At 44.4% G+C, this 57,671-nt stretch carries 49 protein-coding genes and 3 tRNA genes (1 of these 52 running past the window's edge); 29 read left to right on the forward strand and 23 right to left on the reverse strand.

All coding sequences use genetic code 11. The features are described from left to right. Positions 1–58 precede the first annotated feature (58 nt). The 3 genes from HMPREF3034_RS07150 to HMPREF3034_RS07160 form a co-directional block, all read right to left on the reverse strand. Positions 59–790: a YebC/PmpR family DNA-binding transcriptional regulator gene (locus HMPREF3034_RS07150; RefSeq protein ID WP_036897997.1), complete on the reverse strand. Its 732-nt coding sequence runs from the start codon at positions 788–790 to the stop codon at positions 59–61. 38 nt (positions 791–828) lie between these two features. After that, on the reverse strand, positions 829–3,297 hold the full coding sequence (gene pheT, locus HMPREF3034_RS07155; RefSeq protein ID WP_062434373.1) for a phenylalanine--tRNA ligase subunit beta: 2,469 nt from the start codon (positions 3,295–3,297) through the stop codon (positions 829–831). Positions 3,298–3,399: 102 nt separating this feature from the next. Beyond that, positions 3,400–4,023 (reverse strand): cytidylate kinase-like family protein, encoded by a 624-nt coding sequence (locus HMPREF3034_RS07160; RefSeq protein ID WP_062434454.1) that lies wholly within the window; start codon positions 4,021–4,023, stop codon positions 3,400–3,402. Positions 4,024–4,450: 427 nt separating this feature from the next. On the opposite strand from HMPREF3034_RS07160, the gene HMPREF3034_RS07165 reads away from it, so the two are divergent. Next, positions 4,451–5,329 carry a KPN_02809 family neutral zinc metallopeptidase gene (locus HMPREF3034_RS07165; protein WP_062434378.1) on the forward strand — a complete coding sequence of 293 codons (879 nt, stop codon included), beginning with the start codon at positions 4,451–4,453 and terminating at the stop codon, positions 5,327–5,329. A 113-nt stretch (positions 5,330–5,442) separates the two neighbouring features. Here the strand turns inward: HMPREF3034_RS07165 and HMPREF3034_RS07170 are convergent, their stop codons facing one another. From HMPREF3034_RS07170 to HMPREF3034_RS07185, 4 genes are all read right to left on the reverse strand, one after another. Continuing rightward, positions 5,443–6,147 carry a DUF2461 domain-containing protein gene (locus tag HMPREF3034_RS07170; RefSeq protein ID WP_036897988.1) on the reverse strand — a complete coding sequence of 235 codons (705 nt, stop codon included), beginning with the start codon at positions 6,145–6,147 and terminating at the stop codon, positions 5,443–5,445. A gap of 7 nt (positions 6,148–6,154) precedes the next feature. Then, on the reverse strand, positions 6,155–6,805 hold the full coding sequence (gene nth, locus HMPREF3034_RS07175; protein WP_036897985.1) for an endonuclease III: 651 nt from the start codon (positions 6,803–6,805) through the stop codon (positions 6,155–6,157). Between the two features lie 100 nt (positions 6,806–6,905). After that, positions 6,906–7,517 (reverse strand): OmpH/Skp family outer membrane protein, encoded by a 612-nt coding sequence (locus tag HMPREF3034_RS07180; RefSeq protein ID WP_036897983.1) that lies wholly within the window; start codon positions 7,515–7,517, stop codon positions 6,906–6,908. A gap of 24 nt (positions 7,518–7,541) precedes the next feature. Beyond that, positions 7,542–7,736 carry a hypothetical protein gene (locus HMPREF3034_RS07185; RefSeq protein ID WP_036897980.1) on the reverse strand — a complete coding sequence of 65 codons (195 nt, stop codon included), beginning with the start codon at positions 7,734–7,736 and terminating at the stop codon, positions 7,542–7,544. A 93-nt stretch (positions 7,737–7,829) separates the two neighbouring features. On the opposite strand from HMPREF3034_RS07185, the gene HMPREF3034_RS07190 reads away from it, so the two are divergent. Both HMPREF3034_RS07190 and HMPREF3034_RS07195 read left to right on the forward strand, forming a co-directional pair. Next, positions 7,830–9,287: an aminoacyl-histidine dipeptidase gene (locus tag HMPREF3034_RS07190; protein WP_062434382.1), complete on the forward strand. Its 1,458-nt coding sequence runs from the start codon at positions 7,830–7,832 to the stop codon at positions 9,285–9,287. Further along, positions 9,271–9,648 carry a hypothetical protein gene (locus HMPREF3034_RS07195; RefSeq protein ID WP_036897974.1) on the forward strand — a complete coding sequence of 126 codons (378 nt, stop codon included), beginning with the start codon at positions 9,271–9,273 and terminating at the stop codon, positions 9,646–9,648. Before HMPREF3034_RS07190 ends, HMPREF3034_RS07195 begins: the two co-directional genes overlap by 17 nt. Positions 9,649–9,696: 48 nt before the next feature. On the opposite strand, the gene HMPREF3034_RS07200 is transcribed toward HMPREF3034_RS07195, so the two are convergent. Continuing rightward, positions 9,697–10,209, reverse strand: coding sequence for a sigma-70 family RNA polymerase sigma factor (locus HMPREF3034_RS07200; RefSeq protein ID WP_062434385.1), 513 nt, complete (start codon positions 10,207–10,209; stop codon positions 9,697–9,699). A 217-nt stretch (positions 10,210–10,426) separates the two neighbouring features. On the opposite strand from HMPREF3034_RS07200, the gene htpG reads away from it, so the two are divergent. The 3 genes from htpG to HMPREF3034_RS07215 all read left to right on the forward strand — a co-directional run bounded on the left by htpG (position 10,427) and on the right by HMPREF3034_RS07215 (position 12,726). After that, positions 10,427–12,481 (forward strand): molecular chaperone HtpG, encoded by a 2,055-nt coding sequence (htpG, locus tag HMPREF3034_RS07205; protein ID WP_062434395.1) that lies wholly within the window; start codon positions 10,427–10,429, stop codon positions 12,479–12,481. Between the two features lie 66 nt (positions 12,482–12,547). Beyond that, a tRNA-Arg gene (locus tag HMPREF3034_RS07210) sits at positions 12,548–12,624 on the forward strand. Positions 12,625–12,652: 28 nt separating this feature from the next. Further along, positions 12,653–12,726 (forward strand) — tRNA-Arg (locus tag HMPREF3034_RS07215). A gap of 55 nt (positions 12,727–12,781) precedes the next feature. Here the strand turns inward: HMPREF3034_RS07215 and HMPREF3034_RS07220 are convergent. Both HMPREF3034_RS07220 and HMPREF3034_RS07225 read right to left on the reverse strand, forming a co-directional pair. After that, positions 12,782–14,701: a heavy metal translocating P-type ATPase gene (locus HMPREF3034_RS07220; protein ID WP_036900765.1), complete on the reverse strand. Its 1,920-nt coding sequence runs from the start codon at positions 14,699–14,701 to the stop codon at positions 12,782–12,784. Between the two features lie 11 nt (positions 14,702–14,712). Beyond that, on the reverse strand, positions 14,713–14,919 hold the full coding sequence (locus HMPREF3034_RS07225) for a heavy-metal-associated domain-containing protein (RefSeq protein ID WP_036900768.1): 207 nt from the start codon (positions 14,917–14,919) through the stop codon (positions 14,713–14,715). Positions 14,920–15,330: 411 nt separating this feature from the next. Here HMPREF3034_RS07225 and HMPREF3034_RS07230 point away from each other — a divergent pair, with 411 nt between their 5' ends. Beyond that, positions 15,331–15,897, forward strand: a complete 567-nt coding sequence (locus HMPREF3034_RS07230) for a helix-turn-helix domain-containing protein (RefSeq protein ID WP_062434457.1) — start codon at positions 15,331–15,333, stop codon at positions 15,895–15,897. A gap of 58 nt (positions 15,898–15,955) precedes the next feature. Here the strand turns inward: HMPREF3034_RS07230 and HMPREF3034_RS07235 are convergent, their stop codons facing one another. Continuing rightward, complete coding sequence (locus tag HMPREF3034_RS07235) at positions 15,956–17,296, reverse strand: MATE family efflux transporter (RefSeq protein WP_036900772.1); 1,341 nt, start codon at positions 17,294–17,296, stop codon at positions 15,956–15,958. 182 nt (positions 17,297–17,478) lie between these two features. Continuing rightward, complete coding sequence (locus HMPREF3034_RS07240) at positions 17,479–18,261, reverse strand: SDR family NAD(P)-dependent oxidoreductase (protein WP_062434398.1); 783 nt, start codon at positions 18,259–18,261, stop codon at positions 17,479–17,481. Between the two features lie 269 nt (positions 18,262–18,530). On the opposite strand from HMPREF3034_RS07240, the gene HMPREF3034_RS07245 reads away from it, so the two are divergent. From HMPREF3034_RS07245 to HMPREF3034_RS07280, 8 genes are all read left to right on the forward strand, one after another. Continuing rightward, positions 18,531–19,379, forward strand: coding sequence for a hypothetical protein (locus HMPREF3034_RS07245; RefSeq protein WP_062434460.1), 849 nt, complete (start codon positions 18,531–18,533; stop codon positions 19,377–19,379). A gap of 241 nt (positions 19,380–19,620) precedes the next feature. Then, positions 19,621–20,676, forward strand: a complete 1,056-nt coding sequence (locus HMPREF3034_RS07250; RefSeq protein WP_231725632.1) for a C40 family peptidase — start codon at positions 19,621–19,623, stop codon at positions 20,674–20,676. A 12-nt stretch (positions 20,677–20,688) separates the two neighbouring features. After that, the gene (locus HMPREF3034_RS07255) at positions 20,689–21,843 is read left to right on the forward strand and encodes a dipeptide epimerase (RefSeq protein ID WP_062434401.1); all 1,155 of its coding nucleotides are present in this window, start codon (positions 20,689–20,691) and stop codon (positions 21,841–21,843) included. Positions 21,844–21,859: 16 nt separating this feature from the next. Then, positions 21,860–23,173, forward strand: a complete 1,314-nt coding sequence (locus tag HMPREF3034_RS07260; protein WP_062434404.1) for a transglutaminase-like domain-containing protein — start codon at positions 21,860–21,862, stop codon at positions 23,171–23,173. 97 nt (positions 23,174–23,270) lie between these two features. Further along, a complete protein-coding gene (locus HMPREF3034_RS07265) occupies positions 23,271–26,663 on the forward strand; it encodes a SusC/RagA family TonB-linked outer membrane protein (protein WP_062434408.1) in 3,393 nt (1,130 codons plus the stop codon). A 32-nt stretch (positions 26,664–26,695) separates the two neighbouring features. Next, a complete protein-coding gene (locus tag HMPREF3034_RS07270) occupies positions 26,696–28,399 on the forward strand; it encodes a RagB/SusD family nutrient uptake outer membrane protein (RefSeq protein WP_062434411.1) in 1,704 nt (567 codons plus the stop codon). A gap of 88 nt (positions 28,400–28,487) precedes the next feature. Continuing rightward, entirely contained in the window at positions 28,488–30,356 is a 1,869-nt protein-coding gene (locus HMPREF3034_RS07275; protein ID WP_062434414.1) for an outer membrane protein assembly factor BamB family protein, read from the forward strand. Between the two features lie 218 nt (positions 30,357–30,574). Then, on the forward strand, positions 30,575–30,901 hold the full coding sequence (locus HMPREF3034_RS07280) for a hypothetical protein (protein WP_156431070.1): 327 nt from the start codon (positions 30,575–30,577) through the stop codon (positions 30,899–30,901). 163 nt (positions 30,902–31,064) lie between these two features. On the opposite strand, the gene axeA1 is transcribed toward HMPREF3034_RS07280, so the two are convergent. Continuing rightward, positions 31,065–32,459, reverse strand: a complete 1,395-nt coding sequence (axeA1, locus tag HMPREF3034_RS07285) for an acetylxylan esterase AxeA1 (protein ID WP_062434419.1) — start codon at positions 32,457–32,459, stop codon at positions 31,065–31,067. A gap of 23 nt (positions 32,460–32,482) precedes the next feature. Then, entirely contained in the window at positions 32,483–33,208 is a 726-nt protein-coding gene (locus HMPREF3034_RS07290) for an SDR family NAD(P)-dependent oxidoreductase (protein WP_062434422.1), read from the reverse strand. A 107-nt stretch (positions 33,209–33,315) separates the two neighbouring features. Here HMPREF3034_RS07290 and sppA point away from each other — a divergent pair, with 107 nt between their 5' ends. The 5 genes from sppA to HMPREF3034_RS07315 all read left to right on the forward strand — a co-directional run bounded on the left by sppA (position 33,316) and on the right by HMPREF3034_RS07315 (position 38,222). Further along, complete coding sequence (sppA, locus tag HMPREF3034_RS07295; RefSeq protein ID WP_062434425.1) at positions 33,316–35,079, forward strand: signal peptide peptidase SppA; 1,764 nt, start codon at positions 33,316–33,318, stop codon at positions 35,077–35,079. A 4-nt stretch (positions 35,080–35,083) separates the two neighbouring features. Next, the gene (gene lpxK / locus HMPREF3034_RS07300; protein WP_062434428.1) at positions 35,084–36,259 is read left to right on the forward strand and encodes a tetraacyldisaccharide 4'-kinase; all 1,176 of its coding nucleotides are present in this window, start codon (positions 35,084–35,086) and stop codon (positions 36,257–36,259) included. After that, positions 36,144–36,956 (forward strand): purine-nucleoside phosphorylase, encoded by an 813-nt coding sequence (locus HMPREF3034_RS07305; protein ID WP_082721729.1) that lies wholly within the window; start codon positions 36,144–36,146, stop codon positions 36,954–36,956. Before lpxK ends, HMPREF3034_RS07305 begins: the two co-directional genes overlap by 116 nt. 14 nt (positions 36,957–36,970) lie before the next feature. Further along, positions 36,971–38,047, forward strand: a complete 1,077-nt coding sequence (gene thiL, locus HMPREF3034_RS07310) for a thiamine-phosphate kinase (RefSeq protein ID WP_036898935.1) — start codon at positions 36,971–36,973, stop codon at positions 38,045–38,047. 102 nt (positions 38,048–38,149) lie between these two features. Then, positions 38,150–38,222 (forward strand) — tRNA-Phe (locus tag HMPREF3034_RS07315). Between the two features lie 215 nt (positions 38,223–38,437). Here the strand turns inward: HMPREF3034_RS07315 and rplT are convergent. From rplT to HMPREF3034_RS07340, 5 genes are all read right to left on the reverse strand, one after another. Beyond that, complete coding sequence (gene rplT / locus HMPREF3034_RS07320) at positions 38,438–38,782, reverse strand: 50S ribosomal protein L20 (RefSeq protein ID WP_036898932.1); 345 nt, start codon at positions 38,780–38,782, stop codon at positions 38,438–38,440. A 41-nt stretch (positions 38,783–38,823) separates the two neighbouring features. Beyond that, positions 38,824–39,021, reverse strand: coding sequence for a 50S ribosomal protein L35 (rpmI, locus tag HMPREF3034_RS07325; RefSeq protein WP_036898929.1), 198 nt, complete (start codon positions 39,019–39,021; stop codon positions 38,824–38,826). Between the two features lie 83 nt (positions 39,022–39,104). Then, positions 39,105–39,785, reverse strand: coding sequence for a translation initiation factor IF-3 (gene infC, locus HMPREF3034_RS07330; protein ID WP_062434431.1), 681 nt, complete (start codon positions 39,783–39,785; stop codon positions 39,105–39,107). Positions 39,786–39,967: 182 nt separating this feature from the next. Further along, positions 39,968–41,932 (reverse strand): threonine--tRNA ligase, encoded by a 1,965-nt coding sequence (gene thrS, locus HMPREF3034_RS07335; RefSeq protein WP_062434434.1) that lies wholly within the window; start codon positions 41,930–41,932, stop codon positions 39,968–39,970. Positions 41,933–42,365: 433 nt separating this feature from the next. Next, positions 42,366–43,637 (reverse strand): suppressor of fused domain protein, encoded by a 1,272-nt coding sequence (locus HMPREF3034_RS07340; protein ID WP_062434437.1) that lies wholly within the window; start codon positions 43,635–43,637, stop codon positions 42,366–42,368. A gap of 269 nt (positions 43,638–43,906) precedes the next feature. Between HMPREF3034_RS07340 and rsfS the strand changes: the two genes are divergently transcribed. From rsfS to HMPREF3034_RS07360, 4 genes are read left to right on the forward strand one after another with little or no spacing between them, the layout of a single operon-like run. Continuing rightward, positions 43,907–44,266 (forward strand): ribosome silencing factor, encoded by a 360-nt coding sequence (gene rsfS / locus HMPREF3034_RS07345; RefSeq protein WP_036898920.1) that lies wholly within the window; start codon positions 43,907–43,909, stop codon positions 44,264–44,266. A 51-nt stretch (positions 44,267–44,317) separates the two neighbouring features. Further along, complete coding sequence (ftsH, locus tag HMPREF3034_RS07350; protein WP_036898917.1) at positions 44,318–46,357, forward strand: ATP-dependent zinc metalloprotease FtsH; 2,040 nt, start codon at positions 44,318–44,320, stop codon at positions 46,355–46,357. A 17-nt stretch (positions 46,358–46,374) separates the two neighbouring features. Next, positions 46,375–47,244 carry a phosphatidate cytidylyltransferase gene (locus tag HMPREF3034_RS07355; protein WP_036898914.1) on the forward strand — a complete coding sequence of 290 codons (870 nt, stop codon included), beginning with the start codon at positions 46,375–46,377 and terminating at the stop codon, positions 47,242–47,244. 18 nt (positions 47,245–47,262) lie between these two features. Then, positions 47,263–48,216 carry a glycoside hydrolase family 5 protein gene (locus HMPREF3034_RS07360; protein WP_062434440.1) on the forward strand — a complete coding sequence of 318 codons (954 nt, stop codon included), beginning with the start codon at positions 47,263–47,265 and terminating at the stop codon, positions 48,214–48,216. An 80-nt stretch (positions 48,217–48,296) separates the two neighbouring features. Here the strand turns inward: HMPREF3034_RS07360 and HMPREF3034_RS07365 are convergent, their stop codons facing one another. Beyond that, complete coding sequence (locus HMPREF3034_RS07365; RefSeq protein ID WP_062434443.1) at positions 48,297–50,651, reverse strand: TonB-dependent receptor; 2,355 nt, start codon at positions 50,649–50,651, stop codon at positions 48,297–48,299. A 117-nt stretch (positions 50,652–50,768) separates the two neighbouring features. Between HMPREF3034_RS07365 and HMPREF3034_RS12840 the strand changes: the two genes are divergently transcribed. After that, a complete protein-coding gene (locus HMPREF3034_RS12840) occupies positions 50,769–50,999 on the forward strand; it encodes a hypothetical protein (RefSeq protein ID WP_197421740.1) in 231 nt (76 codons plus the stop codon). A gap of 159 nt (positions 51,000–51,158) precedes the next feature. Here the strand turns inward: HMPREF3034_RS12840 and HMPREF3034_RS07370 are convergent, their stop codons facing one another. The 3 genes from HMPREF3034_RS07370 to surE form a co-directional block, all read right to left on the reverse strand. After that, on the reverse strand, positions 51,159–51,911 hold the full coding sequence (locus HMPREF3034_RS07370; protein ID WP_036898904.1) for an MBL fold metallo-hydrolase: 753 nt from the start codon (positions 51,909–51,911) through the stop codon (positions 51,159–51,161). Positions 51,912–51,916: 5 nt separating this feature from the next. Continuing rightward, complete coding sequence (gene lpxB / locus HMPREF3034_RS07375; protein ID WP_036898901.1) at positions 51,917–53,071, reverse strand: lipid-A-disaccharide synthase; 1,155 nt, start codon at positions 53,069–53,071, stop codon at positions 51,917–51,919. Between the two features lie 220 nt (positions 53,072–53,291). Continuing rightward, on the reverse strand, positions 53,292–54,056 hold the full coding sequence (gene surE, locus HMPREF3034_RS07380; protein WP_036898897.1) for a 5'/3'-nucleotidase SurE: 765 nt from the start codon (positions 54,054–54,056) through the stop codon (positions 53,292–53,294). 119 nt (positions 54,057–54,175) lie between these two features. Between surE and HMPREF3034_RS07385 the strand changes: the two genes are divergently transcribed. The 4 genes from HMPREF3034_RS07385 to HMPREF3034_RS07400 all read left to right on the forward strand — a co-directional run. Continuing rightward, positions 54,176–54,940 (forward strand): ParA family protein, encoded by a 765-nt coding sequence (locus HMPREF3034_RS07385; RefSeq protein ID WP_036898894.1) that lies wholly within the window; start codon positions 54,176–54,178, stop codon positions 54,938–54,940. A gap of 103 nt (positions 54,941–55,043) precedes the next feature. Then, a complete protein-coding gene (locus HMPREF3034_RS07390) occupies positions 55,044–55,955 on the forward strand; it encodes a ParB/RepB/Spo0J family partition protein (protein WP_036898891.1) in 912 nt (303 codons plus the stop codon). Between the two features lie 45 nt (positions 55,956–56,000). Beyond that, a complete protein-coding gene (locus HMPREF3034_RS07395; protein ID WP_062434447.1) occupies positions 56,001–56,657 on the forward strand; it encodes a DUF5683 domain-containing protein in 657 nt (218 codons plus the stop codon). 15 nt (positions 56,658–56,672) lie between these two features. After that, a protein-coding gene (locus HMPREF3034_RS07400; protein WP_036898885.1) for a lytic transglycosylase domain-containing protein crosses the window boundary here: on the forward strand, positions 56,673–57,671 show its 5' portion. It continues 327 nt past the right edge of the window; only the first 999 of its 1,326 coding nucleotides appear in the window; its start codon is at positions 56,673–56,675; the stop codon falls past the right edge of the window.

Here is a 57,671-nt window from a genome sequence, read left to right on the forward strand (position 1 = left end):
GAGGGGGTATCAATTTTGACACACCCTCTTTCCTATTTCATACCTTAAGAGTTGTATTTTACTCCTCCGCAGGTTTCATATTCGTGTAAACGTTCTGCACATCATCGAAGTCTTCGAGGCGTTCTACCATTTTATCAATTGTCTCGCGCTCCTCCGGAGTAACGTCTTTCAAATCGTTTGGAATACGAGTAAACTCGGCAGAAGTAATCTCGAAGCCATTCTCTTCCAGATGTTTCTGAATATCTCCGAAGCTTGTTGGTTCACCATAGATGGTTACTTCGTTCTCTTCTTCATCCTCATCGAACTCATCTTCCACTCCAAAGTCAATCAAGTCGAGAATCAATTCTTCCATATCCAAGCCCTCTTTCTTCTTGAAAGAGAACACAGCCTTATGGTCGAACAAGAAGCTCAAAGAGCCCTGTGTCCCCATATTACCATTGAATTTATTGAATACAGAACGTACATCACCTACGGTACGGGTAGTATTGTCTGTCAAAGTATCAACAAAAACAGCTACTCCATGAGGTCCATAGCCTTCGTAAGTCACCTCTTTGTAGTCGCTGGTATCCTTGCCCATAGCGTTCTTGATAGCACGCTGAATATTATCTTTAGGCATGTTCTCACGCTTACAAGTAGCGATGATGGCACGCAAACGCGGATTATTCTCAGGCTCCGGACCACCGGCTTTAACAGCAATAGCGATTTCCTTACCTAACTTCGTGAACGTTCGAGCCATATGGCCCCATCTTTTTAGCTTTGCAGCTTTACGATATTCAAATGCTCTTCCCATTGGAATTCTATAATATAATTGTTTTTATAATGTTCTGATTATCTCAATTCTGCATTCAGTTTTGTTGTCAACTGATGTATCAACTTACTCATGATAGCCTCTATCTGCTTATCGTTCAGTGTCTTCTGCTCGTCTTGTAAGATGAAGTTAACAGCATAACTCTTCTTACCGGCAGGCAGATTCTTACCCTCATATACATCGAAGAGCTCTACCTTCTTCAATAGTTTCTTCTCTGTCTGTTGGGCAATTTGCTCTATCTGAGAGAACTCTACGCCGGCATCAACCAACAAAGCGAGGTCGCGACTTACAGCAGGATACTTGCTTATCTCTTGATATTCAAGTTTGTTTTTGCTCACGGCTTTCACCACTGCATCCCATTCTATATCGGCATAATATACTTCCGAATCGAGACCAAACTTCTTCTGCAAGGCCTTGATTAGGATACCTAACTCTGCAAGCACCTTACCACCACGGTTTTCAAGACGCAATCCATGAGAGAAGATATTATTCTCACTCTTCTTCATTACGACACTACCAGCCGGTACACCCAAACGATTGAAAATATTCTGTACATAAGCTCGCAACTCATAGAACGACATATCTTCATTCGGATGAATCCAACTGCCTTCTACATGCTTACCTGTCAGCCACAAGCCAAGGTGCGAACGCTGTACATAACCACGAATAGGAGCATCCTCGGTTTGGCGTTCTTTCTCGAATGTATAGCAATTACCAAACTCAAAGAATTTCAGATTAGTCTGCTTTCTATTCACATTTCGCACGAGACTTTCGAGTCCACCGAACAGCAATGTCTGGCGCATCACGCCCAAATCCGCACTTAGTGGATTCATCACCTTCACCGTGCGAGCCTCCGGATAAGCGTTAAGTTCCTGCTCTGTATAGTAAGCAGTCTTGCTCAACGAGTTGTTTAAGATTTCGTTAAAACCACATCCAACAAGCTGTTCGCCTATCAAATTCTCCAGTTTATGCTTGGTATCGCCATCACTGGTAACTGTCAACGAACTCTTCAACTGAGTAGGTATCTCGATATTATTATAGCCATAAATACGGAGAATATCCTCTACCACATCGCAAGGACGCTGTACATCCACACGATAAGCAGGTACTTGAAGCTTCAAGCCCTCTTCATCTTCGGACACAATCTCCATTTCCAAACTTGTAACGATACGCTTGATGGTATCTTTACCAATCTGCTTACCGATGAGACGATCGCAATATTCATACTTCAACTCTACATCAAAGCCCTTGATAGGTTCAGGATTAACATCCTTAATTTCCATAGACACCTTGCCACCAGCCAACTCTTTACAAAGAATAGCAGCTTGTTGGAGTGCATAAATAACTCCATTAGGGTCTATACCACGCTCAAAACGGTAGCTGGCATCCGTACTCAAACCATGGCGGCGTGCACTCTTGCGAATCCATGTAGGATGGAAATAAGCGCTCTCCAACACCACATTGCGTGTTGTCTCGTATGTTCCACTACCCCTTCCACCAAAGATTCCGGCTATACACATAGGATCTTCGGCATTGCAAATGCTCAAATCTTGCTCGCCCAATTCGTGTTCCTCGCCATCCAGTGTCACAAACTTAGTACCTTCTGGTTGCGTGCGAACTACTATCTTGTGCCCTTTTACCATGTCGGCATCAAAGCAATGCATGGGTTGGCCATAAGCCATCATGACATAATTGGTAATATCTACTATATTATTAATAGGACGAAGACCTATCACGCTCAATTTATTCTTCAACCACTCTGGACTTTCCTTCACCTCGCAGTCGCTGATGCTCACACAAGCATAACGCTTGCAAGCATCCGTATTCTGTATCTCCACGTCAATGGGCAGATCGTGGTTGTCTACTTGGAAAGCTGATGTATCAGGACGATGCAGACTGGTTTCATACCCATTCTGCAACAACCAAGCATACAAATCACGAGCCACACCATAATGACTCAACCCGTCGCTGCGGTTAGCAGTGATATCTACCTCTATTAACCAGTCACTTTCTAGATGATAATATTCTGCAGCAGGCATACCCACCGGTGCATCTTCGGGCAACACGATGATACCATCGTGAGATGTTCCCACTCCGATTTCATCTTCAGCACAAATCATTCCCAATGATTCTACACCACGCAATTTACTCTTTTTGATGGTGAACGAGTCGTCACCATCGTAAAGCACGCACCCCAAATCGGCTACGATAACCTTTTGTCCGGCTGCCACGTTGGCTGCTCCACATACGATTTGCTGTGGCGCTTCCTTGCCTAAGTCTACTGTAGTAACGTGTAAATGGTCACTGTTTGGATGTGCCTCACAGGTCAACACCTTACCAACAAACAAGCCTTTCAGCCCTCCTTTGATGGTTTGTACCTCTTCTAGCGAACCGACTTCAAGTCCACAAGAAGTCAACGCGTCCGCTGTCTCTTGAGGAGTGAGATTAAAATCGACATATTCTTTAAGCCATTTATAAGAAATATTCATTATATAATGATTTTTATGTATACTCAAAAACGTTGCAAAAATACGAAAAAATCAGCACTTTGCAAAAAGTTTTCTACTGTAATACTGCCCCGAAAAGCATTTTTAGGAGTCAATAAATCGCATCAATAAATCTACGACACCACTCTGCCCATACTTTCCTACGTTTAATGTCAAATCGTAGTTGTGCACATCATACCACTCGTGCCCTGTGAAAATCTTGGTATAAAGTTGTCGCGTATAGTCGTTATCGTCTATCATCTGCATAGCCTTTTGCTCGTCTACACCATATCGTTCCATGATACGCCGAACTCTATAATCACGCGAAGCATGCACAAACAGCTTCAAAACGTTAGGCGTATCCTTGAAAATATCAAATCCACAGCGACCTATTATCACGCAAGATTCACGACTAGCTATCTCGCTCATGGCCTTACCTTGAGCAAAAAACAATTGTCGAGACGTGATATCGCGAGGGGTAACATGATACTCGTTCATAGCCATAAACGACTGATAGAAGTGTGTAAAGTCGTCCCACCAAGATGGGCGGCGCTGCTCCAAAGCCTCAGCCTCTTCTTTAGACAGGCTGAACCTATCGGCCACAGCCTGTAACAGCTGCTTGTCTATCAACTTCACTCCGAGCCTTTGAGCCAGCTCTTCACCAATAGCATGCCCACCACTACCAAACTCTCGATTTATCGTAATAATAAATTTTTCGTTCTTATCCATAGCTTTTAGTATTAGTTCCACATTCGGTTGCTCTACGCAAATATAACGAATAAATCGTTAGAATGCAACGATTACGATTCAAGTTTCTATTTTTCCATGTGTAAACAAATTGTATTTACCACAGAACTCAATAACTTATAAATCCATAAACTTAAAAACTAACCTCACTGCAAGGGCTTCGCAGCATCGCTGCATCGACTCTTCAACATCGCTGCAAAAGCCAAACAGCAAGACTGCCAAGGCCTTGCAGCATGGTAAAGAGTGATGAGTTAAGAGTGAGAAGTGATGAGTTGAAAGGGAAAAAGTAAAGAGACAAGAAATAAAAGCACGATAATCAAAGAGAGAAAAATCACACCATTACGATGCTGTATTCGGATTTTTTGCGTAAGTTTACAAAATACATTAACATAGTTTTAGAATAAGAGTTATGAGATTATCAGGTAGACGCGAGAGCAACAACGTTGAAGATCGCAGAGGAATGAGCGGAGGTGCCAAGGCTGGTATAGGTGGTATAGGAGGTATTATCCTCATTGCCATCATCACATTCATGTCGGGTGGCAACCTTGGCGATGTCGTTAACAACGTCGTACAACAAGGAGGATTGGAACAATTACAAGATCAGACCTCACCAAGAGAGGAACAATCGTTCGCTCCGGAAGAGCAGGAATTAGCTAAATTCTCACGCCAAATCCTTGCAGGAACAGAAGATGTATGGACCGAAGTGTTCCAAAAGATGGGGCGTAAATACACACCTCCTACGCTTGTACTGTTCACCTCACAAGTTCAAAGCGCTTGCGGTAACGCATCGGCATCGGTAGGTCCGTTCTATTGTTCGGCCGACCAAAAGCTTTATATAGACCTTTCGTTTTTCTCACAGATGAAGAGTCAACTAGGGGCTGAGGGCGATTTCGCCTACGCTTATGTCATAGCCCACGAGGTAGGACACCACGTAGAACACCTATTAGGAACACTCGGCAAAGCCCATCAAGCCATGAACTCGATGAGTAAAGCCGATGCCAATAAGGTAAGCGTACGACTGGAACTATTGGCAGACTACTATGCGGGCGTATGGGCACACTATGACAACGAAGAATACAACAGTCTGGAAGAGGGTGATTTAGAAGAGGCTATTAACTGTGCACAGGTAATTGGAGACAACTACTTGCAAGAAAAAGCACGTGGATATAGTCAACCGGAGAGTTTCACCCACGGAACTAGCAAGCAACGCATGAAATGGTTGAAACTCGGTATTGAGACCGGTGATATGAATACGACTACATTTGATAAGTCGGATGCAGAATTATAAGGGCATTATCGTAATTTAGCTAAAATACTAAGCTACAAAACTATTGGGGATTAAACGAATTTGTCTACATATAAAAAAGAAAAGACTAAACTCGTTTAACTCCCATTTTCATTTTATTCGTAGTCATCTATGACGCTGTTCATAAAGTCCATCATGGGCTTGGCAACCTTGAATACCTTCACACTCTCAGCTATCCAATTCTCCTTTTCAAACAGGGTAGCCGGCACATATTGCCAACACACATAATCTTTCATGCGTAGATAAGGTACTAATTCCGAATCACGAGGAAATCCTTTCGGTGCAGTCTTCAGACGAGTCATGCCGAATCCTTTGCCCGACTTCACCTCCATATCACCCTCATTGGCGTAGCCGAAGGTCTTGACAAAGGCACCATTCTCCACACACTTGAGCCATGCCTCGGTATTACCAAGAATCTCATTGCGACACGAGGTAAGTATATTGGTAGGCAACCAATATGCTCCACTGGCAAGCATACAGCCATCCGGAGCTATATGGAGATAATAACCGGCATGGAGACTCTTCTTTCCTTTGGCACTGACATAAGCTCCGAAATGAGTCTTGTACGGACTCTTATCCTCACTGAAACGTGTATCTCGATAGAAGCGATAGGTACAATCTTTAGCCGTCAGATAACTAATTGAAGGGTCAAACTTGGCTATTGCCAAAATAAGTTGGTCTACACTCTGCTCGAAATCAGCTTTACAGGCCTCGTATTCTGCTTTGTGTTCTTGAAACCACTCGCGATTATTATTGGCTGCAATGGCCTGCAAAAACTTATTGATTCTCCTTATATCCATACATTATTTATTCTAATTTACTTCCTTCCAACAGTTTAGGACAGAACGAATCGAATGGACACACTTCGCATTTAGGACGTGCACTCTGGCACACATAGCGTCCATGCAGCAACAACCAGTGATGTGCATTGGGTATATCCTCGTCGGGTATGCTCTTCATGAGGACTTGCTCAACCTTCAAAGGAGTGTTAGCCGTCTTGGGGACGAGCCCTAGTCGATGGCTCACCCGATAGACATGGGTATCAACAGCCATTGTTGCACGACCAAACCAAACGGCTTGAAGCACGTTAGCAGTCTTACGCCCCACTCCCGGAAGTTTCACTAAATCAGTCATTTCGCTAGGTACTTCTCCGCCGAAATCGCTCACTATCATACGCGACATCTCTACCAAATGCTTGCTTTTGGCATTGGGATAAGACACACTTCGCACATATTCGAACACCTCTTCGGGCTCGGCTTGCGACATGGAGCGGGCATCCGGATAGTGGCGGAAGAGTTCCGGAGTCACCTCATTGATACGTTTATCGGTGCATTGTGCACTGAGCAATGTGGCAACGAGCAGTTGGAAAGCACTGCCGAATTGCAATTCTGTGCCCACACTAGGCTTCTCGCGACGAAAATAATCGAGTATATACTCGTATCGTTCTTTTCTTGTCATAATACAAAAGTACAAAAACAAATGACAGCAAGCACTGATTATAGACAAAAAAAAATACCCTCTCGAAACGAGAAGGTATTTAATATTTAGAAATTGTTTCTTACTTTTTATCAGCTCCAGCCTTTACTGTAGACTTGTAAGCTTTGTTCAAACCTGCAATTACCTCGTTGGTAATATCGTATGCCTTGTCTGCATAGAGTAGGTTATCACCGGCCTTACTCAAGATAATGCTGTACTTCTTATCTTGATTGTAAGTCTTCAGATAGTTCTGAATGCTATCGCGTAAAGCCTTATTATACTTATCGGTCTCTACTTGAAACTCACTACTTAGACGCTGATTAAGAGCCTGTAAGTCGTTGTTCTGCTTCTGAAGACCGGCTTGGATAGCCTCAGCCTGCTCACGAGTGTAAGCATTCTGCTGTACTTTTTGCTGGAAGTTGGCAGCCGCAGCCTGCAATTGCTGGTTCTTGGAAGCCAATGTATTCTGAATATTCTGCCCCTTCTTCTGAAGGATAAGAGAGAATTCTTTGCAGAACTTATATTGTGTCATGATACTATCTACTTCTACATAAGCTATCTTCAAGCTTGTAGGAGCAGGCTGAGAAGCCTCAGCTTTGTTATCTACTTTAGGAGCTGACTGATTACATGAAGTCATGGCAAGAATTGCTGTAGCAGCAAGAGCCATATTGAGAAAGATGTTTTTCTTTTTCATTTGTATTTTATTTAATTATGATTCTTAATATGCCTTGTTCGCAGCTCTAGCCTCTTTGTCCTGATCTACGACGCAATGAATACCTTGTTTACGCAAGGCAGCACTGTCATGGATATGCTGAGAAGCAAACTTTCCGTTCTTCTTAAATATCAATTTCACGCTCAACAAAGCTATAGAGATAGCAATTATTAACACGCTCATTAATAATGTTTGTACCATTTTTATTACTTTTGCAGAATAAGATGTACCCTTTTAGTACGTCGCAAAGGTAATATAAAACCATAAAAGGACAAAATAAAATAACATAATTAAATGAATAAAAACGAATTAAAGCCTGCACACGTTTTTGAACAGTTTGCAAAAATAAATCAGATTCCGCGTCCCTCGAAACACGAGGAGAAAATTATAGAGTATTTAAAAGAGTTTGGTAAGAGTCATGGACTAGCTACCAAGGTCGATGAGATAGGCAACGTGCTAATATCTAAGCCGGCAACCAAGGGCTACGAAGACCGCGACACCATCATCCTACAAAGCCACATGGACATGGTATGTGATAAATTGGTGGATGTTGACTTCAACTTCTTGACCGACCCAATACAGACTTATGTCGATGGAGATTGGCTCACAGCTAAGGGCACAACGCTCGGTGCTGACGACGGTATCGGTGTGGCTATGCAGTTAGCAGTGTTAGAAGACGACCAGATAGAGCACGGTCCACTAGAATGTCTCTTTACTCGTGACGAGGAAACCGGTCTTACCGGCGCCCACGGATTGGCTGCCGGATTCATGACTGGAACCCAATTAATCAATTTGGATTCAGAAGACGAGGGATTGATATTCGTCAGTTGCGCGGGTGGCCAAACCACACATGCCAAGTTTAAGTTTGACCGTGAGGATGCTCCGGAGGGCTACTTCTTCCTAGAGGCATCGCTAAAGGGACTGACAGGCGGGCACTCCGGGGACGATATTAACAAGAAACGAGCTAATGCCATCAAAATTTTAACTCGCTTCTTATACCTTACCAACGAGAAATATGGACTGCGTTTAGCTTCTTTCAATTCAGGAAAAATGCACAATGCTATCCCTCGTGACGGCAAGATTATATTCGCTGTCAAGAGCGATATGAAGGAAAATGTAAAGGCAGATTGGAATGTTTTCGTATCGGAAGTGGAAGAAGAGTTCCACGTAACCGACCAAGCGATGCAGTTTGCCATGTCAAGTACAGACGCCGTAAAGGTGCTACCTCAGGACATTTCCAATAAGTTCATCTTGGCCATGCAAGCCATTGACAACGGAATATTCACCATGTGCCAAGACGAAGCCATCTCTTGGTTGGTCGAAACATCAAGCAATGTTGCGAGTGTACAGACTTCTGACAACGAGATTTACGTCGTTGCAAGCCAGCGTAGTAACGTAATGAGCAACTTAGAGAATATGACCAATACTGTCAAAGCGGCATTCCAATTGGCCGGTGCAGAACTTACCGTCACCGATAAGTACCCTGCTTGGAAGATGAATCCAGACAGTAAATTGACCAAAACCGCTGTAGAAAGCTACAAGAGATTATTTGGTAAAGAACCGAAAGTACTGGGTATCCATGCAGGTTTGGAATGCGGACTGTTCTCAGAGAAGTATCCTAACGTAGATATGGTGAGCTTCGGCCCAACTCTTCGCTACGTCCATACACCCGAGGAACGCCTCTATATTCCAAGCGTACAGATGGTTTGGGATCATTTGATAGACATTCTCAAGCATGCAACTAAAAAATAAGACTGTATCATACATGGCCATTGCCTTCATAGCAATGGCTCTTTCCTCATGCGGAATGAAGCATCGGGCAAAGGGTTTGGTAGAAAATTACTTGGCCAATAACCTCGTAAACCAAGACATTGCAGCCCTTACGGTCTCTGATGTAGACTCTTCTTTCTACATCACACCGGCTGTCATCAAACGCATGGAAACGAATATTGCAACGCAAAAATCATTCAAGAAAGGCGTCAAATTCAAGACTTCGCCCAATAAAAAAGTGCTCTTCGTACGGGCAAAATATGTCAATGGGACAGACACTTTGAAGCAAACGTTCTATTTCGATGACCAATTGACAACGGTTATTGCTTGCAAAAACAACTAAACAACAATCCCTCGATGAAGCGAAATGCACATCGAGGGATTGTTGTTTTTATGAAGCCAGCATCCGACGCACGTACTGTCGCACCTCTTTTCGGGCTGTTCCAAGTCTGTTTTCAACGCTCTTATAGTTCATATGTAATGTTTGGGAGATTTCAGATACTTGTAATCCCTCGTATAGACTCATTCTATAGATGTGTCGGTGCTTGTCGCTCAAGCGGGCAATACCCTTCTCCAGTATCTCCCCTATTTCATTTATCGAATATACAGAGACCGGATTACTTTGGCATCCCTGCCATGCTAGATAGTGTTCGTATTCCTCTACATAGCGTAAATGACGCCAATAATCATATATCAGATTGCGGGCTACCGTGTAGACAAGACTCGGTAATGTGATAGCTGTAATCATCTTGCCTATTGACAATATCTTTAAGAAGACATTCTGAACAATGTCTTCCGATGTATCTTGACTCAATGAATGCTTGCATACAAATGCTAGTAGTTCGTCGTAGTGCTGAGTATAGTAATCAGCTATTAGGTTGTTTGTTTCTTTTAGATTCTCCATGATTAACGCATTACATTGGAGTTGAATAGCTATTGCAAAGATAGTATTTTTTCTAGACGGCTCACACAGAAAACCATTAATTCTATTTAAATGAATCAATTTGATATATTTTTCTAACATTTAATATAATGTAGGCATACGGTATCTAACAGATAGCAAACCAATTTGGCACAGTCTTTGCATGGAATGAGTAGAAAACACTAAACTATATTGTATTATGCAAAAAGGAAATATCGGGGTTACAACAGAGAATATATTCCCTGTCATCAAAAAATTTCTCTATTCTGATCATGAAATCTTCCTTCGCGAGATGGTCAGCAACGCTGTTGATGCCACACAAAAGATTAAGACTTTGGCCGAAAAAGGAGACTTTAAAGGCGAGTTGGGCGACCTTACCGTACAAATAAAACTAGATACTGAGAAGGGAACCTTGACTATTAGCGACCGTGGTATCGGCATGACCGAAGACGAGATAGATAAATATATCAACCAAATTGCTTTCTCCGGCGTCAACGACTTCCTCGATAAGTATAAGGATAACGCCAATGCTATCATCGGACACTTTGGACTTGGCTTCTATTCCAGCTTCATGGTGAGCAAGCAAGTAGAAATTATTACCAAGAGCTATAAGGAAGGTTCAAAGGCTGTTAAGTGGAGTTGCGATGGCAGTCCGGCCTATACTATAGAAGAGTTAGAGAAAGTTGACAGAGGTTCCGACATCATTTTGCACATCGACGACGACTGCAAAGAGTTCTTAGAGAAGAATAAGATACAAGAACTACTGAACAAATACTGTCGCTTTATGCCTGTTCCAGTAGCCTTCGGAAAGAAGAGTGAATGGAAAGATGGTAAGATGGTAGACACCGAAGAAGACAATGTCATCAACAACATTGAGCCACTTTGGACCAAAACTCCGTCTACATTGAAGGATGAAGACTATAAGAACTTCTATCGTGAACTGTATCCTATGCAGGACGAACCTTTGTTCTGGATTCACCTGAATGTGGATTATCCTTTCAATCTGACGGGTATCTTGTACTTCCCGAAGATCAAAGCGAACATCGAATTACAGCGCAACAAGATTCAATTATATTGCAATCAGGTATTCGTAACCGACCAAGTAGAAGGTATCGTACCTGAATTCCTCACCTTGCTGCACGGTGTAATAGACTCTCCGGATATACCTTTGAACGTGAGCCGCAGTTATCTCCAAAGCGATGCCAACGTCAAAAAGATTTCTACTTATATCACTAAGAAGGTAGCCGACAGACTACAAAGCATCTTCAAAGAAGACCGCAAGGCATACGAAGAGAAGTGGGACGACCTCAAAATCTTCATCCATTACGGTATGTTATCACAAGAAGATTTCTACGACAGAGCCAAAGACTTCGCCTTATTCAAGGATGTAGACAATAAATACTACACTTACGAAGACTACAAGACACTTATCAAGGACAACCAAACAGATAAAGATGGCAACTTGGTATATCTGTACACAAATAACCAAGAAGAGGAATATACCTATATCCAAGCAGCTAAGCAGAAAGACTACAACGTACTGTTGCTCGATGGACAATTGGATTCTCCGATGGTTTCCATGCTGGAACAAAAGTTTGAAAAAAGCCGTTTCACTCGTGTAGATGCCGATGTCGTTGACCGCCTCATCGTTAAAGAAGACAGCAAGAAAGTCGAACTAGAAGAGGAAAAGCGTGACAATTTGTCACAAGTATTCAAGTCGCAGATGCCTCAAATAGGCCAAGCCGACTTCCAAGTAGAGGTACAAGCACTCGGACAAGAAAGCCAACCGGTGCTCATCACACAGAGCGAATACATGCGCCGAATGAAAGAAATGAGCAAGTTCCAAGCCGGTATGAGCTTCTATTCACAGATGCCCGACAGCTACACCATCGTACTCAACAGCGACCATGCACTCGTTAAGAGTATCTTGGAAGACTGCGAAAACAAAACTACAGAGGCCTTAAAACCCATTGTCAGCGAGCTCAAAGGCTTGCAAGCACGTCTCGCTGCCCTCCATCAGAGCCAATCTGGCAAGAAACCGGAGGAAATTACACAAGACGAGAAAGACGATGTTAAGAACACAGAGGAAAGTATTTCCAACGAAAAGAAAAAAAAGACAGAGGTCATTGCCAACTATGCAAAGGACAATTCTATCGTACATCAGTTGATAGACCTAGCTCTTTTGCAAAATGGAATGCTTAAAGGACAGGCTCTAGATGCCTTTTTAAGACGTTCTGTGGAACTTATCAAATAAAAAGTAAGCGAAAATTTGGTGGTACAAAATAAAGTTACTACCTTTGCATTCGCAAATTAAGAACGGGGCTCCGTAGCTCAACTGAATAGAGCATCTGACTACGGATCAGAAGGTTCCGGGTTTGAATCCCAGCGGAGTCACCACTCTTCTTAATAGCAATACTTATGGATTGGCTTCGTAGCTCAACTGAATAGAGCATCTGACTACGGATCAGAAGGTTCCGGGTTTGAATCCCAGCGAAGTCACAAAAAGAGACGAGCATCAGCCCGTCTCTTTTTTGTTATTATATCATCTATACCTTTACGCAAATCTTAATCGCAGACTATTCAACACCACACTCACACTAGAGAAAGCCATCAAAGCGCTTGCCCACATCGGAGTGATTTGGAAATCGATACCAAATAAATGGAGAATACCGGCCGCCAACGGTATACATACGATATTATAGACAAACGCCCAGAACAGATTCTGCCATATCATACGTACCGTTTTCTTGCTCAATCGAATGGCTTCCGGTATACGTTGCAAATCGTCAGTCATCAAAGTCACTTGCGCTACATCCATGGCTACGTCCGTACCGCGCCCCATGGCCACACTCACATCGGCCAAAGCCAATGCTTGAGTATCGTTGATGCCGTCGCCAACCATAGCCACGCGCTTTCCCTCGGCTTGTAGCTTACGCACCAAATTCTCCTTATCCTGCGGCAATACCTTACTATAATAATGCTTAATACCAGCCTTCTCGGCCCAATAATGAGCCGCCTCTTCCTTGTCACCACTCATCATATACACCTCGACACCCATATCTTGTAATTCTTTCATCGCCTCACACGCATTAGGTTTCAGTGTCTCTCGCTCTTCCAAAGGCAGGTCGTCGGCTTTCGTGAAATCTATATTTTGATTTGGAATCGTAATGGTACCTGTCTTATCTATCACCATAACATCCACCATTCGCATACTTTCTAGAGCTGTTGCATCCTTGATGAGCACATTTTTCTGCGCTGCTTTCCCTATACCAACCATCAAAGCTGTCGGCGTAGCCAATCCCATAGCACACGGGCATGCTATCACCAACACAGCCACAGCCGACAAAATGGCCTGTGGAAGAGCAGCATTGCCCCCTACAGCCCACCATATTATAAAAGTTAGCAGGGCTATGGAAGCCACTACCGGAACAAAGATAAGAGCAACTTTGTCGACGATTCGCTGCACAGGAGCCTTACTTCCTTGAGCCTCTTGCACCATCTTGATGATGTGAGCCAAGGCCGTATTCTCCCCTATCTGACGTGCCCGGAAGCGCAATTTGCCCTGTTGAAGTATCGTACCAGCCAACACTTTGCTCCCCATTTGCTTGAGAGCAGGTGTTGGTTCGCCCGTTATCATCGACTCGTCTACGTATGCTCCACCTTCCAACATGAAGCTATTAGCCCATGTCACATCGCCATCTACCGGTACTTTCTCGCCCGGATGCACCTCCAACACATCGCCCACGGTAATGGTAGAGATAGGAACTTCCTCTATCTCCTCACCTTTTACCACATGAGCAGTCTTGGGCGCGAGTCCCATCAAAGTCCGAATACTCCCGGCCATACCATTCTTTGCCCTCTCTTCCAAGAGTCGACCAGTGAGTACAAATGTGATAATCATCACCGAGGCGTCAAAATATGTGTGCCATTCAATGTCTCGCGTGCCCCACACCGTCGCACCCCAAAAGGTGTTGAACACACTAAAAAGAAAAGCAATAGAGGTACTCAACACCACCAACGTGTCCATGTTGGCTGCCCTATGACGTATCTGTTTGAATGCCGAGACAAAAAATCCACGACCACAATACACAAAGTTGGCCAAGGCAAGAAGCATGGCTACTTGATTGGCAGCGCTGCGATTATTGATAACTATCCACCCCATAGAGACCGACATCACCAATAGCGAGAATATCCATGATAGTATTGTCTTACGTAACAACAATTGATATTCGCGTCGTTCAATCTCAACGACACTGCGGTCTGACTCGATAATCATATCGTAACCAATAGCATTGATCTCACTCTTCATCTTTTCGAGCGAGATGACTTGCGGGTCGTACTCCACCAAAGCCGAACGACTGGGCAATAACACCGATGCCATACTGATGCCTTCAAGTGCATTCAACCTTCGCTCCACATTGGCCGAACAAGCCGAGCAAGCCATACCGACAACCGGAATCGTTCGTTTTTCCATACTCGGTTCTCCTATCCTACAAACTCATAGCCGGCATTATCGACAGCCGCCTTGATATTATCAATTGCCACCAGAGCCTCATCAAAATCAACCATCAAACTCTTTGCTTCCAAATTAACCTCAGCACTAGCTACTCCGATAATTGCCTTTACTGCATTCTCTACATTAGCTTTACAATGTACACACTTCATACCATTCACTTGAAACATCTTATTCATAACTTCCTCGATTTATTATTAAACAATGTTTTAGACAGAAAAGCGTAAGAAGCAAGAATGTAATTCTTCTCATCTATATTCTTCTGTTGCTACAAAGATACTAGATATATCCCCCATTTATGTTACGTTATTATGGATATAGTTTATAATATTCTGCCAACAAAGATTATATAGACTCTCAAACTTGCCTATTTGTCAATTCGTCTACTTCATAACTACGAAACTGCAACGGCTCAGCAATTTTGCTGAAGTGGCTTGGCAGGAATACTGAAAAGCCTAGGCAGCAATGCTGCCAAGCCCTTGCAGCCATTTGAGCATTTAAGTTTGTGAGTTTATTAGTTATTAAACTGGAAGAATAACCATCCACTTTGATTTGCCTATTTCCGCAAGTCTATGTATCTTTGTGACAAGATGGAGACAATATTATATATTAAAAATATGGTTTGCGATCGCTGCGAGATGGCAGTATCGCAAACTCTTCAAAACCTTTCCCTGCACCCTTTAAGTGTGGAATTAGGCGAAGTACACATTAGCAATACATTAACTGATGAGCAGAAAGCAACACTCCGCAATCGATTGGAAGCCTTAGGTTTTGAATTACTCGATGACAGACGCCAGCAGACTATCGAACAAATTAAGTCAGCTATTATAAAATTGGTTCATTATACCGATAGCAACAGAAATATGAACTTGAGCGACTATCTGGCTCACCAACTGCATAGCGACTACAGTTTGTTAAGTAAATTGTTCAGTGAAGTGACCGGACTGACCATCGAGCGCTACTACATCATGCAGCGTATTGAACGTGTAAAAGAGTTGATAAAATACGACCAACAATCTCTTACAGAGATAGCCAACCTGTTGGACTATTCCAGTGTGGCCTATCTAAGCAGTCAATTTAAAAGCGTAACCGGTATGACACCAACCCAATTCAAAGCATTGAAAAAGAATACAAGGAAAGGATTGGATAAAATATAAGGAGCAAAGCATCCTACTTAATCCCTCTCCCAAAGAAAGAGATAATATGAATGAGAAATCATCTCTTAGGAAAAAACTCACGATAAGTATAAATCATGACGGGCACAGTAATCAAGAATGAACAAGCATCACTCCATGCCTGACACATCTCTACACCTTTCAAACCAAAAAAGAAAGGAAGCATTAGAATAAGCGGGACAAAGAACAAGCCCTGTCGAGCAGCGGCCAATATATTAGCACGAAGCGGTTTCCGGCATGTTTGAGTAAGCATATTGCTCGTCACTATCACCGCCAATAAAGGTAATGTGACCAATTGCCAATTGAGTGCCACAGTACCTATTGCAATCACATCAGGTTCGTTACGGAACACAGCTATCACATCATTACTAAACAAAAAACAAATAATAGAAAAGACCAAAAGGAACATCGTGCCCACTTTCACCGTAAATCTGTAGGCACTCCACAACCGCTTGTAGAGCTTAGCACCATAGCAGAAACCACAAAGAGGTTGGAATCCCTGTCCCAAACCTATGACAGCCGACATCACAAGCATCGTTATTCGACTGACGATACTCATGGCTGCAATGGCTGCATCGCCATATCTACCTGCCACAACATTCAATGAAATCGTAGCAACACAACCTAATCCCTGTCTAGACAACGAGGGAGAGCCTCCATAGAATATCTCTTTCAAAGCCGTACGAGAGGGAGAGAAGTTTCTCAAACGAATACTGATATTCTGCGAACGATGGGTCATATGGAGAAGAATACAAAAACTTACAGTCTGTCCTATAACCGTAGCGACCGCAGCTCCGGCCACTCCCATATCGAAGACAAATATAAATAGAGGATCGAGCAACACATTGATAAGAGCACCGGTGACGATACCATACATGGCTAGACGTGCATTTCCCTGCAATCGCATTTGATTATTGAGCGTCAACGACGACGTTAGCAGAGGGGCACCAAGTAAGATAATACCCATATAGCGTTCGGAATAAGGCAGAATAGTAGGCGTGCTACCAAGCCATATACAGAACTGCGTGAGCAACAACTCACCTATCACAAGGAATACAAGACCGAAAAATAGCGATAAAAAGAACCCGGTGCTGGCCATTCGCTCGGCATTCTCTATACGCTTAGCCCCTAACTCTCTAGAAATATAATTGCCCGAACCATGCCCAAAGAAGAAGCCAAAAGCCTGAATAAAAAACATGACAGAGAACACAATGCCTACCGCTGCTGTGCTTTGTGTATCGATTTGTCCCACAAAAAACGTATCGGCAATATTGTAAAGACTGGTAACCAGCATACTTACAATTGTAGGAAGAGCCATCGTTATTATCACACGATGGATGGGAGCCTCGGTCAAATATGTATAATTATCTTGAATCATCATTGTTTATCTGCATATTAAAAGGACGTCACAGGATGTGACGTCCCACAGAAAGACAGGTTGGAGGACCTGTTCTTGTTAGTCCTGAATTCCTCCTTTACCTAATCTAGGACCTATTGTAGCTTAAAAGCTATTTTTTACAAAACACAAAGTCATCCTGTACTTTCATTAAGTTGCAGTCCTCTTTAGGACAAATGTTCTTCACGGTTCACATCACGACTGATTGTGTAACCGTTTGCTTGATGTGTAGCCAATACCAACACTTCGGCAATCTGTACATGTTCTGGGGCTGATGCAGCATAGAATGCCACGTCGGCGATATCATCTCCGTTCAAAGGATGAATCCCCTCGTATACATGCTTTGCTTGTTGCTGATTCCCATGGAAACGTACAACGCTGAAATTAGTCTCTACTAATCCCGGCTTGATATTGGTTACTCGCACGCAAGTATCTACCAAATCTACCCGTAAACCATCGGTCAAAGTCTTGACAGCAGCTTTAGTTGCGCAATATACATTGCCTCCGGCGTATGCCACATCACCTGCTACACTACCAATATTGATGACATGTCCACGATTTCGCTCTACCATTCCGGGTACAATCAGACGTGTCATGGTGAGCAAACCCTTGATATTGGTATCTATCATTGTCTCCCAATCGTCTTCATCGCCCTCATATTCTTTGGTCAAACCCAAAGCCAAACCAGCATTATTGATAAGAACATCGACAGTTTTCCAATCTCCATCCAACGACTCTACTGCTGTCTTTGCCGCCTGACGGTCGCGCACATCAAACTTCAACAGTCTGACTTCTGCACCATCTTCTTCTAACAAAGCCTTTAACCTCTCTAACCTTTGCTCATTACGCCCTGTCAATATCAATCGGTAACCACCTTGTGCGAACTTGCGAGCACATGCCTCACCGATTCCACTGGTAGCACCTGTAATTAAAACTAGTTTAGTATTCACTTAATCTGTATTTTATTTTTAAAAAAGATACTCTTAGTTTTATTCTAAAATATTTTATTACAAACATAATAAAAATATAGATACGCGATTCTAAGCTTAACATTATTTAATAAAATAACAATATTTTCGAGAGATAACACCTATTAATCATAGGATTAATAACGATTATAAATAAATCTCAAAAATTGCCTTATTTCTATTTTTTTTTATAATTTTGCTCTAGTAAACTTTAATAGATCGTTTAACTTTGAGATAATACGACGACCATGATGAAACTAATTGCAGAAAGTGGTTCTTCACATACGAGTTGGGTACTAATTGAAAATGGTAAGATTATAGAGCAACAACGCTCTGATGGTTTAAACCCTTATTTTCAGAACCGAAGAGAGATTAGCAGAAGCATCAGGCTAGGACTCCCCGAAGAGTTTTTTCACAAAAAGATTCAACATATCTATTTTTACGGAGCAGGATGCGATACTGAAACTCGTAAAAACACCGTGAAGGCCTCTCTTATCTCTCAGTTTCGCACGCCGGTGACCGTAGAAAGCAATCTTGTGGCAGCAGCTAGAGGACTCTGCCAAGACAAGCCCGGCATTGCCTGCATCCTAGACACGGGGTCGAACTCATGCCTTTACGACGGCAAGCAAATTGTATCAAGCGTCAAAACCTGTGGATTCATTTTAGGAGACGAAGGTAGTGGTTCGGCCATTGGTAAGAGTTTTCTATCTGATGTACTGAAAAATTTAGCACCCGAAGAACTGGCCCACACCTTTTACAAGCAGAATTATACAAATGCCGATGAAGTGATGAATGCCGTATACAACGAACCTAGACCCAATTATTATTTGGCCAAGACGGCTTTTTTCCTCACACCACATACCGGAAATCCATATGTACACGACTTGATTGTCAATAATTTCCGTAGCTTCTTCAAACGCAACATCGCACAATTACCTTATAAAGACTACCCCATCAGTTTTATTGGTAACGTAGCTCACACCTATTCCGACCTATTATTAGAAGTATGTGACGAATTCAGCATCACTCCCGCAGCTATTGTGGAATCTTCTTTGGAAGGGCTGATTACTTATCATGGAAATAATTTCCAGACTCCCTAAACAATAATAGTTCTTCAACACTGTGCTATAGCAACCAATACTATACCAAACCGGATAACTGGAATCTTATAATAAAGATTATCTTACATCCCCAAAACAAATATAAATAAGCATTATACCGCCTTCTTTAAATGCAAAAATATATTTCTAATATTTAAATTTACATATATTTAAAGTTTTCTCTTGCATTTATTTTTATTTTATCGTATTTTAGTAGCCAATTAATCATAAGCTTATGACCATGTACACAAGAAGAGATTTTCTTAAAAAAGCAGTTCTTGCTACAGTCGGTTCCACATTGATTTTGGAAAAGGCTCATGCCTTTGAGAAGTTGGCACGTCCTTTTACAGGCAAGCCAAAAAATTCTTCAAAAATTTCCAATGCTACTATTAAGCAAACTATGGAGAGTTGGGGAATCGTCACCGTTTCTGTTTGTAACATGCGACAAGCTGATGATTACGATTCCGGGCAAGTTTCCCAAGCGCTCTTAGGAATGCCTGTCAAAATACTAGGTGAAAGCCACGAATGGACCAAGATACAGACTCCGGAAGATTATATTGGCTGGACATTAACACGAACGGTTACACATGTCAGCGCTGAACAGCATGCAGAATGGAATGCTTCAGAACAAGTAGTTGTAACAAGTATCTACAGTATGGTCTATTCTGAACCAAAATTAAGTTCTCAAACCATGAGCGATGTAGTAGCCGGAAATCGATTCAAACTATTAAACAGCACCAAATATTTCTTCCACATAGCTTATCCCGATGGTCGAAAGGGATATTTGAAGAAGACCGACGGAGATCTATTGAGTCATTGGCGCAAGCATTTGAAGTACGATGCACAAAGTATCATTGCTACGGGGAAAAGCCTGATGGGGTTACCATATATGTGGGGTGGAACGAGTACCAAGGGCGTTGACTGTAGCGGTTTTGTACGTACCACTCTCTTTATGCACGACATTATTATTCCACGTGATGCCTCCCAACAGGCTTACAAAGGAGAACATATTGACATTACCTCTGATTTTGGCAATTTAAAACCGGGCGACTTGGTTTTCTTCGGTTCCAGAAATGCAGAGACCAACAAGCCTCGCGTCTCTCATGTGGGTATATATATAGGTAATAAGAAATTCATCCATTCATTAGGATTTGTTCATATCAGCAGTTTCAATCCCGATGATGAAGAATACGATGAATACGACTTGAACCGACTATTATGGGCGGAACGCATCTTACCTTATATTAATAAGGAAGAAGGAATGATGACCACCAATCACAATACTTATTATCAATAAATATTGATTACGATGAGTAGCAGACGAGATTTTATTAAAAAGGCCACATTGGCTACACTAGGTACAGCCATCTCTACAGGCAAGATAGATGCCATCAAGCATGTAACGATTCCTGCCATCAATATCAATCGCGCAGGAAAATCAGGGAAACTCAAAATGAGATTCTTCCCTTACGATCTCAAGCTACGCCATGTATTCACCGTAGCTACCTACTCTCGCACCATGACTCCCGATGTTCAAGTGGAAATTGAATATGAGGGAGTGACGGGATATGGTGAGGCTTCTATGCCCCAATACTTAGGACAGACCGTACACAGTGTGACGACATTCCTACAAAAGGTGGATTTGAGCCGCTTCAACGATCCTTTCCAACTTGAAGATATACTTACCTATGTAGACAGTTTGTCACCGGGTGATACGGCAGCCAAAGCCGCAGTAGACATCGCCTTGCACGACTTAGTGGGCAAACTTCTTGGTGCACCATGGTATAAGATATGGGGACTGAACAAGCAGAAAGCTCCTTCAACCACCTTTACTATCGGTATAGACACTCCCGAAGTGGTCAGACAAAAAACCAAAGAATGTGCTGATAAGTTCAATATATTAAAGGTGAAACTTGGCAGAGACAACGATAAAGAACTCATTCAGACCATTAGAAGCGTCACCAATCTACCTATTGCCGTCGATGTAAACCAAGGATGGAAAGACCGCCAAATGGCTCTCGACATGATTCTTTGGCTCAAAGAGCAAGGCATCGTGATGGTAGAGCAACCCATGCCCAAAGAGATGAAAAACGACATTGCATGGGTTACAGATCAAAGTCCGCTGCCTATTTTTGCCGACGAAGCCATCCAGCGACTGAAAGATATTGAGAATGTGCGAGGAGCCTACTCCGGTATCAATATCAAACTCATGAAATGCACCGGCATGCGCGAGGCTTGGAAAATGCTGAACTATGCTCGTTCCATTGGCATGAAAGTAATGGTGGGCTGTATGACAGAGACTTCTTGTGCAGTCAGTGCGGCCGCCCAATTGGCACCCGCAGTCGACTTCGCCGACCTAGACGGAAACCTTCTCATCTCTAACGACCGTTTCAAAGGAATGGAAGTCGTAAAAGGAAAGATTACACTACCCGACCGTCCCGGTATTGGCATTGTGAAAATATAACCTAAAAAGAAATATCATGTGTGCTCCACGTCTTATCTTACTATCCTTTCTTGCCGTTTGTTCGTTGACAGCAAGCGCTTACTCATGGGAAGAAGATTTGCATCATCGCCTGTTAGTCGATTTCAATAAAAGTCGAGACGAGGTCAAAGCCTACATCCAACGATTTATTCCTGATGTGACAGACAAGCAGATGGATATATGGGAAGCATCTCATGCACTGGAGAGTATGGTCATAGATGGCAAGAAACGGTATTTCCATAACGCCGCTCCCAACCTTTTCAGAATTGATAAAGATTGCATCCGTATCAAAACAGAAAAGGAAGGCTTGTCGCAAGAAGGCTATGAAGAGAAGGACAAAGACAATGTACCATTTATCATTCAAAATGCTGACAAAGTCTCTCATTTGGCAGAACCAAAGCGCATCAAGGTAACTTATACCTTGACCGTAAAGCCAAATGCCGTACCCGCAGGAGAACTTATCAGATGTTGGTTGCCATTTCCGAGAACCGATATAGCCCGACAAACCAACGTAAAACTGTTGAGTACAAGTGAGATACTATATCAACGTTCACCACAGAATCATGCTCACTCTACTCTCTACATGGAGAAACGAGCCAAAGCCGATGAACCTACAATCTTCTCAGAAACTTTCGAATACACCACTTATGGCTATTGGGCAGGCCTAAGCCCTGACCAAATCAAGCCATACAATACCCATAGTAAGCTTTATAAACAATACACCTCGGAGCGTGACAAGCACATGATTTTCACCCCGATGTTACGTCATTTGGCCGATAGTCTGACGCGTGGAGAAAGCAATCCGCTGTTGAAAGCCCGTCGAATATTCGCTTATATAGATACCAACTATCCGTGGGCATCGGCTAGAGAATACTCTACGATTGAGAATATCCCTGAATATGTGGTTCTCAACAAGCATGGCGACTGCGGACAAGTCACATTATTGTTCGCCACCCTATGCCGTATTTGCGGTATTCCCTCGCACTTCCAAAGTGGCTTCATGCTACATCCCGACAATGAAAATCTACACGATTGGTGTGAAATCTATTTCGAAGGAATCGGCTGGGTGCCTGTAGATATATCGTTCGGCATACCCTCTTATGCCCAAAACGAACGCGAGAAATGGTTCTTCTTAGGTGGTCTCGACTCATGGCGCATGGTAGTCAACCTAGATTTTGGCATGTCATTATACCCTACCAAGACTTATCCGCGAAGTGAAACCGTAGACTTTCAACGTGGCGAAGTGGAATGGCGTGGTGGCAATCTATATTTCGACAAGTGGTCGTGGAATCTGGAACGTCAAGACCTCTAATAAGTTTGACTATCTCAAAAGGGCATATCTCCCTACTCCACGAATACGATAAACATGAAAACAAGAACAATTTTATTATAACTTTAATACATCGCTTATGAAAAAACAAATCACACTTATTAGTGCACTCCTCCTCTATGGTGGCACTATGGGGAACTTGGCATCTACGTATGCAGCCAATCCTCCTCAGTTTGTAAGCAAAAGTGAGACGACAGAAATCGTCAAAGGTACAGTAGTCGACAGCCAAGGCGAGCCTATCATTGGCGCCAGTGTTGCCGAACAGGGAACGACACGAGGAACCGTTACCGACTTGAATGGTAACTTCTCATTCAAAGCCGGTACCAACGCCAAGCTCACAATCTCGTTCCTAGGCTACAAGACCGTTACAGTAAAAGCTTCCAACGGGATGAAGATCAAGCTTACCGAAGACAACGCTTTGCTCGATGAAGTCGTAGTAGTAGGCTACGGTCAGCAGAAGAAAGTAAACCTGACGGGTGCCGTTGCCAACGTCGATCTCGACAAGACATTGGGCAGTCGCCCCGAACAAGACGTAACAAAAGCACTTCAAGGGTCCGTTCCCGGCTTGAGCATCCTAAACTCTAGTGGCGATTTGGACGGCACTCCATCTATCACAATTCGTGGTTTGGGTACGCTTTCTAATGGTCAGAAGTCCTCACCTCTGATTGTTGTAGACGGTGTTCCGGTCGACGACCTCTCCATGATCAATGGCAATGACATCGCTTCTATCTCTGTTTTAAAAGACGCCGCATCCTCTGCTATCTATGGTAGCCGCGCTGCTTTCGGTGTCATCCTTATTACAACCAAGCAGGGAAAACGAGGCGATAAGGTTTCTGTGAAGTACGATGGAAAGTTCGGTTGGGACAGTTCTACCTACCTTCCCGATTATCCCGATGTTCCTACCCAGTTGAATGCAGCCATCGCAGCCAAGGCAAGAGCAGGCTCAGGATCTGTAGAATTGTTCGGTATGTACTTCGACAAGCTACTCCCTTATGCCGAAAAATGGAAAGCACAACACAGTGGTCGTAAGGGATACAGTGCTATGGAGCCATGGCAGAGTGACAGTAACGTAGGCGATTATGCCTTTGTCAACGGGCAACCGATGTACTATGCCGACTACGATATTCAAAAAATATGGTACAACAACGCCGCACCATCACAGAGTCACAACATCTCTTTGAGTGGTTCCAGCGGTCGTACCAACTTCTACGCATCATACGGCTACAGCAGTAAACAAGATGTCATGAAGTTCAATCCGGGTATCAGATATAAGTATAATGCCACTGTTAATATCAACACAGATATCACCGACTGGCTGAGCGCAGGCGTCAGAGTGAACTATACTCACCGCAAGATGGGGCGCGCCGATACCTACAATAACATCTATCAGTACCTATGGCGTTGGGGCTCTTTCTTCATTCCGTCGGGCTATATGCAGTCTGAAGATGGCACTATCAACGATTATCGTGTCGTAGCTCTGCAGAAACAGGCTGCTCGACAGTATATTTTCCACGACCAAATGAGCCTCAATGCGTATATCAAAGCCAACATTACGAAAGACTTGACACTGAATGCTGACTACACATATAATGTAGAAAACTTCAACTTCAAGTCGAGCGACCATAGCGTATATGGCATGAACTGGTCGGGAACAAGTCCCACATACATCGTTCAGCCAACCGCTTCAAGCGCTACCCGTTGGAATACCAAGAAGACACGTTGGGCTGCCAACGCTTACTTGAACTACACCCACTCTTGGAACGACGCCCATAATCTGAACGTCATGGTCGGTATCAATGGCGAAAACTATAAATCAGACTACTTCTATGTAAATCGCACACAGCTCTATGATGAGAACTATCCCGAAATCAATTTGGCTTATGGCGATTTAAAGAAAGCCACCCTAGACTCTTCGACAGGCGATCGTGCCTCTGCCGGTTACTTCGGTCGTATCAACTACGACTACAAGGGTATCTATCTACTCGAACTGAACGGACGTTACGATGGCTCTTCCCGTTTCCCCAACGGAGACAAGTGGGCTTTCTTCCCATCCATTTCTGCCGGTTATAGATTTACCGAAGAGCCCTACTGGCAAGACCTTCATAAATACATCTCAAGTGGTAAGTTGCGTTTCTCTTACGGTGAGATAGGTAACGAGGCTGTAGGAGACTGGATGTTCATCTCTACGATGAGTCCTTACTCAGAGTCTAAAATTACATGGTTGAACAGCGCTGGTACCAAAGTCACCCAGTTTGCTATCCCCTCTTGGGTATCCTCTACCTTGACGTGGGAGCGCATCCATACACTCGATGCCGGAATCGACTTAAGCTTCCTCAATGGCGATTTGAACTTAACAGCCGATTGGTTCCAGCGTTCTACCACCAACATGCTAGCTCCCGGTACAGCCCTTCCGGCCAGTGTAGGTGCTGCTGCTCCTTACACCAATGCAGGCGAATTACGCTCACGCGGTTGGGAACTCTCGCTCAGTTATCGCAAGCAACTCAATAAAGACTTAGGCGTATATGCCAACTTCAGCATCAGTGATTCTAAGGTAAAGGTGCAGAAGTGGAACAACAACTCTAAGGTTATTGGCTACACCGGTGGCATCGTAGGCGACAACAATGCTAAAACCTACGCTTACGCAGGTGAAAATTGGGGCGATATTTGGGGCTTCGAAACCGAACGTTACTTTACCGAAAACGACTTCGACGGCAAAAATGCCGATGGTAGTTGGAAGTATAAGAGTGGCGTAGCTAGCCAAGTTGGTATCCAGACCGATAACTTCGTATATGGTCCCGGTGATATTAAATTCAAAGATTTGAATGGTGATGGCGTCATCGACGGTGGTAAAGGTACAGCCGATGATCACGGAGATTTGAAAGTAATCGGTAACACTCTACCTCGCTACGAATATAGCTTTCACCTCGGTGGCAACTATAAAGGCTTCGACCTCGACCTCTTCTTCCAAGGAGTTGGTAAGCGCGACATGTGGACAAAGTCTGCATTTGCATTCCCGGAGATGCGTGCTGCCGACCTTGCCATTTATGCTAACCAAACGAAGTACAACGTCTACGACCCTACAGGTAAGAACACCAATATCAGCGAGAGCAACGATTTCCCATGTCTCTATCCGGGTAACGAAGGTTCAGGCAATGTTTCCGGACTTGCACCCATCGGTGGTGAACACAACTATTATCCTCAGACCAAGTACTTAGTTAACATGGCTTACCTCCGCTTGAAGAACATCACATTGGGCTATACCATGCCTGCTTCTCTCAGTAAGAAGTTCTACATCCAGAAACTTCGCGTCTATGGAAGCGTAGACAACCTCTGTCTGCTCTACAAAGGTAGCGGCAATCTGCCTGTCGACCCCGAAATGAACGAAGGCCAAGGTTCACTCTCATACGGCACATGGGGACGTACTTATCCTATCACTCGCACATGGTCGGTAGGTCTGCAAGTTACATTCTAAACCTAATAGAAACACTTTAAGATATTACGATTATGAAAAAATCAATCCTATATATCATGGCTTTGGCCGGTTGTATGCTGACTAGCTGCAACGACTTTTTGGAAAAGTCACCTCGTGACACGTTCACCAACGACCCAAGCTTTTGGAATAACGCCAACGACGTAGCCAGCTATAGCAATAAGTTCTACGACAACTACACCGGCTATAGTTCCGGTGGCGGTGCCGGATGGTTCTATTTCAAGACCCTATCCGACGACCAAGTGAATGCCAATTTCTCCGATTGGACCTTCAAGACCATCCCTTCTACAGCCAGTGATTGGTCAGGCGGATTCACAGAGATACGCCGTATCAACTACATGTTGCAAGGTTTGGAAAACTCAACCCTTGCCAATCGTACTTACTATAAAGCTGTAGGCCGTCTCAACAGAGCATGGCAATACTACCAAATGGTACGCGAATACGGTAACGTACAGTGGCAGAACGAAGTAATTCTGAACCCGGAAGACCCTACCATCTATGGTTCTCGCACCGATAGAGACGTCGTCATGGACTCTGTACTCAACGATCTGAACTACGCCATTGCCAACCTTGGAACCACCAAGGATAAGACTGCATGGAGCAAAAACATGGCACTAGCCATGAAGAGTGATATCTGTCTCTACGAAGGCACGTTCTGTAAATACCGCACACAAACCGATAATGGCAAGGCTCCCGATGCTGCCCGTGCCAAGAAATACCTGCAAGAGAGTGCCGATGCTTCCGATGCCATCATCGCTTCGGGTACCTATAAGTTGACCGACAAGTATGGTGAAATCTATAATAGTCTTGACTTGAACAACTGCAGTGAAATCATTTTCTTCCGCAACTACGAGAAAGATATGGTCATGCACGGAACCATCGACTACACTTGTAGCTCTACCACCATCAGCGGTATCACGAAAGACGCCTTCGATGCATTCCTCTTTACCGATGGAAAGCCATTGGCTACCACTTCTCGCAATAAAGACGACAAGGCCATTATCAACAAGAATGGCAACTTCTCTATCAGCAAACTGCTCGCAGAACGCGACGGTCGACTCAGCGTTTTGCTCGATTCCATCATCTGTTTTAAAGGACATGGATGGGCACGCTTGAACAACGAGGGCAAACCTTCGGGTTCGGCAGAGATGACTTCATCGACAGGTTACACCATCCGAAAGTATGATAACCTCACATTAGAGACCTACTACCGCACCAACACCAACACCGGTTATACCGATGCTCCGCTCTATTGGTACGCCGTAGTGCTGCTCAATAATGCCGAAGCAAAGGCCGAATTAGGCACCATTACCAATGCCGACCTCGACAAGACCATCAACTTGCTACAGAAGCGTGCCGGACTCCCCGCCATGACAACAACCGTTGCTGCCGACCCAGCCAATAATATGGGTGTCAGCGACCTACTTTGGGAGATTCGTCGCTGCCGTCGTTGCGAATTGATGACCGACAACTGGTACCGCTATTGGGACTTGGTACGTTGGCATCAGCTTGACAAACTCGACTCCAACAAGTATCCTAACATCAATCGTGGTGCCAACCTCACCAACATGATCGACAATGCCGTGAAGGTAGACGAGAACCACTACATGATTGGAACCTCTGCTACGCGTACATTCAACAACAAGTATTACCTCTATCCTATCCCCAACAGCCAGCTTACTTTGAGCCCTTCCACCGGACAGAATCCTAACTGGTAAGACTCAATACTATCATAACCGTGCCCGACTGAACCGATGGTCAGGCACGGTTTTTATTTTTATACGACACAACAGTAACAACACATACATGAAAAAAACTTTTTGTCTGATAGTGCTTCTCATAGGATTCTTCCTTTCTATGCAGGCACAGCAAATCAAACATTTCCGCTTTGCCCAAATCACCGATCTCCATCTGAATCCTAACAGCCCACAACCTACAGAAGACCTGTTACGCTCTGTAGCTGCCATCAACGCTACCGACAGCCTCGACTTTGTACTCGTCACCGGCGACCTGACCGATAATGGCGACCGCATCTCACTACAAAAGGCTAAAAGTTGTCTGGATTTGCTACGCTATAAGTATTACACCATCATGGGCAACCACGAGACCAAGTGGAGCGAATCGGGCTGTACAGCCTTCACCGACATCTTCGGTAGCGAACGATTCTCATTCATCCATGGGGGCATTCTCTTCCTCGGTTTCAACTCCGGGCCACTCATCCGCATGGCATTAGGCCATGTTCCACCCCAAGATATAGCTTGGGCCAAACACGAGATAGAGACACAGAGCCAGCGACTAGGCAATCCTCGGCTGCCCGTAATGCTGGTCACCCACTATCCCATATTGCCGGGAGACGTAGACAATTGGTACGAAGTGACCGATGCTCTACGCCCTTATAACGTTCGCCTTTTCATCGGCGGACATTACCATCGCAACAAAATGTTCGATTACGACGGTCTTCCCGGAATACTCACTCGCAGCAACTTGCGCGACAAGCAAGGCACCACGGGCTATAGCATCTTCACGATTACTCCCGATTCCATCACCTCTTACGTACAAAACTCCGACGGTTCACGTCGTCCGATGGTTGCCTTATCCTTGCATACCAACTACTTCGACCACCAAGGCCATGCCAAACAATACCCCGACTATAGTGTCAACAAGCAATACTCCAAGGTAAAGGCACAATGGCGACTAGCCACCAGTACGGCCATCCTCTCATCGGCTGCCATACTCAACGACCACCTCTTCGTGGGCGATGACGCCGGAAATCTCACGGCCTATCGACTGAAAGACGGCCGGCAACTGTGGCAACAATCGCTGAAAGCACGCATTGTGGGTACACCTGCTGCCACAGATGGCATTGTAGTATGTGGTTCAGCCGATAAAAATATCTATGGATTTGATGCCAAGAGTGGTAAAAACTTATGGACGGTTCATACCGATGCTCCGGTCTTAGGAGCCATCAACATCACCCACCACACGGTATATGTAGGTGGCAGCAACGGCATATTCCGAGCTATCGACCTCTATTCGGGTCAACAGAAATGGCAGTACGAGGGTGTCAAAGGGTATATTGAGACTTTGCCACTCGTAACAGATAGTTCCATCATCTTCGGTGCGTGGGACAATACCCTTTATTGTCTGAACACGACAAACGGAACCGAACGTTGGCGCTGGACTAATGGCGAACAGCGCATGCACTTCTCGCCTGCTGCTGTATGGCCGGTATCTTCCAACGGTCGCGTATTCATCGTAGACCCTCGTAGAGTACTGACTGCTATCGATCTTACCACAGGTAAAACGCTTTGGAGTACCAAGCAATCGATGGTTCGCGAAAGTATTGGCCTCTCAGCCGATGGCCTGCGCATCTACGCCAAGACTATGAACGACAGCATCGTCTGCTATAGTGCCACATCAGACATCCCCCGACAACTGTGGGCTACCAATGCCCGATTCGGCTACGAGCACGCCACAACCATGCTACCCGAATACGATGGCACGGTATTCAGCACCACCAAAGAGGGGTTGGTGATTGCACTCGATGGCAAGACCGGCCGTATCAAATGGCAACACAAAGTGGGTAACTCGCTGGTTAACACCGTTGTACCCATCGATAAACACCATCTTGTCACCACATCTACCGATGGTTGCATCTACCTCTTAAAACATTGACCGTGCTGCCAAGCCTTTTCAGCATTGCTGCATGGGCTTGACAGCATTGCTGTTCGGCTCATGCAGCAGCCCCAAATAGCCCCTTTTGAAATTTAAGATTTTTGAGATAAACAGCCATAAAGAACAATTATACGAAAAGACTAATAACATTATGTTTGCTTGGCTTGCTATGTATACTTGGCAATGCGCAAACCACGGGGACTACGTATGTTCCTCCATTGAAAACAGAATTAGAGAAAGAGAACTTCCTAAAACAATTAGTGAAAGACAAGAAAATGCTTATTGGGCGACCAGCTTCCGTGGCTTATGAGACTCTTAAACAAGGTGGATTCCCCATAAAACACATGTCAACCTCTACAGTTGGCCCATGGAGTCAACCAGATGGAATAGAATATATGACCGGCGTAATATTCTTTGATAAGACAGTAAAAGAAATAGGAGCAACGAATACTGCATTTTTAGTGACTATAAAACTAGGATTATGGGTAAACGATGTTGACTTTTGGAAAAGTCTTCCGGACGAGAATTGGATGGAATATATATAGGAGCAAACAAAAACAACATCATACAAGACATTGATTATGAGAAGGTAAAAGATTTCTAAAGCTAAACAGGCATGGTGTATCACATAGAACGCTGGATACACCATGCCTGTAGTCTTTTTAAAAGGAAATAAAATAGCAAAACCGACTCCTATAAGTATGGAGTCTAATGCTTCTTTAATTCTGTCGCAACGAGTTCTGCCAACTTTTTAGCTCCCCGCTCGTTAGGGTGAACACCATCTTGAATGACCAAATGACCGTAGGGAGAAAAGCCCGTATGCAAGTCGATAACCTTGCATTTATTCTTCTTTGCCACCTTCCGAATAGTTGGAATGATAGAGTTGACCAGCACAGAATCGCTCATATTCCACGTGGGCTTGAAGATGGGAATGGGCGTACACAGATAGATTGTAGGGTGAGTGGGCAAGGCTTTAAGGGTATCGACCATAGCTTGCAAATCGCTGGCAAAGTCTTGACCATACTGCCAATTCTCCGGTTTGGTATCATTAGTACCCAACTTCAGTACCACTACATTCGGCTGGAATTCCCTTGCATCTCTCCATAACGGTTCATTTACGTACGGCAGATTACCTTTGCGAAGCAGCGTTCGGGCTAATATACCGAAATTACCAACATGATATTGGCTACCCAACAGCTGTTGCAACACAGATGGATAACTCGTATGAGAGGCCATACTCAAGGCCATTCCTTCCGTAATAGAGTTTCCGATACAAGCCACACGAATTGCATCGGGACGCGGAGACTTAAGATGATGGAGCCAAGAAGTGAGGTCGTTCAGCATTTGGTCGTGATAACCAAAACTCGACCAAAACCCGAATCCATGACTACCACCGGGATAAACATAGAGCGAACAGTCGTTCCCCTCACGCCGCATGGCCGAATAATAGGCTATACCATTATAGATCGGATTCACCGCATCATCGTCATTGGCTAGCAGAATAATGGCTGGTGGCGTGCTATGCACGCGTACACGAGTCTCCATGGAATACAATTCTTGCATGGCAGCATCGTCTTTTAACGAGCCAAGCAACTGTTCTCTGGAAGAGACATGAGTGCCACGCTTCATCGTAATAACTGGATAAAAGAGAATAGAAAAGTTGGGACGGTCGGCATAACTCAACAAACAAGAAGCCATGGCAGCCAAGTGACCACCGGCAGAAAAGCCCATAATGCCCACATCGGCAGGATTGATACGCCACGTAGACGCACTATCACGCACCGTACGGAGAGCCTGTCGGACATCGGTTAGAGGCACATTGCAGTCGCCATGTGGCATATTGTATTCCAAAACGAAGTAGGCTATGCCTTGATGATTGAAGTAATCAGCCCAGTCGTGTCCCTCATGATCGGTGGCAAGTATCGTATATCCGCCACCCGGACAGTCTACAACGGCACGCCCGGTAGCTACAGAGGCGTCGGGGAGATAAGCCGTCAACACGCTGTTACGACCTGTTGCAAGTTTTAATTGGAGAGTTGCCGTCTTGCCCCACCCTGTCACCGAGGATAGCAAACAGACGAAAAGTAGTAATAAGTTTCTCATATAAAAGTAATTAGTTCTATGTTTTATCTAGTCAATTTCATACGTCTCCAAATGAAATTGGGTATCAATCGCCAGAAGAAAGTGAGAACAGCATAGCGCCAATCTATCACTACAATATGGCGACGAGCCAATATGTTGCGGACTATAGCACGTGCCACTCGCTCCTTATCCATCAACATGGGATAACGACCGCCCGATAACAAGGGGGTATCTACGAATCCCGGACGAATGTCGGTAAATGTAATCGGTAATCGACGGCTATGAGCCAACTGCTCCAAAGCTTGAATATAGGTGGCTTGATAGGCTTTGGTGGCGCTATAAGAGGGAGCCGGACCTAGTCCTTTAGTACCAGCAATAGACGAAACAATAGCTATATGCCCATATCTCTGATGCTCCATGAGATGGAACATGGTATCAATCAAACGTGTAAAACCGCTGACATTGGTATCGACCGTGGCTGTCTCTATAGACTGTTCAAGCATAGGATTCTGCTTTCCTACACCCGATACATGAACATAAAGGTCTATCCCACCCATCTCTTCGACCAAGCGAGTCAACAAGATTGGCGCATCCATCGTCGTAACATCTATCTGCGAGATAGTAACCTGTGCAGGATACTTCGCTTGAATATCGTGTAAAGCATCCAAACGTCGTGCAGCAATGCCGATATGCCAACCGGCTTGACAAAGAAGTAGGGCTACTTCGCGCCCTATTCCCGACGAAGCTCCCATGATAACAGCCTTTTTCATGAAGTACAAAGTTAATTCTTTTTGATTAAAATATAGTTCTTTAGCAAATAAAATAAAAATAAACACGTATCTTTGCATCATATCATCTCTGAAACCAAAAGCTATATATGAAGGATTTTTTCAAAAACGTACTTGCCACAATTGTAGGCCTTTTTATCTTCGGATTTATTACAGTGTTCTTCTGTTTCATCGGTGCTATCGGTATGATAACAGCCAATAGCTCTACCAAGAAGATAGAATCAAACTCAGTACTGTTGCTGAAACTCGACGGAAACATGTCTGAACAAGACGAAACAACATTGAGTGACCAACTCTATGGAAATACGGGGGTCAGTTTCAAAACTTATATAGAAGCTATCAACGAGGCTGCCCATAATGATAATATCAGCTGTATCTATTTGGAATCAGGCAACTTGACTGCCGATATAGCACAAAGGCAAGAGTTACGCGATGCGCTTTTGGAATTCAAAAAGAGTGGAAAGAAAGTAATAGCCTACGGTGAGAACTATTCACTATTGAACTATTATTTGGCCACAGCTGCCGACAAGGTATACATGAATCCTATTGGTTCGATTACTTGGAAAGGTATAGGTGGTGAGATGGTATATGTGAAAGACTTGCTAGCTAAAGTGGGTGTAAGGGTCGTTCCATTCAGAATGGGCAAATACAAGAGTGCCGTGGAGATGTTCACTGAGGACAAAATGTCCGATCCAAATCGCGAACAGACAGAACGATATATCCATGGATGGTGGGACACAGTATTAAATGCAGTATCCGGCAGTCGTAAAATATCGAAGGATTCTCTTAACGCTTACGCCGACAGACTGATTGGTATGGAGGAGACTTCAAAGATGGTTGGCTACAAAATGGTCGATGGACTGTACTATAACGACCAAATCAAGGATGTCGTAAAGAAAGCTATCGGTATAGATAAAGACGAGGAACTGAATCTCATCACACCATCAGAGTTGGTAGCACAGAAAAGTGAAAGTGCCGAAAAGCATATCGCTGTGTACTATGCATACGGAAATATAGTAAACAACAAGATGCCACAAAGTATGTTTGGTGAAAATCATGAGATTGTAGCTAAAGATGTTTGCCGCGATTTACAGGATTTAGCTGACGATGATGATATAAAAGCTGTAGTTATAAGAATCAACTCCGGAGGTGGAGATGCATACGCATCGGAACAACTATGGCATCAAGTAGCCGAGTTACGCAAGAAGAAACCGGTGGTAATCTCGATGAGTGGTGCAGCCGCATCGGGTGGATATTACATGAGTTGTCCGGCCAATTGGATTGTTGCCGATCCCACAACGATTACCGGTAGCATCGGTATTTTCGGACTACTTCCCGACCAATCAGAGCTGATGACCAAGAAGTTAGGCTTGAAATTCGACGAGGTGAAGACCAATCGTAACTCCATATTTGGGGCTAGTGGTCACTTCTTGACCGGTGAACAGTTCAATATCATGCAAACAGCCATTGAGAACGGATACAAACTGTTCAAGAAACGGGTGGCTGAAGGCAGGAAGTTGTCTATGGAACAAGTGGAGAACATAGCTCAAGGTCATGTTTATCTAGGCGCAGATGCTATCAAAATAGGTCTCGTAGACGAACTTGGAGGCTTGAATAAGGCCATAGCTAAGGCTGCCGAACTGGCAAAGTTGAAGAACTACGGTACCGCTAGTTATCCTGAAGCCAAAAGCTGGTTGGATAACATTATGGCTATACCGGATAACAGCAGTTTCCTTGACAAACAATTGGAAACTACATTTGGCGAATACTACACGACTTTCAAACTTATCAAAGATATGCAACATAGGGACAGATTGCAAGCTGCCATGCCTTACATATTAAGAATACAATAACGCAATGAGAACAGAAGGAGATCTGATAAAAATCAATGAATGGCTATTACCATTAAGTTGGCTCTATGGCATAGGGGGCAGATTCAGAAACTGTCTCTTTGAAATGGGTGTGCTCAAAAGTAAAGCTTTTGATATACCTGTTATCTCTGTAGGAAATATTACAGTGGGTGGTTCGGGTAAAACTCCACACGTGGAATACCTGATTCGACTACTTGAAGATAAGGTTAAAGTCGCAGTGCTGTCACGAGGATACAAGCGCAAATCACGAGGATACCTGCTTGCCGATGAAAATACGGCTATGGAGCAAATTGGCGACGAACCTTTCCAAATGAAAAAGAAATATCCTAATATTTATATTGCGGTAGATGGGAAGCGCTGTAGAGGCATTGATAGGCTCACAACAGATGCAGCTACCAACGATACCGACGTCATTGTGCTAGACGATGCATTCCAGCATCGCTATGTAAAACCCGGCATCAACATTCTTTTAGTCGACTATCATCGCATTATTATTTACGATAAACTGCTACCGGCAGGAAGACTTCGTGAACCACATTCCGGAAAAAATCGTGCTGATATCGTTATTATCACCAAATGTCCAAAGGATTTGAACCCGATGGAATTTCGTGTATTGACCAAGGCAATGGACTTATATCCTTATCAGAGTCTTTTCTTCTCCACCATAGAATATGCAGACCCAAAGGCTGTATTCATTGACAAGGAAATTGAAAAAGAAGACTTGAAGAATTATAACACGCTACTCTTGACCGGCATTGCCTCTCCACAGCAAATGGAACAAGACCTTACGGCCAGCGTCAAAACGCTCACACCGATGAGTTTTCCGGATCATCACCGCTTCACAGCACGCGATATTGAAGAGATAGAAAGAACATTCATGGCCCTACCAGAGCCTCGCATCATCCTCACAACAGAGAAAGATGCCGCCCGACTGAGCATCTTAGATGGATTCAGCGAACCTGTACGGAGTCATATCTATGCACTTCCCATCCAAATAAAATTCATGCTCGACGACGAAGAGCAATTCAATAAAAAAATCATTGACTATGTACGAAAGAATTCAAGAAACAGCATTCTGGTTAAAGGAAAGGATGACAACAAGTCCAAAAACGGCAATCATACTCGGAACAGGACTCGGACTATTAGCTTCAGAGATAACTGATAGTTATGAATTTCCATACAGTGAAATTCCTAATTTCCCCGTTTCTACGGTCGAAGGACATGCAGGTAAGCTGATATTTGGTAAACTTGGAGGTAAAGACATCATGGCGATGGAGGGACGATTCCATTACTATGAGGGTTATGACATGAAGGAAGTAACGTTTCCAGAGCGCGTCATGTACGAGCTGGGAATTAAAACTCTCTTCGTAAGCAACGCTTCCGGAGGTATGAATCCCGACTTTAAAATCGGTGATTTGATGATTATCGACGACCATATCAACTTCTTCCCGGAGCATCCACTACGCGGAAAGAACTTCCCGACAGGTCCTCGTTTCCCCGATATGCACGAACCATACGACAAGAACCTTATTGCTTTGGCCGACAAAATCGCAGAAGAAAAGGGCATCAGAGTGATGCATGGTGTGTACATGGGAGTACAAGGTCCGACCTTCGAGACCCCCGCTGAATACAGAATGTACCATCGTATGGGAGCCGACGCTGTAGGTATGAGCACCGTACCAGAGGTTATCGTGGCTCACCACTGTGGCATCCGCACATTCGGAATCAGCATCATCACTGATCTAGGATTGGAAGGTCAGGCTGTAGAAGTTTCTCACGAAGAAGTGCAGGAAGCTGCTAATCGTGCTCAACCATTGATGACCGAGATTATGCGCGAGATGATTAAAAGAACAGAATAAGACGATATTAATATATGGAAATATCTGAATTGGGAGAGTTCGGACTCATCGAACGACTCACAAAAGACATCCAAATCAAGAACGAATCGACAAAGTATGGTGTGGGAGACGACTGCACCGTACTTCATTATCCTGACAAAGAGGTGCTCGTAACAAGCGATATGCTGATGGAAGGGGTACATTTCGACCTCACATATATCGACCTTCAACACCTCGGATATAAGTCGGCAATGGTGAATATCAGCGATATTTTCGCCATGAATGGTACACCAAGGCAGATGATTGTCAACATAGCGCTCAGCAAACGCTTCAAAGTTGAGGATATGGAAGCCTTTTATAGTGGACTACGTATGGCTTGCGACAAGTGGAATATCGACATTGTAGGTGGCGATACGACCTCGTCTTATACCGGACTGGCTATCAGTATCACGTGTATCGGTGAAGCAGCAAAAGAGGATATTGTGTACCGTAATGGAGCCAAGGATACCGACCTCGTATGTGTAACGGGCGACCTCGGAGCCGCATATATGGGTTTACAGTTGCTCGAACGCGAGAAATCGGTCTATTACCAACAAGTAGAAGAAGCTCAAAAGAAGAACGACCAGCATGCACTGGAACAACTTCGTAACTTCCAACCCGACTTTGCCGGCAAGGAATACCTGCTCCAACGCCAACTGGAACCGGAAGCTCGTGGAGATATGATACAAAAATTACGCGAGGCAAATATCCATCCTACAGCCATGATGGACATCTCCGATGGACTCAGCAGTGAGCTCCTACACATCTGTAAGCAGAGCCATTGTGGATGCCGCATATACGAAAAGAACATCCCTATCGACTATCAAACAGCCGTCATGGCAGAAGAATTCAACCTGAATGTTACCACCTGTGCTCTCAATGGTGGCGAAGACTACGAGCTACTCTTCACAGTTCCCATTGGCGACCATGCCAAAATAGAAAACATTGAAGGCGTGCGGCTCATCGGACACATCACAAAAGAAGAACTTGGTAAGCAGCTCATCAGTAGAGATGGAAACGAGTTTGAACTTTTAGCACAAGGTTGGAATCCAATGGCTAAGTCCGGTAAATAACCTTATATAGTTAATTTTTATTAACCACCAAGGGAAACTATCGCGGTCATTCGATATTTACAGCTTTTATATATACCTTTGCAACACCTTTTAAATGACTATGGTGCCATAGCTCAGTTGGTAGAGCAAAGGACTGAAAATCCTTGTGTCCCCGGTTCGATTCCTGGTGGCACCACTTCTAGCAAATTCTTTTTAAGAATGCGTAATAGGTAAACTTATAATCAGTGTCATCACTCTTAAAGAGTTGATGACACTTTTCTTTTCACCCTATCCTCACTCATATCCACAACAAACACACAATTCAGCTACATTCTATAAACTAACTAGCAACAAAAAAGTGTATCAGAACATCTGACACACTTTTCATATCGTGTTTGTAGAGGATATACCTTACTTCACTTTATCAACGATAGCCTTGAATGCTTCAGGGTTGTTGACAGCGAGATCGGCAAGAACCTTACGGTTAATCTCGATACCGGCCTTGTGTAGAGCACCCATCAATGTAGAGTAGCTCATATCCTGTAAGCGAGCAGCTGCGTTGATACGCTGAATCCACAATGAGCGGAAGTTGCGCTTTTTATTACGACGATCGCGATAAGCATAGGTAAGACCTTTTTCCCATGTATTCTTTGCTACCGTCCAAACATTCTTTCTAGCTCCATAGTAACCTTTTGTGAGCTTCAGAATTTTAGTTCTCTTTGCTTTAGAAGCAACGTGATTTACTGACCTTGGCATAGTTTTCTGCTAATTTAAAAAGTTCGACTAAAAAGTAATAATTAACGGAGACACAGCAAGTCACGAACCTGCTTCAAGTTTGTTCCATCCACCAATGTCTGATGAACAAGATTTCTCTTTTGCTTCTTTGTCTTCTTAGTCAGAATGTGACTGTGGTAAGCATGATGTCTCTTAATCTTACCTGTACCAGTGAAAGAGAATCTCTTCTTTGCACCGGAGTTTGTCTTAACTTTTGGCATTTTTTTGTTGTTTAATTGTTATTTATATAGAGTGGCAACGCATATACCCGGCGTTACGCACTTTTTCTCTTTCTATGAGAGATTTACTCTCCCTTGAGTTTGCTCAGCACATCCTCGCCATTCTTAGCATTGGCGAACAATCCGTTCTTCTCTGCCAGTGCAGCCTGCTCTTCCTTAGCGGCAGCCTTAGCTTCTGCTTCACGCTTTTCGCGATCCATCTTCTGCTGACTTTTCTTTACAACAGCGGCTTTCTTCGGAGCAAGATAGAGGAACATCTTCTTCCCCTCTAACTTAGGCATCTGTTCTACTTTACCATACTCTTCCAAGTCATTGGCAAAACGTAGCAACAACACCTCACCTTGTTCTTTGAACAAAATAGAACGGCCACGGAAGAAAACATACGCACGCACCTTGTTACCTTCATTGAGAAACTCCTGAGCGTGTTTCAGTTTAAACTGGTAGTCGTGCTCATCTGTCTGCGGTCCGAAGCGAATTTCTTTCACTTCTACCTTCACCTGCTTCTGCTTCATCTCCTTTTGATGCTTCTTTTGCTGGTAAAGGAACTTCGAATAGTCAATGATACGACAAACCGGTGGCTGGGCATTTGGTGAGATTTCAACAAGATCTACCCCTTGTTGACGAGCCATATCCAACGCCTTTCGTGTAGGAATCACCTCTGATCCGCTTTCACCTACGATGCGGACTTCACGTACGCGTATCTGTTCATTTACGCGATACTGGTTTTTCATTTTGTCATTCTTCATTCAACTATTTTATGTGACAGTTTTTGCTAAACGGCTGCAAAGTTACGAGTTTTCACTTGACTAGCAAAATTTTTCCACGCTTATTTTAACATCAGCAAGCCATCTATATATAATAAAGAATAGAGATGAACACTTTCATGCTTAAAAAATGTTCATCTCCACCTTAATATTTATTTATTCAATCAATCTTGTGGATGGATTTCTGTAGCCTTCAACATCTCGGCAACTTCTGCATTGATACGGTCGGCAAACGCTTCCATCGTCATGGTAGCCTGCTCGCCACCACCCTGCTTACGCATAGAAACAAGACCTTCGGCAGCTTCTTGCTCGCCCACGATGACCATATAAGGCACGCGTTTCAACTCGTTGTCACGAATCTTGCGGCCTATCTTCTCGTTACGGTCGTCAATCGTAGCACGCACACCCTGTCCGTCAAGGTATTTAGCCACCTTCTTGGCGTAATCATTATACTTTTCAGAGATAGGAAGGATAGCCACCTGATCGGGTGTCAACCACAATGGGAAATGACCAGCAGTATGCTCGATGAGCACAGCAGAGAAGCGTTCCAAACTGCCAAATGGCGCACGGTGAATCATCACAGGAGTCTTCTTGGTGTTGTCATCGTCGGTATACTCCAACTTGAAACGCTCCGGCAAATTGTAGTCTACCTGAATTGTACCCAACTGCCAGCGACGACCGATGGCATCTTTCACCATAAAGTCAAGCTTAGGACCATAGAATGCAGCCTCACCATATTCTATCTTGGCATTCAACCCTTTCTCCTCGCAAGCTTCCTTGATAGCGTTCTCGCTCTCTTCCCACACCTTGGTAGAACCGATATACTTCTCGTGGTCGTTAGGATCGCGCAGAGAAATCTGGGCTTCAAAGTTGTCAAAGTTGAATATCTTGAATACCGTCTGGATAATATCCATTACACGTAAGAACTCGCTCTTCACTTGGTCGGGACGACAGAAAATATGGGCATCGTCCTGAGTGAACGAACGTACACGTGTCAGACCGTGCAACTCGCCGCTCTTCTCATAGCGATATACGGTACCAAACTCTGCTATACGCAGCGGTAGGTCTTTGTATGAACGTGGCTTCCAAGCGAATACTTCGCAGTGGTGAGGACAGTTCATGGGTTTCAACATGTATTCCTCGTCCTCTTCCGGCGTATGGATAGGCTGGAAACTATCCTTGCCATAGTGTGCATAGTGACCTGAAGTCACATACAAATTCTTTGAACCAATATGCGGAGTAATAACCTCTTGATAGCCGAAACGCTTCTGAATCTTGCGCAACATATCCTGCAAACGCAAGCGAAGTTCCGTTCCCTTCGGCAACCAAATAGGCAAACCTTTGCCTACACGTTCCGAGAACATGAAGAGTTCCATCTCCTTTCCTATCTTACGATGGTCGCGCTTCTTGGCCTCCTCTATCATTGCCAGATACTCGTCGAGCATCTTCTTCTTCGGGAATGTGATACCATAGATACGTGTCATCTGCTCGCGCTTGGCGTCACCACGCCAAAATGCGCCGGCAACACTCGTAATCTTGATAGCCTTGATAGCCCCCGTAGACATCAAGTGCGGGCCACGACAGAGGTCGGTAAACTTACCTTGAGTATAAGTAGAGATGGTACCGTCTTTCAAGTCTAGGTCTATGTGCTCGCATTTATACTCCTGTCCATCGGCCTTGAATTCTTTCAGAGCGTCAGCCTTTGATATATCTTTGCGAACTACAGCCTCGTCTTGCTTAGCCAGTTCCTTCATCTTCGCTTCAATCTTGGGGAAATCAGACTCACTAATGACGTCGCCTTCCTTCGGCATCACGTCATAGAAGAATCCGTTTTCGATGGCAGGACCAAAACCAAATTGTATACCGGGATAGAGTTCCTGCAATGCTTCCGCCAACAAATGGGCAGAGGTATGCCAAAATGTGTGCTTGCCTTCTTCGTCCTCAAACTTATAGAGGGCAATGGTAGCGTCCTCATTGATAGGACGATTCAATTCTACTGTTTCGCCATTAACCCCGCAAGATACAACGTCACGGGCGAGAGCAGGCGAAATACTCTCTGCGATTTGATAACCGGTGACACCCTGTTCGTACTCACGTACAGTGCCATCGGGGAATGTGATTTTTACCATAACAAATTAGCATTTTCGTTTTAATCCTTGCAAAAATAGCATTTTATTTTGTAACGGAATAATTTTTATCCTTTTTTCATGTGTCCGACGGCTCACTGCAGGGGCTTTCCAGCAATGCTGCATCACCTTTTCAGTATTCTTGCATAGTCGAGGCAGCGATGTTGCCAAGCCTTTGCAGTGGGACAGTTGACAAGTTAACGAGGTGACAAGTAGACAAATTATGAGTGAGAAATGATGAGTTCAGAATGAGAAGAGAGCGACAGTAGAGACGGAAAATTTTCCGTCTCCCAAACAAACGATACTAATTATCAGCACACAAAACCATAGGAGACGGTGTACATACGACCTTTTACAAAGCCAGTACAAAGACTTCTACTCGCTCGTTTGGGCGAATACAATTCACCCAAACATTTCCAAAAGTCCTCACTACAAATCACACGCCTTTCTCCCGCATGCGTTTCAGATAAGTTTGTAAGAACTCATTTACTCCCTCTTTCGTCTCAAACTGTTCATTCCACAGACCTATCTTCTCTAACAATCCATCCGCCTTATATTCGTTATCAAATTTAAATTGCAACTCTTCGGCTGTAATTGGAACCACCAGATAGTGTACAACACTCTTGCCGGTAGGCAAATTGGTGACACAGAATTCTTCTGGTGGCATACACAATACGGCTGCCGAGAAAGTCGTATTCGGCGCCAAAGGCCGACCATCTTCATTCGACATGCTATGCCCATAGCCTATCCAACAACCATCTTGCAGCGGCATACGTGCAAAATCTTTGAGCAATCGTATCGGCCAATAGTTGTTCTCGTCTTGAAACACAGCTTCATCTTCCTCGCTAAGCATCAATTTCCAGTCGGCCGGAAGATACATCATGAGTTCCGCGCGTTCGGGCTGTCCGTCGTCTTTTTCTTCCTCCGACAAAGGCATACGATATGCACCAAGCCCCGACGTACACAACTTATAATACGGGCGATACTCGGTTGGCCGGTACACCATAATGTCTAAATGAATGTCATCAGACACTATCTCATGATAAACGAATGCATTCTCTTCCTTTTCCTCATCTGTCATATCACTTTCGTCGGCCAAGAACATTCTGTCTAGCGACCTATCCAGTGCTTCCATTTCATCTTGTTGGTAAGTGTAAGAAAGAAGGCTAGGACCTTCCACCAAGGCTCTTTTCCATAGCGCCAACACGTTTTTCACATCTTCATCCACTTCATCCATGCTAAGAACCAGCGATGGAACATGGTGCTTTTGAGTTACTATCACCATATTTTGAAAGGTTCGCACGCATTTGATATGATCCCACCGATAACGCAAGTAACGAATAACTATTCTGTCTGCACGTCCCGATAGACAATTAATCCTCTCACCATCCACGCTGATACCGTTTATACCATCAGGAAGTTTGTACGTAGCTCCTTTGTATATCTGCACATGTTTCGCGAGCACATAGACTTTAATGCCTAACCAGCAAATGAATAAGACGAGGATATGAACATAACCTTGTCCCATGGCTAGCAAACCAAAGAGGAACAATAAAAATAAATTCTGCCCTATTTTATTACAAAAATCTTCCACTATGAGTGCTAAAAGATAGTCTTTCAAGGTAGCTGGATGATTGTAACAAGCATCTCGACACTGCGTCGTGTCAATCGTTTCATCGCGCAAAAGTTTCTTAGCGTTATAATACATAGGCCAATATTTAAATTAGATTGCGCTCACAAAGATAGCATAAAACAGGTAAAAAAAAATAACAACATTACTTTTTTATATGTTTAACACCCCCTATTACACTACCAATAACAGTATAAATTGAAAAAAAAGTTCTTTTATTTTGTCATTCTGTTTAGTTCTGCTAACTTTGCATAAGTTAGGCTATAGTCGGCCATTTGCGAACAAGTTCACATGCCCCTCATTAGCACTAACTTTGCCAAAACAAAAGCTTTATACAATATTAATTAATGGAAGAAACAACAAAACTGGTAGAGACAATCACCAAGGGTATACAAGAAAAAAAAGGAGAGAACATCACTATCGTCGATTTAAAGGGTATCGACGGTGCTATAACCAAATATTTCATTATCTGCCAAGGTAATTCTCCTGCACAGATTGAGGCCATAACCGAATCCATCGGCGACATGGCACGCATCGATTTGGGCGAGAAACCCGTCAATGTGGTGGGGTTGGGAACCGACCAATGGGTTGCCATGGACTACGTAGATGTACTGGTACACGTGTTCTTACCAGAAGCTCGACAGTTCTACGATCTTGAGAATCTGTGGCAAGATGCCAAACTGACCAACATTCCTAACCTCGATTAAGACTGGCACGATATTTGATATTAGAGTTTCCATTCATCAAATCAATTCATTATGAACAATAGAACTTCGCCTAACGGCAACAACAATAACGACCCAAAGATGCCCCGATTCAACATGAATTGGCTCTATGGGCTGATTATCTTTGCCGTAGCTCTCTTCCTTCTTAGCGGAGGTGGGAACTCGATAGCTAGCAATAGCGGGGCAACACAAAAGGCAACTTATGCCAAATTCAAGGAATACGTCATCAAAGGTTACGCTAGTAACATCGTCATCAACACCGACAAGAAGACTCTAAAGATGTATGTAAAGTCAAAAAACATACGCGACGTTTTCCAAATGAGCGCTCAGCAGACAGGCGCCAAGCCCTCTGTCGACGTAGAATTTGGCTCAACCGATAAACTGGAAGAGTTCTTAACTTACGAGCAAAAGCAAGGTAAATTCGTAGATTTCAGCTACGAGAACGAGAAAAGCAATGGGCTTCTCAACATGCTCTTCAGCACCCTTGTGCCCATAGCTCTCTTCTTTGGTTTGTGGTTCTTAATCATGCGACGCATGGGCGGTGGCGGTGCTGCCGGCGGAAATGTGTTCAGCGTGGGCAAGAGCAAGGCTAAAATGTACGAAAAAGGCAATGACCTAGGCATCACATTCAAGGATGTTGCCGGACAAGCCGGAGCCAAACAAGAGGTTCAAGAGATTGTAGAATTCTTGAAAAACCCGGCTAAATACACCGAATTAGGTGGTAAAATACCTAAGGGAGCATTGCTCGTTGGACCTCCGGGAACAGGAAAGACGCTGTTGGCTAAGGCTGTTGCAGGCGAAGCCGGTGTTCCTTTCTTCTCGATGAGTGGCTCGGATTTCGTTGAAATGTTTGTGGGTGTAGGAGCCAGCAGAGTGCGCGATGTGTTCCATCAAGCTAAAGAAAAAGCTCCTTGCATCATCTTTATCGACGAAATAGATGCTGTAGGTCGTGCCCGTAGCAAGAATCCATCAATGGGTGGAAACGACGAACGCGAAAACACACTCAACGCTCTTCTGACCGAGATGGACGGATTCGGAACCAATAGCGGAGTCATTGTATTGGCCGCAACCAACCGTGCCGACATGCTCGACAAGGCTCTACTGCGTGCCGGTCGTTTCGATAGACAGATCAATGTAGACCTACCCGACTTACAAGAACGACGCGAAATATTCCAAGTTCATCTTCGTCCTATCAAGACAGATAAGACTGTTGACATCGATTTCTTGTCTCGTCAGACTCCCGGTTTTTCAGGTGCCGACATCGCAAACGTATGTAACGAGGCTGCATTGATAGCTGCCCGACACAATAATACTTATGTAGGAAAACAGGATTTCTTAGACGCTGTAGACCGTATCATTGGTGGTTTGGAGAAGAAAACCAAAGTTATGACAGCTGCAGAGAAGCGTTCCATCGCCCTACATGAGGCTGGACATGCCACCGTTTCATGGTTCTGCGAGCATGCCAATCCACTTGTTAAGGTGAGCATCGTGCCACGTGGACAGGCTTTGGGAGCCGCTTGGTATCTGCCGGAAGAGCGCCAAATCACAACCAAAGAGCAGATGCTCGATGAGATGTGTGCCTTGTTGGGTGGCCGAGCTGCCGAAGAACTCTTCACCGGACATATCTCTACGGGTGCAATGAACGATTTGGAACGGGCCACCAAAAGCTCGTATGGCATGATAGCCTATGCCGGTATGAGCGACCGATTGCCCAATATATGCTATTATAATAACCAAGAATATCAGTTCCAACGCCCTTACTCAGATACGACGGCAAAGATTATCGACGATGAAGTGCTGAAGATGATTAACGAACAATACGCTCGTGCCAAGCAGATATTGACCGAACATAAAGATGGTCATAACCAGTTGGCCGACCTACTTGTCAAGCGTGAGGTTATCTACGTGGAAGATGTGGAAGAGATTTTCGGCAAACGTCCGTGGGTAAGTCGCTCGCAGGAGATTATCAACGAGAACGAAGCGAATGCTCCAAAGCTCGAAGATATGCCCGAAGAAGTAAAGCAAGCAGAGGCTGAACACCAGCAGAAGCTAGTCGAAGAAAAAGAAAGTTAAGACTAAAAATAACAACTATGTCTGACAAAATGAAGAATCTAATAGTACGCTCGATAACGGGCGTGCTATTTGTCGTTATCATGGTGGTGTGCTTTTTCACCCCTCGTGCCATGGTATTTCTATTTGCTTTGATTACCGGATTGACCCTTTGGGAGTACACCGGACTCGTCAATGCACGTAAAAACGTACAAGTGAATCGATTTATATCGACCGTTGCCGGCGTCTACTTCTTCTTAGCTGTAGCCGGTTATCGCACAGGTATCGTCACCAACTTTATCGTCTTCGTACCCTATCTGCTGACGATTATCTACTTATTCATCAGCAATATGTACCTCAAGACGAAAGACCCCATCAACGACTGGGCCTATACCATGCTCGGACAGATGTACATAGCGTTACCATTCTCCATGATTAACATTCTGGCTTTCGAGTCTACAGCTGCTGACGGAAACGCTATTGCCTACGACATGCTGCTTCCTCTCTCCGTATTCATATTCCTATGGACCAACGACACAGGCGCTTATTGCTCCGGTTCGCTGCTGGGTAAGCATAAACTCTTCCCACGAATAAGCCCTGCCAAAAGCTGGGAAGGTAGCATAGGCGGTGGTATCTTGGTGCTGATAGTGGCTGCTATCATCGGCTATTATGCCAACCAAGGCGATACACCTCATACCCTTGGTATTGCCGGATGGATGGGATTAGGACTCGTTGTCGTGTTCTTCGGTACATGGGGCGACCTTGTTGAAAGCCTCTTCAAGCGCACACTTGGCATTAAAGACAGTGGCAATATTTTGCCGGGACACGGTGGAATGCTCGACCGTTTCGACTCTTCGCTCATGGCAATCCCTGCTGCTGTCGTCTACTTATATACACTAACACTACTTTAAAACAAACTCATTCAAACCATGAAAAGAATCTTACTCGCCTTCATAGGCGTGTTTTTGGCATGTCATATCCATGCCGCGCCGCCCGTCAAACGCTGGGGACAGTTGCAAGTCAAGGGGTCACAACTATGCAATCAAGCCGGTGAACCCATCTCATTAAGAGGCGTCAGTTACGGTTGGCACAATCTTTGGCCACGCTTCTACAACGAAAAAAGCTTGAAATGGTTGGTCAAAGACTGGAATGTCTCGGTGGTACGAGCAGCTATGGGCATCCAGATTGACAACAACTATCTAGACAATCCGGAGCTGGCCATGAAGTGTATGACGCCCATTATAGAAGGAGCTATCAAGAACAACATCTACGTTATCATCGACTGGCACGCTCATACGATGCACACACAAGCCGCCGTTGACTTCTTCAGTAAGATGGCGCAGAAGTATGGAAAGCATCCCAACATCATCTACGAACTGTATAACGAACCTGTGGAAGACTCTTGGGAAAACTTAAAAGAATACGCCCAAACCATCATCCGCGCTATTCGACAGCACGACCCGGACAATATTATCTTGATGGGATGCCCCCATTGGGATCAAGATATTCACCTTGTGGCTGCCAGTCCACTACAGGGAGTCAGCAATGTGATGTACACACTCCACTTCTATGCCGCAACTCACAAGGAATATTTGCGCCAACGAATGGTCGATGCTCTCAATACCGGCCTGCCTATCTTCGTTTCTGAATGTGCAGGAATGGAAGCATCGGGCGACGGGCCACTCAATATGGCTGAATGGCAGAAGTGGATTGACCTGATGGAAAGCAAGAAAATAAGTTGGGTCAACTGGTCTATCTCTGATAAGAAAGAAACTTGTTCAATGCTACTTCCTAGTGCTTCGTCTACCGGAAAATGGAAAGATACCGACCTAAACGAGTCGGATAAACTTGTCAGAAAGTTTATTAGGCAATATAATCGATAACGTACAACTATTAAAAAAGCGTGCTCCCTCACACCGAGAGAGCACGCTTTTTTGATACTACTACCGTATATACCGCGCTTCTAATAAGAGAATTTCACACCTGCGAAGAAGCAACGTGGTTGTCCCGGACCATAGATATATCCCGAATCACGTCCCCATCCACGGTCGAAATCGCGTTGATAATCGTTCGTAATATTCTGAATGCCGGCATTCACTTCCATCTTCATATAAACAGTAAGCGGCCATTCGTATGCCACTTTGGTGTTCAGAGTAAAGAAAGTTGGTGTCTGTACCGCTTCAGCAGCTACTTTTTTGCCATTCTCCAAAGTATGGGCGGCATGACCAACCAACATTGTCCCGGTGTAATTACCCGACAACGAGAGCGTCAATCGGCGTACAGGATGGAGCGATGCCGTGAAATACCCGTAGGTAGAGGGCGTGCGCAACATCTTCTTTACCTTGGGAGCAGCCTCGTCCCACTCTGTCAATTCGTCGTAAAGGCTACGTTGTAAGGTCAAACCTGCTTGAAAATCAAACCACCGACTCATGGCCACTTTCCCTTCAAAGTTTAGTCCAAATACCTTAGCACCACTACCATTGTAGCGTTCCTGCAAACTGTTTCCTTCACTATCCTTCTTTTCCAGATTGCGCAAAGCAAACACATCACGCAGCATTGTATAGAATCCTTCCACCAAGAAGTTGGTCTGCACATTGCCGAAATTGTGGTATAGGTCGGCCGAAAGACTGAAACTATGCGAGCGTTCCTCCTTGAGATTAGCCGCCAACTGTGTCATCACACGTTCACCACCGGCATAGCCTACATGCAAATCTTCATCAAATGCCTGTGGCGCACGGAATCCTCCGGCATACCCTATACGCAGACTGACAGCCTGCGAAGGATTATATCGCACATTGACACGCGGACTAAAGATGGCATGACGAATCATGGAATGCTTATCAAGTCGACCGCCTACAAGTAATGTCCAAGCCTCATTGCGCCATTCGTTTTGCACATAACCGCTATAGATACGTACCTTTTGCTCCAACAAATGATTATAGCCATTGATCTCATCCTTTAATCCATCGTAATGATACTCCCCTCCTAAGGTGAGATGAGCAGGCATAAAGCCCAGCTTAGCGAACGAATGGACATATTGACCACCCAACACATAGGTGAAATCACGCGTACGTCCGTAGGCTTTCAGAGCCGTTTCCACATCGTCGGGGGTACCCTCTGCAATACCGCCATAGTAACTTTTACGCTGCGTGGTGCCGAAAGAGAAATATGCTTTCACACGGTCGGCAGCACTACGCGAGATGAAATCATAGCTCAAATTACCACCATTCACGTTGTGGTCTAACTGTTCGGTGATGTTCGACTCATGCGGTGCACGCTCCAAATGATTGCCACCACGTCGGAACTCACCTATATGGTGCAGTTGCAAACGCAACTTGGAATAGGCATTGAGTTTATAAAAAGCATTCAAACCGAGCGTCTCATTACGCAGATTGGGTAGTTCGGTATATCCGTCACCATCATGATCGTAGCCCGGACGATAGTGGTATTGCGTGTAAGCAGACAACCCAGTCTTGCCATCTTCCGATACAATGGAGAGATTAGCCGTGGTATTGTTTTCTATACGTCCACTCTTCCCATTAATAGAAGTCAATGTATGAGCCACTTCAGCGGAGTTTCTCAATGGCTCACGTGTAATAATATTGATCGTACCACCTATAGCCGATGCCCCATACAGAGCAGAACCGCCACCTCTTACCACCTCTACACGTTCAATCATAGAAGCCGGTATCTGTTCAAGCCCATACACACCGTTGAGCGAAGAGAACGTAGGCCGCGAGTCGATAAGTATCTGTGAGTAGTGACCATCTAACCCGTTGATACGCACTTGTGAGAATCCACAGTTCTGACAGTTGTCTTCCGTGCGTACACCGGGCTGGAAATTCAGTCCTTGAGCCATACACATGGCATTGGTAGTCTTAAAGATTTTCGAGTCAATGACATTTACCAAGTTAGGTGCTTCGCGCCGTAATGTCTGCGTACGGTTGGCAGTTGTCACCACCTCGTCGAGCGAAATAGCATCTTCTTCGAGCGAGAAATTAAGTTCGGAAGAAACATTCTTCTTTGTCGTCACTTCCATCACAGCCGTCCGATAGCCCACCATCGTCACTTCTATTTGACAGAGTCTGAGTGGCAGGTTCTTCAAAAAGTAATGTCCTGTGGCATCGGTAGCCGTCTCTAAGGTAGTTCCTTTCACCACCACATGGGCATAAGGCAAGTGTTCACCGGTCTTCCTATCGACTACATGTCCATATACATTGGCTTCGGTTTTACTCGGTGGAGTGTCTGTTTCGGCATTCATGGGCAATAAGAATCCCATCAATGCCATACATAAAAATAAGCGTAATTTTCCTATCATACTTTAGTTTTATTTTGAGTTAAAATGAATTATAGGGGTAACTTGCTGCAAAGTTACTCCTATAGGTCCTGCTCTGCAATACTTAAAACTAGGCATTCTGCCCCATCATGATTTATCATGACCGACCGCCCCGTCGCTTTTCGTCCTCAATCTTATTCACTTTACGAAGTCGTATCCCCAACTTCTAACCACACACAAACCTATTTACTTACTCGCCTACTTGTCAACTACCAGACTGCAAAGGCTTGGCAGTTTTGCTGTCTCGGCTTCGCAGCATTGCTGAAACATCGAGGCAGCAATGTTGCGGAGCCTTTGCAGGATGTTGAGGGTAAAGAGTTTGAAAGTTAATTAATAAGTAAATGAGCAGACAAGTAGGCGAGTTAAAAATGGGAAGGTAGGAGTTTAGAAGTTAGTGGAAGTTGTGCCAAATGCTCACAACCACTTATGTGTCTCCGTTTTTCAGTCTAAATGCATAAAAACAAAGTACCTTCCGGCACCTTTGGCATACTACCTAAATGCTCTCATACGAACATCAATGCCGAGTCCGCTCGCAGCTTTCCGGATAGCGGTGGTATCGGTTGCCCCATAATGATAGGGATAAAGTACCTTCGGACGAATCATCCGAGCTGCCTCACGGAACTGCTTTAAATCGAGCGCCTGCGTATAATCGCATGGCAAAAAGGCAATGTCTATATCCTTCACACCACGCATTTCGGGCGTCAACTCCGTATCACCGGCAATATAAATACGGAATCCGTCAAGGTCGAGGATATAACCATTGGCCACGCCTTTGGGCGCATGACGACGCTTATCTTTCGTGATATTGTAAGCCGCAAGGGCAAAAACTGTCACATCGTCGTCCAACTCTGCCTTGAAACCATTACGCATCAGCACACAATGAGAATAAATTGTGGTCTTAGCAAGTTTGTTCATACAGCGCAAAGGCAACAGAATGTTGGTCGTATTCTTGGTCAGAAGGGCAATGGCATAGGGATCGAAGTGGTCTAAATGTTCATTGGTGACGATGATAAAATCAGCTTTAGGCTTATCGGTATAGTCGATAATGGGGCGTGAGTAACTGCTCACGGGGTCTACCTCGTACTCCAAACCACGGAAATTAATCTGAATGCTGGCATGCTTAATGGGCGTGATAACTACCTTCTCACCCTTGCGTGTGTAATAGGTATCACGCAATTTAGCTTCTTCACGTGCATTGCACGATACTAGGAGAACTATCAGCAAACCAACGAACCAACGCATACGCCCTACCCTTTCTTGCTTAATAAGTCGACCATGATGCGTGCAGCATTGTCCGGAGCCACCGTATCGCCAAGCTTACGGTGTACTTCTTCGTAACCTTCTAGCATCAGACTACGGTCTTTGCTATCAGCAAGAAGGGGTTCCAAGTGGCTCTTGATATTTGCCACAGAGAATCTATCGGCCAACAATTCGGGAACCACTTCTCTATCGGCTATCAAGTTGACCAAACTTATGAACGGTACCTTGATGATGTGATTGAACGCAAAACGAATGAGACGAGGCACCGGTGTCTCGTAGCAAACCACTTGCGGCACACGGAAAAGAGCTGTTTCGAGCGTGGCAGTACCACTGGTAACAAGGGCCGCAGAGGCATGAGCCAACAGCGCAAAGGTCTCATTCTTGACCATGTGAACGTCGCAACCACTCACATACTGCACATAATAATCATCGTCTATAGACGGAGCGCCGGCCAAAACAAGTTGGTATCCATACGCTTCGGCCAAAGGACGAGAAGCCTCTATCATGGCCGGTAAGTTGTCTTTTATCTCTTGTTTACGACTGCCGGCAAGCAAAGCGATGATAGGTTTACTCTCTTCCAAATGATGACGAGCGCAAAATTCGACTTTTGTCTCGTGATAATCTGTTAAGAACAGACGTACCTCATCGGCCGTAGGATTGCCCACATAATGGATGGGATAATGATGCTTTTGCTCAAAGAACGGAATCTCAAAGGGCAAAATAGAGAACAGTTCGTCTACATCCCGGCGTATAGACTTGATTCGCCACTCCTTCCAAGCCCATATTTTCGGTGAGATATAGTAATAAACAGGTATATCGGTATGGGCATGAAGAAACTTGGCTATATTGAGATTGAAGCCCGGATAATCCACCAAGATAACCACATCAGGTTTCCACTGAACAATATCCTGCTTACAGAAAGCCATATTCCGGAAGATGGTACGTAGATGGAGCAACACCGGAATGAACCCCATATAAGCCAATTCACGATAATGCTTGACACGCATTCCACCCACTGCCGACATCAACTCGCCCCCGAAGAAGCGGAATTGCGCCTCCGGGTCTATGTTTTGTAGCGATTTCATGAGATGAGAAGCATGCAAATCGCCGCTGGCTTCGCCTACAATGAGATAGTATTTCATATTTTCTTTTTAAAGGAGTTTGGGAAGTTAAGAAGGAAGTTAATGGGAGATAGAATTGGAGTAAATGGAAGTTAGGCAGAAGTTAACGGAAGTTATCAGATAATAGTCCATAATTTATAAGCTATAAAACATTTGTCCATTAACTCCCGTATCTCCCTTATAACTCCTGTTAACTTCCTTCTTATCTCCCATTAACTCCAGTTCTAACTCCTTACTTCTCCTACAACTCCCAGTTATTCACTTCTTTCACAAACTCATGAGCAGTGACATCCATCTGCGTAGGAGTAATAGCTACATAGTTATGAGCCAATGCCCAATAGTCGGTATCTGCAGCTTCTGGCTCGTCACAGTGGTACTCTCCCACCATCCAGAAGTAATCGAAATCACGCGGATGCCGCTCTTTGACCACCTCATTAATCCAGCGACCATAAGCCATACGGCATGCTTTAATACCATTAAAAGTATTACCTGCGGGGAAGTTCACATTCAGACAGATGCCTTTGGGAAGTCCCTCGGACAATACCTTTTGTACAATGCGTTGTACATACGGTGTCAATGGAGTCAAATCGGCATTCACATCGTAGTCGCAACTAGAGAAGGCTATAGACGGAATATACTTCATACACCCCTCCATGGCAGCTCCCATAGTACCGGAATAATGCGTGTTGACCGACGAATTGTCACCATGATTGATGCCACTCAAGATGAGGTCAGGACGGCGATCTTGGCAAAGCTGGTCGAGAGCTAGCTTCACACAATCCACCGGTGTACCATTACACGACCATACTTCAGTATTCGGCATATTGTGACGTGGCTTCAAACGTAGCGGAGTCGTGACCGAGAAAGCACCCGAAAAACCAGAACGTCCTGATTCAGGAGCAACCACCAAGACATCGGCAAAGTCACTAACCATCGCTACTAAACTCTTGATACCATTGGCATGATAACCATCATCGTTTGAAATTAATATAAAGGGTTTCTTCATTTATCTTATAATAATGTTGAATTCTCTACAAAAGTAGCAAAAAAAGGAGTAAAATACGGCCTTTTCAATGAATTATTGTAACTTTGCAACTAAAACCGTAACGACAACAGCAATAACAAATGGGAAAAATAATCGCATTAGCTAATCAAAAAGGCGGAGTGGGAAAAACCACTACAACTATCAACTTGGCGGCCTCATTGGCGACCATGGAAAAGAGCGTGCTAGTTGTAGATGCCGACCCACAAGCCAATGCTTCCAGTGGATTAGGCGTGGATATAAAAGAGGTGGAATGCTCTCTCTATGAGTGTATCATCGACCATGCCGACGTACGCGATGCCATCTACACAACAGATATAGACGGTCTGGATATTATCCCCAGCCACATCGACCTTGTCGGTGCAGAGATAGAGATGCTCAATCTGGAAAGTCGCGAGAAAGTACTCAAAAAACTTCTTGAGCCCATTAGAAGCGAATATGACTACATCTTGATAGACTGTAGCCCGTCTCTAGGGCTCATTACGGTGAACGCTCTTACGGCAGCCGACTCTGTTATCATCCCTGTTCAATGCGAATACTTTGCCTTGGAGGGTATCAGCAAGTTGCTCAATACCATCAAGATTATCAAAAGCAAGTTGAATCCGAAGTTGGAAATCGAAGGATTCTTGTTGACCATGTACGACAGTCGTCTGCGTTTGGCCAACCAAATATACGACGAAGTGAAGCGCCACTTCCAAGAATTGGTATTCAAAACCGTCATTCAGCGCAATGTAAAACTAAGCGAAAGTCCTAGTCATGGCCTCCCTGTGATACTTTACGACGCCGATTCTACCGGTAGCAAGAACCACTTGGCATTGGCCAAAGAGATTATCAATAAGAATAAGTAATGTGAGTTTCTGAGTTTTTGAGTCCATAAGTTCTTGATCAAAACATCCCGCTTATATAGTCAAAAACTCATTAACTTATCAACTAAAGAACTCATCAAGCACTATGGCAGTACGCAAAAAATATAATAACCTAGGAAGAGGACTCGACCAAATAGGCAGAGGACTGGATGCACTAATATCCACAGAAGGAGTAAGTACTCAAGGTTCGTCGACTATCAACGAGATTCCTATCGAACAAATAGAGGCAAATCCAAATCAACCTCGCCGCGAATTCGACCAAGAAGCATTGCAGGAACTGGCAGCAAGTATCCGTGAAATAGGCATCATCCAACCTATCACGCTACGTCAAACTGCTGAAAATCATTTCCAAATCATTGCCGGCGAACGTCGTTGGCGTGCTTCACAATTGGCCGGACTGACCGCTATTCCAGCCTATATTCGCAAGATTAGCGATGAGAACGTGATGGAAATGGCATTGGTGGAAAACATACAACGCGAAGATTTAAACTCCATTGAGATTGCTTTGGCCTATGAACATCTGATGGAAGGAAGCGGTATGACCCAAGAAAAGGTATCAGAACGTGTGGGCAAAAGCCGTACGGCAATTGCCAATTATCTGCGTCTTCTTAAGCTTCCGGCACAAGTTCAGATGGCATTACAGAAGAAAGAAATCGACATGGGACATGCTAGGGCACTGCTCGCTATCGATAGCCCATCACTCCAAATCAAACTTTTTAAGGAGGTACAAAAGAACGGTTACTCTGTCCGACAGGTCGAAGAGATGGTTCAACATCTCAAGAATGGCGACGATATAGAGAGCGGGCGGAAGAAGATTATAGCTAAAAGACAACTTCCGGAAGAGTTCGGTATCTTGAAAAAGCGACTTTCCACTTTCCTCAACACGAAAGTTCAGCTCACTTGTTCTTCTAAAGGGAAGGGCAAAATCAGTATCCCTTTTGCCAATGAAGAAGAACTAGAGCGTATCATGAACATCTTCGATAAACTGAAAGATTAAGCCTACGTGAAAGGTTTGACTCACATATTGTTCACTGCGTTGGTCATGTTATCGCCTTTATCGGGACGTGCCCAGTACTCAATGCCACAAGATACCACAACCATTAAGGTATCCCAAGCATTAACACATAAGGACAGTCTCGCTTTGACATTGACTGATAGCATGACTCTTAAAAAGCAAAAAAGAGACTGGACAACATGGCGGCCTAGTCCGAAACGAGCACTTTGGCTGGCTTTGGTGATGCCCGGAGCCGGACAGATATATAACCGTAAGTTTTGGAAACTACCTATTATATATGGTGGAATGGTCGGTTGTGCTTACGCTATCAATTGGAACAACCAAATGTATAAGGACTATGCCAAAGCATACCTAGACTTGATGGATGACGATCCAAATACACAAAGCTACAACGATTTTCTGCATTTAGGAGCTAAGATAAACTCTTCGAACATATCTACCTATCAGAATCTGTTCAAAAAACGTAAAGACAGGTTTCGCAGATGGCGCGATTTGAGCATCTTCGTATTGATAGGTGTGTATGCTCTCTCCGTCATTGACGCTTATGTTGATGCCTCTCTTTCTGAGTTTGATATATCCAACGACCTCAGTTTAAGAGTGACACCCACCATCATAAACAATCAGACAGAGCGCAATCCATTTAAAGCCGGTGCAGTAGGATTGAACTGTAGCCTGAACTTTTAAATAAGAAACAAAAGAATGAAAAAACTTTATCTACTCGTTATCACTATGATGTTCGGTGGGATTTGCAGCATGCAAGCCCAATCAAATGATGACAACGAAATCACAGTGACCGACGCGCAAGGGAAGAATGAAGTAATAGAACTCCCCGAAGCTATGACCCAAGAGCTGGACAGTCTGCTCCATCTTTATAATTCAAAGGCCTACTTGAGAATTGATACAAGCTGTAACATGCCCGACATCAATCCTATGTACGATCGCAAAGTGTACAAGGAACGCCTCAGCAAGTTGCCAACTATCATCGAAATGCCATACAATGATGTGGTTCAGAAGTTCATTGATCGCTATAGCGGACACCTCCGTCGCTCTGTAGCCTTTATGCTTGGAGCACAGAATTTCTACATGCCTATCTTCGAACAGGCACTGGAAAGCTACGGTCTTCCATTGGAATTGAAATATCTACCGGTCATAGAATCAGCCTTAAATCCGCTTGCTGTGTCGCGTGTAGGTGCTACCGGACTATGGCAATTCATGTTAAGAACAGCCAAACGGTATAATCTTGAAGTCAATTCTTTGGTTGATGAGCGTCGCGATCCCGTCAAAGCATCGTATGCAGCAGCCCACTATCTGAAAGACTTATACGACATCTATGGTGATTGGAATCTTGTCATTGCCGCCTATAATTGTGGTCCCGACAAAATTAGCAAAGCCATGCACCGTGCCAAGCATAATGACTACTGGCAAATATATCCCTATCTTCCACAAGAAACTAGAGGATATGTACCGGCTTTCATAGCCGCCAATTACATCATGAACTACTATTGCGACCACAACATCTGTCCTATGACGACCGATTTACCGGGCAAGACAGACACCGTAATGGTAAACCGTGACATTCATTTTGAGCAACTATCACACGTTCTAGGTATCAGCATTGATCAGATACAAGAGCTGAATCCGCAATATCGTCGCAACATTATCAATGGCAGCAATGGCTTAACCGCACTCCGTCTACCC

Origin of the sequence: Prevotella sp. DNF00663, assembly GCF_001553265.1 — a bacterium.
In the GTDB taxonomy this organism is placed as follows: Bacteria; Bacteroidota; Bacteroidia; order Bacteroidales; family Bacteroidaceae; genus Prevotella.

What these genes read in the sequence shown, in the direction of transcription:
- HMPREF3034_RS07150 (WP_036897997.1), bottom strand. Translation starts at nt 790, where the DNA reads ATGGGAAGAGCATTTGAATATCGTAAAGCTGCAAAGCTAAAAAGATGG.
- pheT (WP_062434373.1), bottom strand. Translation starts at nt 3,297, where the DNA reads ATGAATATTTCTTATAAATGGCTTAAAGAATATGTCGATTTTAATCTC.
- HMPREF3034_RS07160 (WP_062434454.1), bottom strand. Translation starts at nt 4,023, where the DNA reads ATGGATAAGAACGAAAAATTTATTATTACGATAAATCGAGAGTTTGGT.
- HMPREF3034_RS07165 (WP_062434378.1), top strand. Translation starts at nt 4,451, where the DNA reads ATGAGATTATCAGGTAGACGCGAGAGCAACAACGTTGAAGATCGCAGA.
- HMPREF3034_RS07170 (WP_036897988.1), bottom strand. Translation starts at nt 6,147, where the DNA reads ATGGATATAAGGAGAATCAATAAGTTTTTGCAGGCCATTGCAGCCAAT.
- nth (WP_036897985.1), bottom strand. Translation starts at nt 6,805, where the DNA reads ATGACAAGAAAAGAACGATACGAGTATATACTCGATTATTTTCGTCGC.
- HMPREF3034_RS07180 (WP_036897983.1), bottom strand. Translation starts at nt 7,517, where the DNA reads ATGAAAAAGAAAAACATCTTTCTCAATATGGCTCTTGCTGCTACAGCA.
- HMPREF3034_RS07185 (WP_036897980.1), bottom strand. Translation starts at nt 7,736, where the DNA reads ATGGTACAAACATTATTAATGAGCGTGTTAATAATTGCTATCTCTATA.
- HMPREF3034_RS07190 (WP_062434382.1), top strand. Translation starts at nt 7,830, where the DNA reads ATGAATAAAAACGAATTAAAGCCTGCACACGTTTTTGAACAGTTTGCA.
- HMPREF3034_RS07195 (WP_036897974.1), top strand. Translation starts at nt 9,271, where the DNA reads ATGCAACTAAAAAATAAGACTGTATCATACATGGCCATTGCCTTCATA.
- HMPREF3034_RS07200 (WP_062434385.1), bottom strand. Translation starts at nt 10,209, where the DNA reads ATGGAGAATCTAAAAGAAACAAACAACCTAATAGCTGATTACTATACT.
- htpG (WP_062434395.1), top strand. Translation starts at nt 10,427, where the DNA reads ATGCAAAAAGGAAATATCGGGGTTACAACAGAGAATATATTCCCTGTC.
- HMPREF3034_RS07220 (WP_036900765.1), bottom strand. Translation starts at nt 14,701, where the DNA reads ATGGAAAAACGAACGATTCCGGTTGTCGGTATGGCTTGCTCGGCTTGT.
- HMPREF3034_RS07225 (WP_036900768.1), bottom strand. Translation starts at nt 14,919, where the DNA reads ATGAATAAGATGTTTCAAGTGAATGGTATGAAGTGTGTACATTGTAAA.
- HMPREF3034_RS07230 (WP_062434457.1), top strand. Translation starts at nt 15,331, where the DNA reads ATGGAGACAATATTATATATTAAAAATATGGTTTGCGATCGCTGCGAG.
- HMPREF3034_RS07235 (WP_036900772.1), bottom strand. Translation starts at nt 17,296, where the DNA reads ATGATGATTCAAGATAATTATACATATTTGACCGAGGCTCCCATCCAT.
- HMPREF3034_RS07245 (WP_062434460.1), top strand. Translation starts at nt 18,531, where the DNA reads ATGAAACTAATTGCAGAAAGTGGTTCTTCACATACGAGTTGGGTACTA.
- HMPREF3034_RS07250 (WP_231725632.1), top strand. Translation starts at nt 19,621, where the DNA reads ATGTACACAAGAAGAGATTTTCTTAAAAAAGCAGTTCTTGCTACAGTC.
- HMPREF3034_RS07255 (WP_062434401.1), top strand. Translation starts at nt 20,689, where the DNA reads ATGAGTAGCAGACGAGATTTTATTAAAAAGGCCACATTGGCTACACTA.
- HMPREF3034_RS07260 (WP_062434404.1), top strand. Translation starts at nt 21,860, where the DNA reads ATGTGTGCTCCACGTCTTATCTTACTATCCTTTCTTGCCGTTTGTTCG.
- HMPREF3034_RS07265 (WP_062434408.1), top strand. Translation starts at nt 23,271, where the DNA reads ATGAAAAAACAAATCACACTTATTAGTGCACTCCTCCTCTATGGTGGC.
- HMPREF3034_RS07270 (WP_062434411.1), top strand. Translation starts at nt 26,696, where the DNA reads ATGAAAAAATCAATCCTATATATCATGGCTTTGGCCGGTTGTATGCTG.
- HMPREF3034_RS07275 (WP_062434414.1), top strand. Translation starts at nt 28,488, where the DNA reads ATGAAAAAAACTTTTTGTCTGATAGTGCTTCTCATAGGATTCTTCCTT.
- axeA1 (WP_062434419.1), bottom strand. Translation starts at nt 32,459, where the DNA reads ATGAGAAACTTATTACTACTTTTCGTCTGTTTGCTATCCTCGGTGACA.
- HMPREF3034_RS07290 (WP_062434422.1), bottom strand. Translation starts at nt 33,208, where the DNA reads ATGAAAAAGGCTGTTATCATGGGAGCTTCGTCGGGAATAGGGCGCGAA.
- sppA (WP_062434425.1), top strand. Translation starts at nt 33,316, where the DNA reads ATGAAGGATTTTTTCAAAAACGTACTTGCCACAATTGTAGGCCTTTTT.
- lpxK (WP_062434428.1), top strand. Translation starts at nt 35,084, where the DNA reads ATGAGAACAGAAGGAGATCTGATAAAAATCAATGAATGGCTATTACCA.
- HMPREF3034_RS07305 (WP_082721729.1), top strand. Translation starts at nt 36,144, where the DNA reads ATGTACGAAAGAATTCAAGAAACAGCATTCTGGTTAAAGGAAAGGATG.
- thiL (WP_036898935.1), top strand. Translation starts at nt 36,971, where the DNA reads ATGGAAATATCTGAATTGGGAGAGTTCGGACTCATCGAACGACTCACA.
- rplT (WP_036898932.1), bottom strand. Translation starts at nt 38,782, where the DNA reads ATGCCAAGGTCAGTAAATCACGTTGCTTCTAAAGCAAAGAGAACTAAA.
- rpmI (WP_036898929.1), bottom strand. Translation starts at nt 39,021, where the DNA reads ATGCCAAAAGTTAAGACAAACTCCGGTGCAAAGAAGAGATTCTCTTTC.
- infC (WP_062434431.1), bottom strand. Translation starts at nt 39,785, where the DNA reads ATGAAGAATGACAAAATGAAAAACCAGTATCGCGTAAATGAACAGATA.
- thrS (WP_062434434.1), bottom strand. Translation starts at nt 41,932, where the DNA reads ATGGTAAAAATCACATTCCCCGATGGCACTGTACGTGAGTACGAACAG.
- HMPREF3034_RS07340 (WP_062434437.1), bottom strand. Translation starts at nt 43,637, where the DNA reads ATGTATTATAACGCTAAGAAACTTTTGCGCGATGAAACGATTGACACG.
- rsfS (WP_036898920.1), top strand. Translation starts at nt 43,907, where the DNA reads ATGGAAGAAACAACAAAACTGGTAGAGACAATCACCAAGGGTATACAA.
- ftsH (WP_036898917.1), top strand. Translation starts at nt 44,318, where the DNA reads ATGAACAATAGAACTTCGCCTAACGGCAACAACAATAACGACCCAAAG.
- HMPREF3034_RS07355 (WP_036898914.1), top strand. Translation starts at nt 46,375, where the DNA reads ATGTCTGACAAAATGAAGAATCTAATAGTACGCTCGATAACGGGCGTG.
- HMPREF3034_RS07360 (WP_062434440.1), top strand. Translation starts at nt 47,263, where the DNA reads ATGAAAAGAATCTTACTCGCCTTCATAGGCGTGTTTTTGGCATGTCAT.
- HMPREF3034_RS07365 (WP_062434443.1), bottom strand. Translation starts at nt 50,651, where the DNA reads ATGATAGGAAAATTACGCTTATTTTTATGTATGGCATTGATGGGATTC.
- HMPREF3034_RS12840 (WP_197421740.1), top strand. Translation starts at nt 50,769, where the DNA reads ATGACCGACCGCCCCGTCGCTTTTCGTCCTCAATCTTATTCACTTTAC.
- HMPREF3034_RS07370 (WP_036898904.1), bottom strand. Translation starts at nt 51,911, where the DNA reads ATGCGTTGGTTCGTTGGTTTGCTGATAGTTCTCCTAGTATCGTGCAAT.
- lpxB (WP_036898901.1), bottom strand. Translation starts at nt 53,071, where the DNA reads ATGAAATACTATCTCATTGTAGGCGAAGCCAGCGGCGATTTGCATGCT.
- surE (WP_036898897.1), bottom strand. Translation starts at nt 54,056, where the DNA reads ATGAAGAAACCCTTTATATTAATTTCAAACGATGATGGTTATCATGCC.
- HMPREF3034_RS07385 (WP_036898894.1), top strand. Translation starts at nt 54,176, where the DNA reads ATGGGAAAAATAATCGCATTAGCTAATCAAAAAGGCGGAGTGGGAAAA.
- HMPREF3034_RS07390 (WP_036898891.1), top strand. Translation starts at nt 55,044, where the DNA reads ATGGCAGTACGCAAAAAATATAATAACCTAGGAAGAGGACTCGACCAA.
- HMPREF3034_RS07395 (WP_062434447.1), top strand. Translation starts at nt 56,001, where the DNA reads ATGTTATCGCCTTTATCGGGACGTGCCCAGTACTCAATGCCACAAGAT.